34 protein-coding genes are annotated in these 47,084 nt (G+C 49.5%); 9 read left to right on the plus strand and 25 right to left on the minus strand.

Going from position 1 to position 47,084, the window contains the following annotated elements; translation table 11 throughout:
* The 23 genes from ACO6VE_RS16860 to ACO6VE_RS16970 form a co-directional block, all read right to left on the minus strand.
* Positions 1-519: ankyrin repeat domain-containing protein (locus ACO6VE_RS16860; RefSeq protein ID WP_422462444.1), on the minus strand; the 519-nt coding region annotated here is incomplete at its 3' end.
* A 181-nt stretch (positions 520-700) separates the two neighbouring features.
* Positions 701-8,509: an AAA family ATPase gene (locus ACO6VE_RS16865; RefSeq protein WP_422462446.1), complete on the minus strand. Its 7,809-nt coding sequence runs from the start codon at positions 8,507-8,509 to the stop codon at positions 701-703.
* 638 nt (positions 8,510-9,147) lie between these two features.
* Positions 9,148-9,528 (minus strand): hypothetical protein, encoded by a 381-nt coding sequence (locus ACO6VE_RS16870; RefSeq protein WP_422462448.1) that lies wholly within the window; start codon positions 9,526-9,528, stop codon positions 9,148-9,150.
* A 707-nt stretch (positions 9,529-10,235) separates the two neighbouring features.
* Entirely contained in the window at positions 10,236-10,853 is a 618-nt protein-coding gene (rnhB, locus tag ACO6VE_RS16875) for a ribonuclease HII (RefSeq protein WP_422462450.1), read from the minus strand.
* Positions 10,850-12,040 (minus strand): lipid-A-disaccharide synthase, encoded by a 1,191-nt coding sequence (gene lpxB / locus ACO6VE_RS16880; protein WP_422462452.1) that lies wholly within the window; start codon positions 12,038-12,040, stop codon positions 10,850-10,852. Before lpxB ends, rnhB begins: the two co-directional genes overlap by 4 nt.
* On the minus strand, positions 12,040-12,822 hold the full coding sequence (gene lpxA / locus ACO6VE_RS16885; protein WP_422462475.1) for an acyl-ACP--UDP-N-acetylglucosamine O-acyltransferase: 783 nt from the start codon (positions 12,820-12,822) through the stop codon (positions 12,040-12,042). Before lpxA ends, lpxB begins: the two co-directional genes overlap by 1 nt.
* A 71-nt stretch (positions 12,823-12,893) precedes the next feature.
* Positions 12,894-13,334, minus strand: coding sequence for a 3-hydroxyacyl-ACP dehydratase FabZ (gene fabZ, locus ACO6VE_RS16890; RefSeq protein WP_422462454.1), 441 nt, complete (start codon positions 13,332-13,334; stop codon positions 12,894-12,896).
* 98 nt (positions 13,335-13,432) lie between these two features.
* The gene (gene lpxD, locus ACO6VE_RS16895) at positions 13,433-14,446 is read right to left on the minus strand and encodes a UDP-3-O-(3-hydroxymyristoyl)glucosamine N-acyltransferase (RefSeq protein WP_422462456.1); all 1,014 of its coding nucleotides are present in this window, start codon (positions 14,444-14,446) and stop codon (positions 13,433-13,435) included.
* 6 nt (positions 14,447-14,452) lie between these two features.
* Entirely contained in the window at positions 14,453-14,962 is a 510-nt protein-coding gene (locus ACO6VE_RS16900; protein ID WP_422462457.1) for an OmpH family outer membrane protein, read from the minus strand.
* A 265-nt stretch (positions 14,963-15,227) separates the two neighbouring features.
* The gene (gene bamA, locus ACO6VE_RS16905) at positions 15,228-17,543 is read right to left on the minus strand and encodes an outer membrane protein assembly factor BamA (RefSeq protein WP_422462459.1); all 2,316 of its coding nucleotides are present in this window, start codon (positions 17,541-17,543) and stop codon (positions 15,228-15,230) included.
* A gap of 103 nt (positions 17,544-17,646) precedes the next feature.
* On the minus strand, positions 17,647-19,050 hold the full coding sequence (gene rseP / locus ACO6VE_RS16910) for a sigma E protease regulator RseP (protein ID WP_422462461.1): 1,404 nt from the start codon (positions 19,048-19,050) through the stop codon (positions 17,647-17,649).
* On the minus strand, positions 19,047-20,261 hold the full coding sequence (ispC, locus tag ACO6VE_RS16915) for a 1-deoxy-D-xylulose-5-phosphate reductoisomerase (protein WP_422445355.1): 1,215 nt from the start codon (positions 20,259-20,261) through the stop codon (positions 19,047-19,049). Before ispC ends, rseP begins: the two co-directional genes overlap by 4 nt.
* Positions 20,262-20,264: 3 nt before the next feature.
* On the minus strand, positions 20,265-21,071 hold the full coding sequence (locus tag ACO6VE_RS16920) for a phosphatidate cytidylyltransferase (protein ID WP_422445357.1): 807 nt from the start codon (positions 21,069-21,071) through the stop codon (positions 20,265-20,267).
* Positions 21,065-21,844, minus strand: a complete 780-nt coding sequence (gene uppS, locus ACO6VE_RS16925) for a polyprenyl diphosphate synthase (protein ID WP_422445359.1) — start codon at positions 21,842-21,844, stop codon at positions 21,065-21,067. The genes ACO6VE_RS16920 and uppS overlap by 7 nt, the downstream gene beginning before the upstream one ends.
* Before the next feature lie 196 nt (positions 21,845-22,040).
* Positions 22,041-22,598: a ribosome recycling factor gene (gene frr, locus ACO6VE_RS16930; RefSeq protein WP_209200164.1), complete on the minus strand. Its 558-nt coding sequence runs from the start codon at positions 22,596-22,598 to the stop codon at positions 22,041-22,043.
* Between the two features lie 2 nt (positions 22,599-22,600).
* Complete coding sequence (gene pyrH, locus ACO6VE_RS16935; RefSeq protein WP_209200162.1) at positions 22,601-23,332, minus strand: UMP kinase; 732 nt, start codon at positions 23,330-23,332, stop codon at positions 22,601-22,603.
* A gap of 333 nt (positions 23,333-23,665) precedes the next feature.
* Positions 23,666-24,526 (minus strand): translation elongation factor Ts, encoded by an 861-nt coding sequence (tsf, locus tag ACO6VE_RS16940; RefSeq protein ID WP_422445362.1) that lies wholly within the window; start codon positions 24,524-24,526, stop codon positions 23,666-23,668.
* Between the two features lie 221 nt (positions 24,527-24,747).
* Positions 24,748-25,530: a 30S ribosomal protein S2 gene (rpsB, locus tag ACO6VE_RS16945; RefSeq protein ID WP_422445364.1), complete on the minus strand. Its 783-nt coding sequence runs from the start codon at positions 25,528-25,530 to the stop codon at positions 24,748-24,750.
* Between the two features lie 256 nt (positions 25,531-25,786).
* Complete coding sequence (locus tag ACO6VE_RS16950) at positions 25,787-27,007, minus strand: glycosyl transferase (RefSeq protein WP_422462463.1); 1,221 nt, start codon at positions 27,005-27,007, stop codon at positions 25,787-25,789.
* A 32-nt stretch (positions 27,008-27,039) separates the two neighbouring features.
* A complete protein-coding gene (locus ACO6VE_RS16955) occupies positions 27,040-27,849 on the minus strand; it encodes an HAD-IIB family hydrolase (protein WP_422445368.1) in 810 nt (269 codons plus the stop codon).
* 15 nt (positions 27,850-27,864) lie between these two features.
* The gene (gene galU / locus ACO6VE_RS16960; protein ID WP_422462465.1) at positions 27,865-28,689 is read right to left on the minus strand and encodes a UTP--glucose-1-phosphate uridylyltransferase GalU; all 825 of its coding nucleotides are present in this window, start codon (positions 28,687-28,689) and stop codon (positions 27,865-27,867) included.
* Between the two features lie 217 nt (positions 28,690-28,906).
* Positions 28,907-29,665, minus strand: coding sequence for a hypothetical protein (locus ACO6VE_RS16965; RefSeq protein ID WP_422445372.1), 759 nt, complete (start codon positions 29,663-29,665; stop codon positions 28,907-28,909).
* A 377-nt stretch (positions 29,666-30,042) separates the two neighbouring features.
* A complete protein-coding gene (locus ACO6VE_RS16970; RefSeq protein WP_422462467.1) occupies positions 30,043-30,801 on the minus strand; it encodes a hypothetical protein in 759 nt (252 codons plus the stop codon).
* Positions 30,802-31,098: 297 nt separating this feature from the next.
* On the opposite strand from ACO6VE_RS16970, the gene ACO6VE_RS16975 reads away from it, so the two are divergent.
* Positions 31,099-32,814, plus strand: a complete 1,716-nt coding sequence (locus tag ACO6VE_RS16975) for a sugar phosphorylase (RefSeq protein WP_422445376.1) — start codon at positions 31,099-31,101, stop codon at positions 32,812-32,814.
* A gap of 316 nt (positions 32,815-33,130) precedes the next feature.
* Here ACO6VE_RS16975 and ACO6VE_RS16980 read toward each other — a convergent pair whose 3' ends face one another.
* Together ACO6VE_RS16980 and ACO6VE_RS16985 are read right to left on the minus strand one after the other, a co-directional pair.
* Complete coding sequence (locus tag ACO6VE_RS16980; protein WP_422445378.1) at positions 33,131-33,589, minus strand: hypothetical protein; 459 nt, start codon at positions 33,587-33,589, stop codon at positions 33,131-33,133.
* A gap of 458 nt (positions 33,590-34,047) precedes the next feature.
* Complete coding sequence (locus tag ACO6VE_RS16985; protein ID WP_422445380.1) at positions 34,048-34,509, minus strand: hypothetical protein; 462 nt, start codon at positions 34,507-34,509, stop codon at positions 34,048-34,050.
* Positions 34,510-34,767: 258 nt separating this feature from the next.
* On the opposite strand from ACO6VE_RS16985, the gene ACO6VE_RS16990 reads away from it, so the two are divergent.
* The 8 genes from ACO6VE_RS16990 (at position 34,768) to ACO6VE_RS17025 (ending at position 46,896) form a co-directional block, all read left to right on the plus strand.
* Positions 34,768-36,312, plus strand: a complete 1,545-nt coding sequence (locus ACO6VE_RS16990; RefSeq protein ID WP_422462469.1) for a hypothetical protein — start codon at positions 34,768-34,770, stop codon at positions 36,310-36,312.
* A 250-nt stretch (positions 36,313-36,562) separates the two neighbouring features.
* Positions 36,563-38,203 (plus strand): hypothetical protein, encoded by a 1,641-nt coding sequence (locus ACO6VE_RS16995; RefSeq protein ID WP_422462470.1) that lies wholly within the window; start codon positions 36,563-36,565, stop codon positions 38,201-38,203.
* Between the two features lie 149 nt (positions 38,204-38,352).
* On the plus strand, positions 38,353-39,147 hold the full coding sequence (gene map / locus ACO6VE_RS17000; RefSeq protein ID WP_422445386.1) for a type I methionyl aminopeptidase: 795 nt from the start codon (positions 38,353-38,355) through the stop codon (positions 39,145-39,147).
* A gap of 2 nt (positions 39,148-39,149) precedes the next feature.
* Positions 39,150-41,861 (plus strand): [protein-PII] uridylyltransferase, encoded by a 2,712-nt coding sequence (gene glnD, locus ACO6VE_RS17005; RefSeq protein ID WP_422462472.1) that lies wholly within the window; start codon positions 39,150-39,152, stop codon positions 41,859-41,861.
* A gap of 567 nt (positions 41,862-42,428) precedes the next feature.
* Entirely contained in the window at positions 42,429-43,382 is a 954-nt protein-coding gene (corA, locus tag ACO6VE_RS17010; RefSeq protein ID WP_422445390.1) for a magnesium/cobalt transporter CorA, read from the plus strand.
* 80 nt (positions 43,383-43,462) lie between these two features.
* Entirely contained in the window at positions 43,463-43,948 is a 486-nt protein-coding gene (locus tag ACO6VE_RS17015) for an aminoacyl-tRNA deacylase (RefSeq protein ID WP_422445392.1), read from the plus strand.
* A gap of 177 nt (positions 43,949-44,125) precedes the next feature.
* Entirely contained in the window at positions 44,126-45,457 is a 1,332-nt protein-coding gene (brnQ, locus tag ACO6VE_RS17020) for a branched-chain amino acid transport system II carrier protein (RefSeq protein WP_422445394.1), read from the plus strand.
* Between the two features lie 317 nt (positions 45,458-45,774).
* Entirely contained in the window at positions 45,775-46,896 is a 1,122-nt protein-coding gene (locus ACO6VE_RS17025; RefSeq protein WP_422462473.1) for an ATP-dependent zinc protease, read from the plus strand.
* Positions 46,897-47,084 lie beyond the last annotated feature (188 nt).

Consider the following 47,084-nt stretch of genomic DNA (forward strand, 5'->3'; position numbering starts at 1 on the left):
CGGCGTGAATCCGTCTGAAGTAGCCAGGTTAACATCAGCCCTTTTGTTGATCAGCAGCCGAACCACCTCAACATGCCCTTCTTCCGCTGCATAACTGATCGGCGTGGATCCGTCCAAGGAGGCCAGGTTAATATCAGCCCCATTATTGAGCAGCAACCGGACCACTTCAATATGTCCTTCCTTCGCAGCATAACTGAGCGGCGTCCAACCAACTTGAGTGACATAGTTAACATCAGCATTTTTGCTGATCAGCAGCTGGACCAGATCAACGTGCCTTTCAGTAACTGCAACAAACAGCAAGGAAACCATATCTTCGGTTTTTGCGCAGCGGTAATCTTTGCAAACGACAGCGGGGTCCTTTTGCAGTTCCCTTTTCAGGACATTGAGATCGCCGACCCTGCAAGCCGCCAACGGTGTGGGCTCATTGTAGGGATTGTCACAGTTTACTTCAGAAATGGCAGAATCAGATCCATCAAATCGCTGGTAGAAGAATCCGGAATGCCCGCTAATTGACTCCATAACTCCCCCCTTGGTCTGGTCAATGTTATTTCAGGAGTTGGATCAGACATTGAACAAGTAGTTCAACTGGAACCGTAAATAACTCAATGTTGTCTACCTGAGTTTTGATCTGGGTGTCTTGAAATGGGACTTTCCACCAAATTTTGAGCAGTTACTTATCCTCAATTTTTCGCAATCCTCGCTAAGTACGCTTAAATCCGACAGGATCCCGGGCATTTAGCAGTGACTCATAAATCGACTTAAAATTTACCGTATTCAGGAATTCCCTGGCAATGGTGGTTAATTCCTCAGATTTAAGCACCAGCGCATTGCCCGAGTTGTGTGCCTGCCTCAGATAACGGGCCTTAACAGATCTTTCAAGAGCAGAATTATTCTGTGTTTTAATCATCATGGCATACAGCTCTTCCGGTGAGGATACCTCATGGGCACCATATCTGTTGGAATATCTGCGTCCGACATCGGCCTCCAGAAAACAATAAGTTAAACGACTGCCCCTGGTTTTTGTCATATGATACAGGTAATAAATGAATGCCTGGTAAATAGCCTGTTTAACGACAGTTTCAGGGACACTTGAACGGTCATTACCAGACACACGGAGGGAATTTATAATTGGCATGTACCTTGCGAAGATTTCCTTGGTTTTTTTATTAATCTCTTCAGACTCTTTTTGATCTCGACTACCTTCCCGCTTCGCTGGAAGACGAACATTCCTGTGAGTTTTATTAGTATGTTTTCCGGATACTTTACAAACTTCAGCGCGATATTGATCGTATGTCAGATTAAATCTGAAGTTTTTTTCCATAACCTGCCATGGTTCTGATGAATAATGGGCTTCTACTTCATCCGCGATAACTGTGTAGGCCCACTCAGGCTTACCCAGTATAATAACCGGGCGAATGCCAGTCTTACTGGCGTTAAATTGTGGAAAAGCGGGTTTTCGCACCAACATTCGCTCAATGTCCGGAATGCCCTCAGGGTTGTTCGTCCAGGACAACTGTAAAGACGAACAGTCGATTTTTTCTTCCAGGAATGACGAAACCCCATTAAAGCTTTGGGTTACGAAAAAATGATCGTCTCCTTTCAGTTCCCAATCGTAACGACTCAGCCACTCCTGGCTATTCCTCAACGGAGTCAGCAATGCTTTATACCAATGTTCCAGGTAACTGACGGTCTGAGCCTTCAATTCCTTTACAGTTTCCAGACGTACCATCAGGTCATGATACTTACCAGCTGGAACAATATTGCTAGGGTAACTTTGCGGGGGTCTTAGCCAACCCGCCTTGAATGCTTCAACGGCAAAATGAATGACTGGGGGGTGGGCTAAATTACTCTCTGTCAGTATATCCACCATTGAACCCAGCCAATCGTCATGATCTCCATAACGGTTGTGAACAACCGTTTTTGAGTAGAGCGCCTTGAGCAGCCCGGTCACCTGATCTTCACTACTGCTGGACAATATTTGACTCACCGCCTCAGACATCGGTTTATAGTAGGTAACGGTACGCCTACAAAACACCTTGCCAATCAACCGAGATTCCTCAAAGTTCAGTGTCTCTTTCTTTACCAGAATTGAGACTCCCAGAGAAAAACCGGTTAAGTCTTTGTCTTTCCAAAGCCTTTGTACCACCTCGCTGGTACCTGGCGTTTTATTTGGTAATGCACAGCCTGCCTCAAGGGCTTTGTGCAGATCTTCGACACTCCGACCATAAGCTTTGGCAAGGCGCTGCAGTTGCTCTGGATCAGCACTTTCCAGAAACGCCTTAATCTTCTTTGACTCGGTGCTGGAACCACTTCCCTGCCTGAAAGGCTGAAAGTCAGGTTCGATTCGTTTTACCTGTACAGGAGCGCCTCCGAGATCCTCTGACTTCCAGCTCATTCCGCCATCCAGTGAATACTCCGGATATAGGTGGTATTTACCGCTTACTGCGCGTGCAGGAATTCCAAAATAGCGGCAGAGCGCCACAAATATGGGCGTTCTGTGTTGACACTTGCCCTGTTGACGCCACAGCAGAAAGCGGAAAAAGCCTTCGCCACCTTCATACTTCTCTAAGCCCTTAAAATTTTTGCAATACTCTGCTATTGCAGCAATGCGATCTTTCAGGATCTTTGCCGACTGAATACAACGAATCTGTTCCTTTTGATTCTCTGCCATATCAGCTGCTGCAAAGCCGTTAAAGAATTCAGTTAATTGTAATTTCATGGGTTCAGAAACAGTGCAGTCTAACCTCGCGTCGCCAGATTGCTGCACTAAATCCAACGTTTCGACCGATGGTTTTTTACACGAACTTTCTGTCACTCTTTTTTCTACAACGTAATTAACTGTTATTTCCTGACCATCACCGACATTTGGAAAACGCACCATGTGAAGACCTGTATACCTGTCTTTTATCAACCGGTAATCCAGAGACGGTTTTATTCGGAAAGCCTGGATAGTTTCATCCGGGTTCAGACCTGGCAGGTAAAAATACTTATCCTTGTTTACCCGCAGGCAATGAACACCCAGACTCTGCTCGCTGCCCAGGGTTACTTCTCCATCAGGCAGAGTGGAAGGAAACACCAGCTCAAGACCGTGCGCCCCGGGGCTAAAACTGCGTAGTTCAACATTACCCTGATTATTCAAAGCCACATCAAAGACCTCCAGGCGATACATCCCGGGACTTTCACGAGAGGCAAAAATCTTTCTCTCCACCAACTGACGTAACGCTCTGTGTTCATAAGCGGTATCAACATCCAGATAATGAACCGTTTTGGCGGGTAGCTCTGCCTGATTATCAAGAGGCAGGGTATCGTTTGCACAGATAGTGGCAGCCTCTGTTTTGGCATTTTCCCGTGGTGCAGATTGAGCAGCTTCAGAGAGTGGCTTTCCCGGAGCGTTGTGTGTATCGCCACTATTGGCTGAAACAGCACCAGGATATTGTCCCTCAATTTTTGCCAGTTTATGTCCCACCGCTTCCGCGCCGGAACTGTGAGAATCTGACCTTTTTCTGCCACTGCCGGAATAGTGTCTGACGGGGTTTGATACTATCCGTGAAATTTTCTGCCAAAAGGCAGGCCACAAAAAAACCTTGTTGGCATCCCATGCACTTATCTGTTTATCAGCTTCCCGGAAATATGGCTGGTTAATGGACATTTTCAGGGTTTGCTTTTGGGCATCCGTCAGGGTAAAAACAGTATTTGCCTCCACCCCAGTCTGATTAAACCTGTGATCAAACCAGCAGTGCTGCCAGTATCGATAAAGAGTCTGGGTCAGAATATCATCCGCATCTTTCGGTTTCGGGGAGAGACCCGAAGCCAGCCATTGGACCTGAGCCACACGCCTGATGATTTCCGTTCGGGCCTCTGCATCACTCAGGTCAGCCTTGATGTGTATTTCATGGTGCTGTTCATCAATATGGTTGAGATTGCTGCGACGTATCAACCAGGGGCGATCAGAGCCAGCCCTGGTGTGGTGAAACCAATTGCAAAGTACAGGATCAATCCCCCGCTGGCCAATGGGTACAGCCGATAATTCTGGCAATTTCTCCAGGGTTGCCCTGACTGCGATAAAATAAAGCTGATAGTGATGATTGATGTGTTGACGGAGCGCATTTTCGGTAAAGTCTCCATCTTTAATGACGGCCCTGGCCAGATTTTGTAAATCCAGCCCGGTGGGCTGCAAGGGCAGGCCTTGCTGTTGCAAACAGGCCCTCAGTTGACAGTGCCACTGTGTCAACAATTCAGCTGCGGACTTTCCCTCTGGCGTTTGTGGCAACACTTTTTCAACAATGGCCAGCAGTTCCGCCGGATTATATTGTCGGACAGGCAAATAGCGGAAACGTCCTTTGAGCGCTGGTGATAACGGTTTTCGGCCACTGTACCGGGGAGGATTGGTGGTGGCAAACAGGTGGAAACCCGGATGAGCATCACCGGCCAGAATAGCATTAAGTTCCCCCTCCAGGTGCTGGCTATCAATCAGATTCAATTCAGAAATGACTACGATGCCGCCATTGACTTTCGCCCGCTGGATGGCTTCGCACACTCTGTCCCAGGAGCAATCCCCGGCATTGCAATAAAATACCTCCGGCATGGATTCTCCCCGCTGTGCAACCTGCTGTTTGAAGCTTTCAATCAACAGGTTCAGGGTGACATCCTTACCCCGCCCGGCAGGGCCTTCAATCAGGGTAGCCTGACGACCATGATGTTGTCTGACGTGATGATGCGCCTGCTGACATCGGCTTAAATCCTGACCAAGCCGTTGCACCAATTCACTGACCGCTGATCCGGAGGTATCAAATTCAGGCCGGGTTTGTAACGTCGCCCGGATAAAACTGTTTCGTATACCCTCCAGGACCTGATTATGCACCAGGTCTCTCAAAGTGTTGTCTACCTGGTCACGGGCAGAAAACCAGAGTTCCAGTGCTGTCCTGGCATCCTGACTCACCCCGGGCATTTCTGAGCCCAGTACATCCTGAAAACTCTGCAAGATCAACCCATCCACCTGCTCACGGGTAACGCTGCCCTGTCTGTGCCTGGTGGCTAATGCACGATCCAGATACCAACCCACCCAGCTGCAGATATCGGTCAAATCCCTGGGGGTAAACTCATGTTCCGGCAGCAATTCCGGATAATATTGCCAAAGCACCATCACACGGTCACTGGCGCTACGTACAATGTCGTCTGTTTGCGGTTCTGGCAAATACCTTTGTAACTGCCTTAGCAGAGCAGGTTCAACCACCCGGTCCCGGAGAAAAGCCCGATTTAAGGGAAGGTAGTATGGCCCGGGCAGTTTCTCCTTCAGCGCTGGGTCTAATTGGCGTCCGGCGTAATGGCCCGGATTACCGGTCAAAATCACTCTGTGCTGAGCAGTCACCTTGACCGGGTGACCGTTAACATAGATGCACGGTGCCGGTTCCCATAAACCATTCAGTGAAGCCTGCAATCCGGTATTGGCCAGATTGGCCTCATCCAGAACCACTGTGACATAATGACCTGCAGCGGCGGGTTGAGTATTGGCCCATTCCAGTAACGCCCGGTCTTGTAATGCCATATAACGGTCACCACCAGCCCCGGTGCCGGTATGTTCCCGCCATTGCCAGCGTTTCATCAGGGTCTGTTCGCTGTCGCAGGGGCCCAGAGACATCAGCGAAGCCAATCCGGACGCCTCGGCAGTTTTGGCGGCAAAATAACTTTTACCAGTCCCGGTTTCTCCCTGCAGGAAAATGACGGGGGAATCCTCAAGCCGGTCATGGAGCCTGGATAAACGACGAAGTTCCCGATCCTTCTGGTTAACCGAACTGTAAAAAAGATCATGGGCCAGCGCCTGAAGTGGAGCCTGAGCGCAACCTTGCCATTCAAGTGATTGCACCAATAGGTGCTCCAGGCGTGAAATACGCTCTGGGTCACTATTTCTGGATACGCTCTCCTGGCTAACACGATAACAATCCATCGCCAGAGTACGAATGGCATCAGATCGAGTCTGTGCTGAATGTGGACGTAACTGCCAGCCAGAAGCCAGCGCATCTTCCAACCGCCTGATCTGATTTTGTGGCCTGATTGCTAACTGTTGGTACTGCTCTGCCTGCCGTGGGTCAACCTGCAGCTGAAAAGCCACCGAACTTCGCTGCATCCGGGGCGTTTGCGCGACAATCAAGGCACAGAGGCAATCCATACATTCGTTGGACATGCAAGCTTGAAATGGATATTCATAGGACAGGTTCAGTTGTTCAAATACAGTATTGGCAAATACAGTCGGGCTAAAAGCCCTGGCCAGTTGCCACACATTGAGGCGGACAAAACTCCTGTCCAACGGCTGGGCACTGTTAATGACAGCATTCAAACGATCAGGATCCACCCAGGCAGTGTGCGCTGTATCCGGCAATAGCTGTCTGCAAGCCACCTTCATAAAATCACGAACTGACCGATTCTGCCGGGTGCCATGGCTGAATACGCTATCGATGGCTTTGCGCCAATGGCAGGGTTGCAGCTGCGGTGCATGGTCAACCTGCTGTGCCCGCCGGGCAGCCAATATCAGATTATTCAACAACCCTTCTGTGATTTCAGGCAATGGATGACAAAGGGTGGCAGGTACGGTTTTAAAAGCTTCGCAGAGTTGCCCGAGCGCCTGTTCCGGGAGTTCAGTCCGGGACATACCATGATGTTCCGCGGTGATATTCCAGATATCTACCGGTGGACACAACTCTGCAGCGGCGATCATTGCGCTCCATACCGGGGATGGGCTTTGGGCAAGCTCAGGCCAGAGTACTGTGATACAGGCTTTCGGGTAAGCCTGTAATATGCCGTTAACCAGCAGGGGTTGGCCAGATACCAGAGGCTCAAGCAGCTGCTGAAGCTTTGGATTGCTCTCCAGCCCCCGGAATACCACAGGCTTGCCCGTGGTCAAAGCTGCCTGCAAGCCGCTCTGACAGCGGCCAAAATACGCCTTTTGCTCCGAAGTGATAAAGATATTGTCAAACAACTGGCTGAAGCCGGTCTGGCTATTGATCTGTATCACCAGGGGAATTTCCTGATGGCCATTAATCCAGTGATTTGCCTGGGCACTGTGCTGATAAGTCACTGTGTTAACGGGGGCGTAATCCCCGTTATTATCTTTACCGCCAATACTGCTGGCCAGTTCGGGTTGCCCGGCTTTTTCTGTCAGCCCAAGTGATTGCGGTTGTCGCTGCGAATGAGCGACCTGAAGCTTCGGTTTTACCCCTGTGGTCTGGTGGATATTCTGCAGTGCACCCAGCAACAGAAACCAGAGCGCTTCACTGAGAGGTGAAGTGACTGTCACCACGTCACCGGCCTTCACCTGGTCCAGCAAGCTGGTGTTAGGAACCGCAAAACCCTCCTGTCCGATACTGATTGGCCCCAACCATTCCAAAATATTGCCATGGTTAATAATCAATGGGTTTTGTGGCTCGTTACAGGCAAGTCTTGCATCCCCAGAGTTAGCCATGATTTGCAACAGCGATAGCAGCTCGTCATCTCCCACCGGCATCCGGTAAAACTGAATATCTTCTGGCAGAGTACAGACAGCACCGTTGCTCTCATAACGCTTTTGCACCAGCAGTTGGCGAATGGTCTGTTCAAATGCCAGATTATTCCAGTCGGCTCCTTTAAGAATCACCCGCTGCCCGGTTTCCAATTGCTCAAATTTGCCTTGCAGGTGCCGGATACGCCCCTGCTTATCCACCCCGGGTCCACCAAAAAACAGCTGTCGCCAATTACTGTGCAAATGACAGTGGATAATAACGGTATTGCCATCATCCATAGCACTGCCCGGGGTGAGTTCAGCCAATACCGGTGGCACGTCACCGATGTCCATTGTCTGGTCATTGCTATTGTCTGCGTCAAACTGCCAGGTATTGCCCGATCGATTAATTCGTCGCCAGAAATCCGCACCCGGTGCTTCGTCACTTTTCCCCACCATCGCCAACTGCTCATGACTGGCCAATACCAGCAGCGAAACATGTTCACCCAGAGCACGTTTTTTCTGAGTGACTTGGTCAAACAGACAAGGATTATCGGGATCCAGCAACTCATTAAGTTTTGGCAGCTCGTCACTGGTGAGCATTCGGATATCGATAACCAGGGTCAAAGGCTCGTTATTTTCAAATAGCTTGCCCGGTTTCAGAGAGTGATGACCGGTCCCGGCAATACTCAAGCGGCTGAGCAGGTTCCCCTGCGAGAGATCATCCGGATGAGAAAGAACGACTACGTCTTGCTGCTTATCATGGGTTTGAGCAGATAAAAGATGTCGAACCTGATTATTATTAGCGACAAAACGAAAATCAAAGGAATGCGAAAACCTCAGGTTTGGTGAGACCTGTAAGCATACAGTTCTCGCATTGTCAGACAGCGGAATCCGGGGTGACGTTAAATGCAGCCTGGATTGTACTTCAACGCACATATCCACTGGCTTTAACGGTTGCTTCAATTTTGCCTTTTTGGCCGACAAGTTACGCTCTGATCCCAATTGTACATTGTTTCCACTATTTTGAATGTTCATAGATCCCGCCACTCCATTAACCTTCAGGTTCTTTTTGGATTACAGACTGCTGAACTATTCTTTACAGAAAAAAACACCCGGTATCAGAAATGACACCTATCAAGAAATACTGCGTTAGAACTGAAAATTGTCAGGTAGTTTAGAACACAAATAGCTGACCACGGTTTAGTTCAGGCTATGTGTTGATAAAGCCCAGTGGATCGATATTCGATTTAAAAGGTAGTTCACGATCGGAACCTGAAGGGGAAGCTTACGACTGGGAACATTTCAATCACACGATTAACGTGTTCTCAATGCCAGTAGGCTGCTGGACTTAAGTAGTTGGCCAAATGGAATCGTATATTTCTGGCTAAGTGGGCAGTTGCTATGCAAGGCGCAACGTAGGGAGCATAGCCGTAGCTATGTGACCGGAGTTGCAACGCCGCAGAGTGACTGACAACTTAGTCAGAAATATACGATTTCATTTGGTTAACTACTTAAGACTGTCCTGCACGGCAACTGCTCCTGCGTTGCTTTAGCTCCTGCATCCATGCAGTCGCGGGTTGCGTTGATATCCATACCGTTTGTACTGAAGCGGAGTCAAAGTGCGGTACCCGCACCCTTCGACTCCGCTCCAGGATGAGCGGGGTATACGGATATTAACGCTTTTCTGCACCAGGAGCTATGTGCTGCTCCTCATCGGCCAGGTAACCCGGCTTGACGTGCTCAACCTGTCGGTCCGGAAGCGGCTTAAAGCACGGGCATTCATCTTTGCAGATACAACAGAATGCAGAAGCGATAGTGGCAGCAGCGCAAACAGGTAGGCCGGTAGCGATAACTACAGCAGGTTTGCAGCTGGAAAGAGCACCACCAATAACAGAGGCTAAAGCGGTACTCCCCGCGATAAGGCCTACAGTCGTGGCAGCATCTTTTTTAACCCTGGCGTTACAATTAAGGGTATAGCCTGATATTCGACATCCCTCTGGTTGTGGCTGTGTAGTCACGGGCGGAAGAGGCTTAAATTGATTCATACCATTCATATTCAATTCATTCTTATAAATTAAGATTGTTCGTTTCTGACACAACAAAGCACCAGTGCAGCTAAACGTTGATACCCATACCGTTCGTGCTGAGCTTGTCGAAGTACGGTGGCACCATTCTTCGACAAGCTCAGGAGGAACGGGTATTAACGCTTTTCTGTACCATATTCTTGATTCTTGGTTCTTGGTTCTTGGTTCTTGGTTCTTGGTTCTTGGTTCTTGGTTCTTGGTTCTTGTTTTCAGAAATGCTTAAAATACTCAGTGTTTGTGAGTGTTTTATTAGAGTAAGTTATTTAAAAAAAGTTCCTTCAGAATTATCACCATTTGGCCACAGCAGACATGGCAGTTAACTCCCCCTCCTGCGCTACGCAATGTCACTAGTGCTAAAGTACCAGTAACAGCTCCTCACCGACACTGTAAATCGGACCTGACAACGCCCACATTGAAATGACTGTATTATTGCGACCCAAAGACCTGCACAGACCAAGCCTAGTACATGGTTTCAATGAGTTTGACGTGTACTATCTCCGTTCACCCTGAGCGGAGTCGAAGGGTGCTTGGCACGATCTATCAGAGTCCGGAGTTTCCGCCTTTAGGCCCTATGGGTCCTTCGACAAGCTTCAGGACGAACGGAGTGCGGAGGCACGACAACCCGTCAAACTCATTGAAACCATGTACCAGGCTTGTTGCGTCCGTTGCTTTTTATGTCAACTGACCACATCAGCCAGGAGCTCCTGAACCGGCTTGAAGGAACGACGATGGACGGGAGCAGGCCCCAACTTTCTTAACGCTTCAAGGTGGACTTTAGTAGGATAACCTTTATGCCCTGCGATGCCATAACCCGGCCACTCCCTGTCCATAATCAACATTTCCCGGTCGCGGGTCACCTTGGCGATAATGGAAGCGGCAGCAATCTCAGGAATACGACTATCGCCTTTTACAATGGCTTCAGCACGACAGGAAAGCGCTGGACAACGGTTACCATCGATATAAGCCAGTTCGGGCCTGACCGATAATCCCTCAACGGCACGCTGCATTGCCAGCATGGTGGCATGGAGAATATTCAGTTCATCAATTTCTGCTACTTCAGCCCTGCCCAGTGACCAGGCCAGGGCGTTATGACAAATAACGTCAAAAAGCGCCTCTCGCTTTTTCTCCGACAGTTTTTTGGAATCATTCAAACCTTCAATCGGGCGAGCAGGATCCAGGATGACAGCAGCGGCAATCACCGGGCCACACAGTGGACCTCTGCCCACTTCATCAACACCGGCAACAATAATTCCTGTGTCACTGGCGTCACACCAGTCAAATTGATTTTGCTTCATTGATTCTCTACCCGCTGCCTGGTCTGCTGAATAACTGACATCACCGCTTCATAGGCCAGCCTGCTGGCATCCTGCTTCAGTTGGTGGTGAATCTCCTTAAAAGACTGTTTCAGAGTATCTCTGTACGCCTGATCTTCAATGGCCTTCTTGATCAAAACCCTGAGATTTTCAGGAGTAGCATCGTCCTGTAACACTTCAGGTACCAGCTCTTTGTCGGCCAGAAGATTGGGCAGTGCGACATATTTGACCTTCACCATCCGGCTGATAATGGCAAAACTGAGCGGTGCCATTTTATAACTGACAACCAGTGGCTTTTTATGCAGTGCAGCTTCAAGAACAGCGGTTCCCGAAGCGATCAGAATCGCATCCGAGGCGGCCATAACCGATTGTGCCTGGCCATCATAGACCGTTACGTCCAGATCCGGAAACTCACTGACAATGGGTAGAAGTTGCTTTTTTCGTCGCTCATTGGCACAGGGAATTAAAAAGCGAGCATCCGGGAAGTCTTTCCTGAGCAGGCGGGCGGTCTCAAGAAATAGTTGACCAAGTTTGGCTATCTCTGGTTTGCGGCTGCCTGGCAATAGCCCGATTACCGGCCCACCACCATGACTGACACCCAGGGTATGTCTGGCTGCGTCTTGATCCGGATTCATGGAAATCTGGTCAGCCAGGGGGTGGCCAACAAAGGTCACAGGTACACCATGATCCCTGTAATAGTCCGCTTCAAACGGGAGCAGTGCCAGCATATGGTCTACGGAGTGCCGGATTTTTTTCAGACGACCTTCACGCCATGCCCATACCTGGGGGCTGACATAATGCACGGTTGGAATACCGGCCGCTTTCAGCCTGCGTTCAAGCACCAGATTAAAATCAGGGGCATCAATACCAATAAACACATCAGGCTGATCGGCAATCAGTCGTTCCCGCAACTGTTTGCGAATACCCAGCAGTTCTCGCAAACGCCCGAGAACCTCAACCAGCCCCATCACCGATAACCGCTCCATGGGGAACACGCTGTCAAAACCCTCTGACTGCATCAGGGGACCGCCAATACCATAGCAGTAAGCATCCGGATAATGTCGTTTGATTTCACGGATCAGCCCGGCCCCGAGAATATCCCCTGAGGCTTCTCCTGCAACCAATGCAACACGTAATGATAATCCCGGGGAAGAAACTGCCGACTGCATCACCGGGTAATACCACGGCTTGATGATTTCAGAGAGTCAATCAGCAGTTGAATTTCCGGTAACGGCTCCATACTCTCGAGACGATCAATCGCTTCAGCCGTTCTCAACCCCTGACGGTAAATGATCTTGTAGCATTGTCGCAGTGTGCTGATCAGTTCAGGCGTATAGCCCCGGCGACGCATGCCTTCAAAGTTCATACCATGGGCTTCAGCCGGATTACCACTGGACATGACAAATGCCGGCACATCTTTAAACAGTGCCGTATGGGCAGCACTCATACTGAAGGCACCAATCTTGCAGAACTGATGCACCGTCGTGTAACCGCCCAGGATGGCGTTATCACCAACCATCACATGACCGGCAAGTGCCACATTGTTGGCAATAATACAGTTGTCACCTATAACACAGTCATGGGCCACATGCACATAGGCCATCAGCAAATTGTTATTGCCAATAGCAGTCAGCCATTGATCCTGAATGGTGCCACGATGGATGGTACAACCTTCACGGATAGTATTGTTATCGCCAATCACCAGGCGAGTGGGCTCACCAGCGTATTTTTTATCCTGACACTCTTCACCAACACTGGAAAACTGAAAAATACGGTTATTTTTCCCGATCACCGTCGGGCCCTTGATCACTACATGAGAGTGAATACGGCTACCCATACCCACTTCAACACCCGGCCCAATATAAGTCCACGGCCCAACTTCAACATCTTCACCAATACGGGCACCCGGTTCGACAATAGCCGACGGATGAACTTTGGCGGTTGGATGAATATCGGCTTGCAACGGGCTAATGGCTTCAACCGCCCCGGCAGCTTCAGAATCAGTAACGGAGAGTGTGTCGCTCAAGATTTTATTTCCTTTCTTGCACACGTAACTTCAGCAGAGCAGACAATATTACCATCAACCACCGCCTCACAGGCAAATTTCCAGATATCCCGTTTCCGTGCCAACAGTGTTGCCCGGAGAATCAGCTGATCACCAGGAACCACCGGTTTGCGAAAACGTACCTTATCCGCTCCGGCAAAAAAGTAGATTGTGTCGCCATCCGTCTTGCGAATGTGATAACCAAGGATACCTGCTGACTGAGCCATCGCTTCAATAATCAACACCCCCGGCATCACCGGATGCTGTGGGAAATGACCATTAAAATGCGGCTCATTACTGGATACATTTTTAAGACATTCGATGGAGCCATTTTCTGTATCCACATGAAGAACCCGATCCACCAGCAGAAAAGGATATCGGTGGGGCAGGATCTCCTTAATTACCTCAATTCGTCTCATTCACCTTAAACTCTATAACAGAAAAAGGCTGGACAACCAGCCTTTCCTTTACCGTAAAAATTCTTACCCTGCCAGGTTTCAGTGTACTTATATCAGTCTCACTGTTTCTCCAGCTGTTTAACCCGCCTGGCCAGATCATCCAGTTGCCGGAAACGAACCACGTTTTTCCGCCACTCACGACTCTCCATAAAACCAGTACCGGAAGAGTAGGAACCAGCCCTGGTAATTGAGCGCGTAATCATGGCCATGCCACTGATAAACGTCCCATCGGCAATGGTCAGATGACCGGCAAAACCGGCGGCTCCGGCAATAGTACAATTTTTACCAATCTTTGTACTTCCGGAAATACCGACACCAGCGGCAATAGCCGTGTTCTCGCCAATCACCACATTGTGAGCAATCTGAATCAGGTTATCGAGACGGACACCACTGTGTATTTCCGTATTACCCAGGGCTCCACGGTCAATACAGGTGTTGTTGCCAATTTCGACATCGCTGCCGATCACCACACCACCGATCTGGGCGATTTTGTACCAGCGACCATCCGCGTGCGCATTACCAAAACCATCACCACCAATCACCGCTCCGGAGTGAATGATGGTCCGATCACCGATGGTGACACCATGGCAGACCGTAACATTGCGATGAAGGTGAACATCGGCACCAAGCACGGAGTCGTGCCCCACCACGGTACCGGCATCTATGCGAACACCGGCAGCAATCTGAACGCCTGCCTCAATCACAACGTTGGCACCAATGGCAGCGGTCGCATCCACAACAGCGGTCTCATCAACCACGGCACTGGGGTGGATACCTGCATTGCCACCACGGTCAGTATCGAACAGGGAGGAGAGCCGGGCATAACCCAGGTATGGGTTATCAAGAACCAGGGCATTTCCGGTAAAGCCACTGGCGGAATCCGGGCAGAGAATAACCGCACCGGCCTTAGTGGTTTCCAGATATCGGGCATAGGCCGGATTGGCCAGAAAGCTTAACTCATGCCCCCCGGCATCCTGAAGGGTATTCAGACCTGAGACCTGCTTATCCCCATCTCCCTGCAGCCGGGCACCACACTGTTCTGCCAGTTGGGACAAAGTATAAACATCAGTCATGATTCATTACTTCATCTGGTTGAGGCTTTCAATGACCTTGCGAGTGATATCAATACCCGGACTGCCATAGATGGCCATCTGACGATCAATGACCAGATCCAGCTTTAACTCACTGATAACTTTATCGATGGCAGTCTGCAGTTTTGGCCGCAGCTTTTCACGCTCAGCATTATCCGCTTCTGCTTTATCAGTCTGATACTGGCGTCCTTTCAGTTGCAAGTCTTCATACTTGCGCTGCAACTCCAGCTGGCGAACTTTCAACTGCTCGGCGCTCAAAGTCGGGCCATCTTTTTGCAGTTTTTCCTGCATATTACGAACGTCACCCTCAAGCTTCTGCAGAGCGACTAACTGAGGCTTGAACTTGGCTTCAGACTTTTTGGCGTATTGTTTGCCGGCATTGGATTCACTTAACACCATCGCCGTATCAAGCACACCCACTTTACTGCCACTAGTGGCTGCATTGGCCAGAGGGGCCAGCATAATCAGGGCCAGGAATGCCAGTCTGATGGATTTCAAAATAAATCTCCTGAAAACGGTAAAAAAAGGCATTATAAAGAAAAGGTGCCTGATAGCACCTTTTAATTACGTAAAATTCCCTCCTAAAAGAGGGATTTGCTTAGGAGCCTGTCGGACTTAAGACTGTCCTACTGCGGTTGCGAAAAATTGGTCTAAAAATTCCTGCTTCTTCGTCAAATAGCCCCGCTATTCTCCTCAGAAGCAGAAATTTTTATCCTCAATTTCTCGCAATCCTCGCTACGGACGCTTAAGCCCGACAGGCTCCTTAGAATGGAGTCCCCAGAGAGAACTGGAAGGTCTGGGTTTCATCCCTGCCTTTGGCATTCAGAGCCTTAGCCAGACTGAAAGTCAGCGGGCCAAGGGGGGTAATCCAGGTCAGGCCCACACCAGCACTGTAACGCAGCTCACCCAGGCCCGGCTTGTAGCAATCGACCACCTGTGAGCTGCAGCTCGTATCAAACACATTACCGTAGTCAAAGAACACGCTGGTCCTTAATGAACGCTGATCCTTGACAAAGGGTAAAGGGAATAGCACTTCAACCGTACCCTCAAGCAGCACATCACCACCCATGCTGTTGAAGTCATCGCCGTTATCCCGTTGCGCAGCCTTGGGTCCAAGGGAGTTATCATTGTAACCCCTTACAGAACCAAAACCACCGGCATAGAAGTTCTCAAAGAACGGCATTTCAGAAGTACTGCCATAGGCACCGCCATAACCCAGGCGAGTGGCAAAACGCGCCGTCAGACTGCGGGTAATGGGCTGAAAGTACTGACCTCGATACACCAGCTTATAAAATGTGGTGGTTGAGCCCGGAATCGCGGCAGACAGCGATAAGCTCTGGGAATAACCGGCCGTTGGCAGTAGCCCACGGTTCAACTCTGACTGCGACCAGCCCAGCGACGTCTTGATATTGGCAAACTTGCGCCCTTCTGTATCAAGATAATTCAGAATAACCCTGGGAGTACCGGAACCGGTGGTTATTTCCGTACCATCAACCCCAAGACTGAAATTAATGGACTCTGTTTCAGACAATGGATACCCGAAACGAACGTTACCACCAAAGGTGTCAGCCGCATAACTGGAGATGTCCGAATCACTGTAATCGTAGGTTCGATAGTAAATATCATAACCACGGGATACACCGTCAATGGTGTAATAGGGATCCATAAAACTGAAATTATAGAGCTGGCTGACATCACTTTTGTTCAGACCAACGGTGACCTTGTTGCCGGTTCCCAGAAAGTTATTCTGGCTGACAGAACCACCGAGTAACAGACCATCAGACTGGGAGAAACCGATACTGGCCGTAACACTGCCGGAAGGCTGCTCTTCTACGGTGTAATTAACATCAATCTGATCGCTGGTTCCCGGCACCGGCGGCGTTTCAACATTGACCTCCTTGAAATACCCCAGACGCTCTAGCCGCACCTTAGACTGCTCAATCTTCTGGGTATTGGCAGAAGCCCCCTCCATCTGGCGCATTTCCCGACGCAGTACCTCATCATCGGTCTTGGTATTCCCGGAGAAATTAATCCGTCGGACATAGGCTCTGCGGCCCGGATCAACAAAGAAGGTCAACTCAACGGTTTTGTTGCCATGGTCCGGTTTGGGAATTCCGGTCACATTGGCAAAGGTATACCCTTCGTTGCCAAGGCGACGGCTCAGAATCTCTTCCGTGGTAGTAATCAGTCTGCGGGAGAACACCTGCTCCGGCTGGGCCAGCAGCAGCTTTCTTGCCTCGTCTTCAGGAATCACCAGATCACCGGCCAGCTTAACGTCACTGACTGTGTACTTATCGCCCTCAGCCACGTTGACCGTGATATACACACTCTGCTTGTCAGGGCTGATAGAAACCTGGGTGGAGGTAATATTGAAGTTGATATAACCCCGGTCCAGGTACCATGACCGCAAACGCTCCAGGTCACCGGACAGTTTCTCCCGGGAGTATTTATCCGCAGAACTGAAGAATTGATACCACTCGGTTTTCTGCAGCTCAAACAGGTCAATCAGTTCATCCCTGGGGAAGGCCGTATTACCCACAACATTAACATGCTGTATGGTCGCCACCTTGCCTTCCTTGACATTGATGCGCAACTTCACCCGGTTACGGGGCTGCGCTTCAACATCGGCGGTGATCCTGGCACCGTATCGCCCCTGGGCAACGTATTGACGCTCAAGCTCAAGACGGATCGCTTCCAGGGTGGCCTGCTGGAAAATCTCCCCTTCTGCCAGACCGGAACGCTCCAGGCCGGTTATCAGATCTTCCGTCTTGATCGCCTTATTGCCCTTAATCTCAATTGCGCTGATGGAGGGTCGCTCAACCACCGCAACCACCAGAACATCACCTTCACGGGCCATACGAATATCATTGAAATACCCGGTTTGATAGAGCGCCCGGGCGGCCCCGGCGATATCCGGTGATTCAATATCATCGCCCACCTCAACCGGCAGGGCATTAAAAACTGTCCCGACTGAAACCCGTTGAAGGCCATCAATCCGGATATCTGAGACGACGAAGGCCTGGGCAGCAGGCGCGATGGCTAAAGAGCCAATCAGCAGAGACAACAGTGATCGCTTCATGGAATCCGTTCTTATCCGTGTTCATTTCGCATTAACGTGAAAAACATGCTCTTCAATTTCCACATCGCTATTCATGACGCGCAGAGCGCAAAGTGCTTTTCTTTCATTGGAAGAGTCGGCTCAGGTCGTTATACATGGCCAGCATCATCACTCCGACAACAAAGGTTACCCCGATTTTCAAACCCAGTGTCTGGGTTTTCTCGGAAAGTGGCTTGCCCCTGACCATTTCAACGAGGTAGAAAAGCAGATGACCGCCATCCAGCACGGGTATGGGGAGCAGGTTCAACACCCCCAGGCTGACGCTCAACATGGCCAGAAAATAGAGAAAATTTTCCAGCCCAGACTCAAGCGACGCGCCAGCCACTTTAGCAATGGTTATCGGACCGCTCAAGTTTTTCACGGAAACAAGCCCGACAACCATCTTCCAGAGGGATTCCAGGGTCATGCTGGTCAGTGACCAGGTCGCCTGGGCACCTTTTACCAGCGAATCAATCGGCCCAAACTGTAAATGACGAATCATGGTTTCTGGCCAGGAAACCTGCTGGACACCTGCACCGATAAAACCGGTTGTCACCCCATCAGTGGATCGACTGCCCGGGGTCAACGGCATTTCCTGACTGACGCCATCCCGCTCAACCAGCAATTGCAACGTTAGACCGGCATTGTCACGGATCAGTTCAACAAAGTGCATCCAGTCAATGACGGTTTCGCCATTAACCTGCAGGATTTTATCACCCGACTCCAGACCATCTCTTGCTGCCGCCCCATCGTCCGATAGCTGACCAATGACTGCGGGGATAACAGGAGAGTAAGGCACAATACCCAGGGAACGCACAGGATTCGGCTGTTCCTCATTAACCAGCCAGTCAACTATCGTGATATTTTTATCCCGCACAGCCCCCTCTGAGGCCTCTCCGGGCTCACCTGCCCGGATAGAGACATCAAGATTTCGGCTCTCACCAATGAAGGACAAAAGTTCCATGTTCACGGCCTGCCAGCCCGGTGTTTCCACACCGTTCACAGCAACAATTTCATCACCGGGGTGAATACCTGCAACGGCAGACGGAGAATCGGGAATCACTTCGCCAACCTGAGGCATCAGGGTACGAACACCCACCATGTACATGAGCCAGAGGGCAAAAATGGCCAGCAGAAAGTTGGCAACAGGCCCGGCAGCAACAATGGCAATCCGGGCAAGGACGGGCTTATTATTAAAAGAAAGGTGCTGCTCATTATCGGGCACCGGCCCTTCCCTCTCATCCAGCATCTTGACATAGCCACCCAACGGTACCGCAGCAATACTGAATTCAGTACCATGACGATCAGTCCAGCGCCATAATGACTTGCCAAAACCCACGGAGAAACGAAGTACTTTAACACCGCAACGGCGGGCCACCCAGAAGTGACCATACTCGTGAATACTCACCAGTATTCCAAGGGTTACTACAAAAGCAAAAATGGTCTGTGCTGAGTCAGCTATCTCCGACAAGAGCGATTCAAAAATCATGCAACACCCTGCATTTGTGAAACCTGTTTCCGGGCCAGATAGCGGGCTTCCCTGTCAGCTTCCAGCACTTGATCTATGTCGCCGACATTCATGACCGGCAAGGTCTGCAATGTGGCATTAATGACTTCAGGTATGCGATCAAAACGCAGTTTGCGTTCCAGAAATGCATCAACGGCAATTTCATTGGCAGCATTGAGCATAGCAGCCGCGGTACCACCGCTGCGCGCCACGTCCTGGGCCAGCTTCAGACAGCGGTAACGCATCATGTCCGGCGCATAGAAGTCCAGTCTGGCAATCTCGGTCAGAGACAGGGGAGCAACACCGGATGGTATCCTTCCCGGCCATGCCAGGGCATGGGCAATGGGTGTTCTCATGTCCGGATTCCCCATCTGGGCAAGTACCGAGCCATCCTCATAATCCACCATTGAGTGGATGATGCTTTGCGGATGAATCACCACCTCCACCTGCTCAGGACGGGCATCAAACAACCAGCAGGCTTCAATAAACTCAAGCCCTTTATTCATCATCGTGGCAGAGTCTACGGAAATTTTACGCCCCATACTCCAGTTTGGATGGGCACAGGCCTGTTCAGGTGTCACAGCGGCAAAACTTTCTACCGGAGACTGTCGGAATGGACCACCGGAAGCGGTCAGCAATATTCGCCTGACCCCCACCCGCTCAAGCCCCCCGTGGTGATTGGCAGGCAAGCACTGAAAAATGGCGTTATGCTCACTATCGATAGGAAGGAGAACAGAACCAGATGCCTTAACCGCATCCATGAACAAGGCACCGGTCATCACCAGCGTTTCCTTGTTCGCCAGCAGTATTTTTTTTCCGGCACGAACCGCAGCCATGGTGGGCGGTAGCCCCGCAGCACCAACAATGGCCGCCATAACCACGTCAACATCACCATCCGCCGCCACCTGGTTCATGGCATCCAGGCCGGATTCAACAGAGATGCGCAAACCTTCAGACTGAAGGTCCGCCCTGAGTTTATTGGCCGCCTGTTCATCCGCCATAACGATATATTGCGGACGAAACTGACGGGCCTGCTCCAGCATAACGTCCGCGTTTCTGCCGGCTACTAAAGAATGCACGGTGTATTGATCCGGATTCCGCGCGATCACATCCAAAGTACTTTTGCCAATGGACCCGGTGGAACCCAACACACAAACCCGCTGTCTGCCGGATTGAGAGCATGATGCAGTCATGACCTAAAATACACCCCTGGTTATCATGACAAAAAGAGTAAATATCGGAACGGCAGCCGTCAGGCTATCAATTCGATCAAGCACACCACCATGACCTGGCAGCAGGTTTCCGCTGTCCTTGACCCCGCGGCAACGTTTCAAAACACTTTCCCAGAGGTCGCCCAGAACGGAAACCAGAACAGTCAGTATGCTCAGAATCAACAACAACACCCCCTGTAAAAAGCTGACACTGAAGAACAACGTCACAAGACTTGAAATCAGCATTGAGACCAGTAAGCCTCCGACCAGTCCCTCCATGGTCTTTTTCGGGCTGACCCGCTCAATAAGTTTTGTTCTGCCAAAACGCTTGCCAGCAAAATAAGCACCGCAGTCTGCCCCCCAAACCATCACCAGAAGGATAACAATCAACCAGGCAGAGTCTGGCATTTGTTTGAGCTCATAAAGACCAAGCCATGGAGGCACCAGAGTCAGCACCCCCACCAATAATCTAAGGGACTGGTTCTCAAGCCAGCGCGCGCTCTTGGGATATTGCCTGACAAGGATAAAGGCGACCAGCCACCAGACAGCAGCCAGACCAAGAACCAACGAGGACGGTAAAAAAAGTGTCAGAGCACAAAAAACACCAATAGCCAGCGCATAGAACAGACGTACAGATCGCTGTTCAAAACCGGAAAGGTTCGCCCACTCCCAAGCCGCTAACATAATAATCGCGGCAATAAAGAAGCCAAAACCGGTTAATGGCAATAAAAAAACGCCTGCCAGCGCCACTGGCGCTAATATGACAGCAGTTATGATTCTTTCTTTCAGCACAGTGTTTCAGCCTCCACTTGCTCGCTGGTTTTGCCAAACCGTCGCTGGCGACGGGCGTAGCTCAGCAGGGCCTGCTGTAATTCATTACGGCCAAAATCTGGCCACAGGGTGTCGGTAAAATAAAACTCACTGTAAGCACATTGCCACAATAGAAAGTTACTGATTCGCTGTTCACCACTGGTACGAATCAATAGATCAGGGGCAGGCAAACCCGACGTACTGAGATGCTGTTCAATGGCAAACTCATCAATATTTTTAGCATCAAGCTCACCACGCGCCACTTTTTCAGCCAGTAGCCTCGCAGCAGAAGCGATATCCCACCTGCCGCCATAGTTGGCAGCAATGACCAGGGTCACTGAATAATCATTGGCAGTGAGCGTTTCTACCTCTTGAATATATTTCTGAATTTCAGGACTGAATCGGGTAATGTCGCCAATGACCTTCAGCCGGATGCGATTTTTCTTCATCCGACGAGCCTCTCGCTTGAGAACCCCCAGGAACAGGCGCATCAGGCCATTGACTTCAATGACCGGCCGATTCCAGTTCTCGCTGCTGAACGCAAACAGCGTGAGCACTTCAACACCCTGTTCATCGCAGGCTTCAACCACTTCACGAACCCGGTTAACACCCGCGCGGTGTCCGGCGAGTCCGGGCAGGTGTTTCCGTTTGGCCCAGCGGTTGTTCCCATCAAGAATAATAGCCACATGGCGCGGCAGCCTCTCTGGCGGAACTCCCTGAATGCCGCTTTTTCCCTGTAACAATGTATTGGCCATGGATTAAGACGATCTGAAAATTGGCAGGTAAAAAAAAGTGTAACAGTAGAACCTTGCAGGAGCCCGCCGTAAAAAGCAAGCGCCCCCAAAGCATCAAAAGACAACTGACGCCTGAATTATTGCAGTCATTACCAGCAGGATTCTGTCTGACGCCAGCCAGACAAAGGCAATAACCGCAATTCAGTACAGTCAGCCATTAGATCGCCATTAAATCTTCTTCCTTAACAGAAAGATTTTTATCAACTTCAGCAATAAACTGATCAGTCAGCTTCTGCACATCATCCTGACCACGACGCTCGTCGTCTTCACTGATCTCTTTTTCCTTTTCCAGCTCTTTAATATCAGCCAGTGCATCACGGCGGATATTGCGGATAGCAATGCGGGCATTCTCCGCATCCTGACGCGCCTGACGAATATAGCCCTTGCGGGTCTCTTCGGTCAGCGGTGGCAGAGGAATACGAATAACTTCACCGGCAGTCGATGGGTTCAGCCCCAGGTCAGACTTCAGAATTGCCTTTTCAACATCAGGCACAATCTGTCTTTCCCAGACACGAACAGCCAGCGTACGACCGTCTTCAACAGAAATGTTAGCCATCTGACTCAGCGGTGTTTCTGAGCCGTAGTAAGACACCTTAATGCCATCCAGAAGACTTGGATGGGCGCGACCGGTACGAATCTTGTTGAAGGCAACCGTCAACGATTCAATGGTTTTGCCCATACGCTCTTTGGCATCATCTTTAATCTCATTGATCATCATTAACCCCCGTTTACCAGTGTTCCTTCATTACCGCCAACCACAAGATTTAACAGAGCGCCGGACTTGTTCATATTAAACACCCGAACAGGCATCTGCTGGTCGCGCACCAGGCAAATTGCCGTTAAATCCATAACGCCCAGCTTGCGAGCCAGGACATCATCATAGGTCAGCTGATCAAATTTAACCGCATCAGAATGCTTTACCGGATCTTTATCATAGACACCGTCAACCTTGGTGGCCTTGAGAACGATATCAACGCCCACTTCAATGCCTCTCAGACAGGCCGCAGAGTCAGTGGTAAAAAATGGATTTCCGGTACCAGCAGAAAAAATCACCACATCGCCAGAGTTGAGATACCGCACGGCACGACGATGATCATAATGCTCCACAACACCACTCATGGGAATGGCAGACATCACCCGGGTATTGATATTGGAACGTTCCAGGGCATCACGCAGGGCAAGGGCATTCATCACGGTTGCCAGCATCCCCATGTGATCACCGGTGACCCGGTCCAGGCCTGCGGCACTCAGCGCAGCGCCACGGAAGAGGTTTCCACCGCCGATAACGATACCAACCTGTACACCAATCCCTACTAACTGACCGATTTCCAGGGCCATTCGATCCAGGACCCTGGGATCAATACCAAACTCACCTTCGCCCTGCAGAGCTTCACCGCTGAGCTTCAGCAGTATACGTTTGTATTTCGGTTGACTATCACTTGCCGGCATGTTCAGTTTCCGAGTCTGGTTGGCTAAATTACACACATCCCGCAAATGCGCTGCCATCGGGAGACCAGCCATGAAAGCTGCATTCGATGAACCGTCTGGCCGAAAATGATCTGTTCTGACCAATCAGCCAGCGAGTTGATGTGTTCTGACAGTTGACATTCTTGTCCATGAAACTTTCCCATGAAGAAAACCTGAAAATCAACCATCAGCTATGGATAGACATGAAAAGGCCAACCCAATGGGCTGACCCAGGAGCCTGTCGGAATCAAGACTGTCCTGCGCGGCAACTGCTCCTGCGTTGCCCCGGGAGGCTGTCCGACAGGCTTCTGGTTATTACAGTCCTGCCTGAGCGCGGACTTCAGCAGCGAAGTCCACTTCTTCTTTCTCGATACCTTCACCCACTTCGAAACGTACGAAGCTGGCTACAGTAGCGCCAGCTTTTTTGGCCAGTGCACCAACAGTGGTATCAGGATCTTTAACGAAAGGCTGTTCAACCAGGCTGCTTTCTGCCAGGAACTTGCTGATACGACCTTCAATCATCTTCTCGATGATATTGGCTGGCTTGCCAGACTGCTCTGCCTGAGCCTGGAAGATCTCTTTCTCTTTCTCTACCAGTTCAGCCGGCATATCTTCCTTGTTAACCACCTGTGGGTTAACAGCCGCAACGTGCATGGCGATATCACGAGCCAGTTCAGTATCACCACCTTCCAGTCTGGTCAGAACAGCGATACGGTTGTTACCGTGAACGTATGAGCCAATCACGCCGCCTTCAACGATAGCGATACGACGAACGCCGATGTTTTCACCGATCTTCTGAACCAGCGCCTGACGGGCTTCTTCCAGCTCGCCTTCCATCAGCGCGTTAACGTCAGCTTCTTTACGGGCAAAAGCAGCGCCAACCACCTGCTGAACGAAGTTCAGGAAGTTATCATCACGGGCTACGAAGTCAGTTTCACTGTTGACTTCAACCAGCACACCAAAGCTGGCATCGTCAGCCACTTTAACGGCTACAATACCTTCTGCTGCGATACGACCGGCTTTCTTGGCAGCTTTTGCCTGACCGGACTTACGCATTTCTTCGATTGCAACTTCAATGTCACCCTGTGCTTCAACCAGTGCTTTTTTGCACTCCATCATGCCCAGGCCAGTACGCTCACGCAGTTCTTTTACCAGTGCTGCACTAATAGCTGCCATGGTTGATTCCTCGCAAATTGACAGTCTTTTTATGCCACCAGCAATAACAGCGGCATAAAAGAATAGTTATCTGTACATCGGAAAAAAGGGGGCAAAGCCCCCTTACTCTTTTCCAAAATCGGCAAGCAGCATCTGTTATTTATGCAGTGCAATCGTAAAGCCTGCACCCTGTCATAAGACCAGGTTAATCAGATACTGCCTGGCACCAGGTCTTCGAAGCCTCAGGCTTCTTCAGAACCCTGCGCTTCTTCAGACTTGGGAGCTTCCTCAGCCTTTGGCGCTTCTTCGATTTCTACGAACTCGTCTTCAGCACCAGTGCTCGCACGGGCACGACCTTCCAGAATCACATCAGCAGCAGCCTTCAGGTACAGCTGGATAGCACGGATCGCATCATCGTTACCTGGAATGATGTAGTCCACACCTTCAGGGCTGGAGTTGGTATCCACGATACCAATAACCGGAATACCCAGCTTGTTGGCTTCCTGGATAGCGATGCGCTCATGCTCAACGTCGATAACGAACAGAGCGTCTGGCAGACTGCCCATGTCCTTGATACCGCCCAGGCTGCGATCCAGTTTTTCCAGATCACGGCTGCGCATCAGCGCTTCTTTCTTGGTCAGTTTTTCAAAAGTACCGTCGTCACGCTGGCTTTCAAGATCACGCAGACGCTTGATGGACTGGCGAATGGTCTTGTAGTTGGTCAGCATACCACCCAACCAGCGGTGATCAACGTAAGGCATGCCACAGCGAGCAGCCTCTTCACGAATGATCTTGCCAGCAGCACGCTTGGTACCAACAAACATGACCTTGTTCTTGCCTTCAGCCAGCTTGCCGATGAACTGCAGAGCGCCATTAAAGGCAGGCAGTGTGTGCTCAAGGTTAATGATATGAATTCGGTTGCGTGCACCAAAGATGAACTTGTTCATCTTCGGGTTCCAGTAACGGGTCTGGTGACCGAAATGCACGCCGGCCTTGAGCATGTCACGCATAGTGACTTGAGTCATGGGAATCTCCTGATTCAGGGTTATGCCTCCAAACACCCCATATGTTCGACCAGATCATCATCCGTTTAACGGATTAAAACTGGCACCCGGAACCATGTGTCGGTGAATGTGAGATCTTTTATCAACGTTAAGTTTAATGAAGTCCATGCTGCTCAGTCGTGAGACTAACCGCCATGTACCCCATCTTGAAATCGCATCTCGAAATCAAGTGGCGCTTTATACCATACCCGGACAATTTTCGAAACTTTTTCTGCCATCAGCCAAAACGCTGGTTATCTTCTTCCACCGCATCATAAAGTCGCTCCAATATATCCGGAACAGCAGACATAACCCGGTTCCAACTGGGAATAAAGGGACGCTCCATGGGGTTTTCCAGAAAATGCTGACCGGCTTCCATGATATTCCTGGCAAACAACTCAACGGCCCGCTCTTCACTGTCACGATCCACATGCAAACCATTGATCATGGCATCATCATAGTAGGATTCAATAAAGTCCAGGGCCACCCGGTAGTAGGTCGCCTTGATGGTCCTGAAAGTCTCGGTATTAAACTGAACACCATTGGTGGCCAGTTTGCGGAAAATCGCCTTGATGATGTCATGACTCATTTTCGACAGCCCGCGACTGACATCCCCTTCAGACAGCGGCTGATGCTTATGATCATAAATATCCGCAATATCTACCTGACAGAGCCGCTTACTGGAGTAATTGCGCTTAACCTCCGACAACACCCCAATCTCCAGCCCCCAGTCACTGGGAATCCGGATATCGTTAAAGACACTGGTTCTCATGGAGAATTCACCCGCCAGGGGATAACGAAAGCTGTCCAGATATTCGAGATACTCCATCGGCCCGAGAATCTTTTTCAGCGCCCGCAAAAGGGGCGTAACCAGCAGACGGCTGACCCGGCCATTTAACTTATTGTCAGCGATTCGCGCATAATAGCCTTTGCAGAAGTCATAGCTGAAGGCGGGATTAGCAACCGGATAGAGCAGCCTGGCCAGCAGATCCCGCTGATAGGTAACAATATCGCAGTCATGGAGCGCCACAGCTTCTGACTTTGCCGATGCCAGCACATAGCCGTAACAATACCAGACATTCCTTCCTTTCCCTGGCTCCTTCGGGGCCAGCCCCTTTTCAGCCAGCAGGGCATCAATTGCCTGCAACTTTGGCCCATCCTGCCAGAGAATACGGTGATGCTGATCCAGCCGTCCAAAAAAATCCCTGGCATAGGCAAACTGCTCCTGATCAGCGCGATCAAGGCCAATCACTATTTCAGAGAGATAGCGCACCTGGCTCAGCTCTTCGACAATATGCCCCAGGGCAGGCCCTTCCAATTCTGAAAACAATGAAGGCAAGACCAGTGACATGGGACGCTGGCGGGAAAATGCCAGCAGGTCACGCTCCATATCGTCGGTTGACCGAACTCTCAGATTGTGAAAATTGGTAATTATGCCATTCTGATAAAAGTCACCCATAACCCACCTTTCCTCCACTATTGAAAGTGATTTTATGGCTTGCCAAACATATCAAGTATGGCCTGATTCCAACCCTCAGGACCGACACTGCGGGTTTTAACAACATTCACCAGATGACTCACATCCGGTGCCTGGCCATGCTCCGATCGGATAAGCACCGGATAATCGGCCGCCTCCAGCATCGGCAAGTCGTTCATCCCATCCCCAAGCGCACAGGTTTGCCAGGTCTCTTCCGGATATTCCTGCTGATACCTTTGCAGTAATGCCCGCAAAGCCAGCCCTTTATCCCCTTTCCCGGAAACATGATAAAAGCGCCCTCCTCTCGTCAGATGAAGCCCTTGCGACTCAAGCAACCTGACAAACTCCCGCAATTCTGCATCACCATCACGCCAGATCACCGGCTCACTGGCCTTTCGGGTCATGGCTTTACCCGCCTCATCGATTGATAACCCGGTAACTTCTGCCACCTGATCCCCGGTCAGGTCACCAAAGCCGGTAAACCTGAAACCATGTTTAAGCCGGATATTGGATAAAATTCGCCGTATGCTGCGATAAGGCTGACCATGAAAAAAGTGGGTAAGCCCACAGGAATCCCGGAAATAATCCGCCGGGATCGTCGTCACCATGCCATTTTCACTGATAAATGGCTGATCATTCCCCATCTGTCGCTGAATAACAAGCACCTCTTCCAGCGTTTTACTGGTGTTAAAAATGACCGGTATTTCACGCTCAACCAGCAATTCCAGGGCAGGCTGAGCGGCTGCCCAGCCATAATCATTATGATCCATAAGGGAGCCATCAAGATCGGTAAAAACCAGTATCCTCGGCGCTGTTGCTGCCATCAATAAACCATCCACTCAACCAAAACGTTTTTGATAAATGGCATTGGTGGCCTCGACAAAACCACCCATACTGCCACAGTCAAATCGCCTGCCCTGAAATTTACAGGCAATCACACAACCACTTCTGGCCTGAGACATAATGGCATCTGTCAGTTGTACCTCACCGTTTTTTCCCGCCTCGGTGTTGTCAATAATGTCAAAGATATCGGGGGTCAGAACGTAACGGCCAATAACCGCAAGATTACTGGGAGCCTCTGAAGGCGCAGGTTTTTCCACCATATCCGTCACCCGGATCAAATGCTCATCCAGGGCCTCCCCGGCAATCACTCCATACTTTTCGGTTTCTGCCGCAGGCACTTCCTGTACCGCAAGAATCGTACATCGGAACTGCTTATAGAGATTGACCAGCTGAGCCATCACCGATGGCCCCTTATCATTGACACAAAGGTCATCCGCCAGAATGACACCGAAGGGCTGATCACCTATTAATGTCTGGCCACAGGCAATGGCATGGCCCAGCCCCAGCATCTGATTCTGCCGGGTATACGAGAAGGTACAGGCAGACATCACATCCCGGATCGACGACAGTTTCTCCTCCTTGCCACTACCGGCAATCTCCGCCTCCAGTTCATAGTTAATATCAAAGTGATCCGGTATCGCCCGCTTATTCCTGCCATTAACAAAACCGAGATCCGTTAATCCTGCCTCCATTGCCTCCTCTACCCCGTATTGAATCAGCGGCTTATCAACAATGGGAAGCATTTCCTTGGGCATGGATTTGGTGGCTGGCAAAAAACGTGTGCCATAACCGGCAACAGGAAAGAGGCATTTTGTAATCATTCAATAACTCCGTTTATCACTTGATCTTGAATGCGTTAATACGATGCAGTTCCCATGCCAATGTTACAAGGCACAACTCATGTCAAGAAGGTAAAGAGTGTGAATCAGAGCTTTATTGCTATTTCAGGAGAGGCATTTTGCAATAGCAGGTTCCGGTTTGCTTCTTCCGAGGCTTTCTTTATAGTCGACCCAATCGTTGGGCGGAACCTGCTCTTATCTAATCAGATGTAATACTTATACCCATTCGCCTTTTGTGGTCAGGGTCAGTAGATGTACAGATTATCAACATACCTTTTTGGAGGTCGTCTTCATTGCGAAAAAAGACGAGCGGATTGTAGCCGGTTATGGCATTTGCCTCTCTCAGGTGTTGTATCACACTTTCATGCTGTAAATTTCCCATGACAACTAATCCAGCTGCAATGAAAAAATCTTTCTCAAGCAGACCGGAATGTTTGCCCCAACTTTGTGGATCGTTATTAGATTCACCCATTACTTTACTGATCCAGGGATAATGCTGCATGCTAACCAGTTGTTTCACACTTTCGATAACTTCAGCTATTTTACAGATTTTGATATCTACACGATTATCTTTGTCATAGAAATGAGTTAAATCATGGCCTGATTGCTCTGCTTCGTCTCGGCTATTGACCTCCTGAAATTTCAACCGCGGGTATTGATAGATAACCTGATGGATAAATCTTTTAAGAAAGTCTTTATGACTTTCGTCCTGTGCCTGTGTAATATAGAGAGGCTTTCCAATGGTAGCGACTCCCGGGTATTCGGATATCAGACGCTCAAGCAATTCTTGAACACTCAACTTCTCTTCTATGTCACCTTGGTGAAGTTTGATATGACTCAGCTGTCTTGTGACCAGCCTAACCAGTCCTAACCTGCTGGGAACGGCTTGATCATAATCTGGAGGAGGGGATTTATCAGCAGGATCAACATTTGGTGAACCAGTTGGTGTGACGTTCATTTTTTCTTCCTGTTATCGGGGTCGCAATACACAAAAGTTAAGGGCTGCAATTATGGCTATTGCCTGGCGCATATTACAAAAATTGCCAAGCGTGATTTCTGACCATTCTGACAAAAAATAGTTCAAAACCTTAAAGTGATATATCGCAAAAAAGTTGGAGATAGCGGGGGGATGTCACTATCATCATTCCGTAAAGGCGGGGCGAATAATATGCCAATGTTACATGGCACAACTCATGCTCCTGATATTAAGAACGTGAATCAAAATCCATAACGCTGCTATTTCAGGAGAGGCATTTTGCAATAGCAGGTTCCGGTTTGCATCTTCCGAAGCTTTCTTTATAGTCGACCCAATCGTTGGGTGAAACCTGCTCTTATCTATGACTTCTGCTTGATAGATCGAATGAATATACCCATTTCCCTTTTGGGGTTAGGGTCAGTAGATCTACAGATTATCAACATACCTTTCTGGAGGCTGTCTTCATTGCGAAAAAAGAACAGCGGAGAGTAGCTGGTACGGGCATTTGCCTTTTTCAGTCGTTTCATCACCCTCTTATGCGATAAATCCACCACGTCAGCTGATCCGGCTGAAATGAATAAATCACCGTTAAGCAGACCGGAATATTCGCCCCATTTGTGTTGATCTTTTCTTAAATGATCGATCCAGGGATATTTGTACATACTGGCCAGTATTTTCACACTTTCGATGACTTCAGATATTTTACAGATTTTGATATCTACATGATTAACTGTGTCATAGAAATGAGTTAGATTATGGCTTGATTGCTCTGCCTCATCTCGGCTATTGACCTCCTGAAATTTCAACAGCGGGTATTGAGTGATAACCTCCAAGATAAATCTTTTAAGAAAGTGCTTATCACTTTCGCCCGGTGCTCGTGTAATACAGGGCGGCTCTTCAATGGTGGCGGCTCCAGGGTATTCGGATATCAGACGCTCATACAATGCTTTAACACTCTGCTTCTCTGCTTGGTCACCATGGTGAAGTTTGATAAAACTCAGTTTTTCCATGACCAGACTTACCAGGCCTGACTTACTGAGAACGGCTTGAGCATCAGCTGGAGGGCCGGGATTAAGGGCAGTATCAAGTTGTAATGAACCTGCTGGTGGGACATTCATTTTTTCTTCCTGTTATCGGGATGCACAATACACAAAAGTTAAGGGCTGCCATCATGGTTATTAAATGACGCATATTGCAAAAATTGCCATGTGTAATTTTTGACCATTATGACAAAAAATAGTTCAATACCTTAAAGTGATATATCGCGAAAATTTTTTAGATAACGGGTTATATCACTATCATACACCCGTAAATATGGTCGAATAATATGCCAATGTTACATGGCACAACTCATGCTCCTGATATTAAGAACGTGAATCAGAACACCATAACGCTGCTATTACAGGAGAGGCATTTTGCAAAGCTATCCCCCTATCTTTGCGTCATTTCATCAATCGCTATCCAGGCTTCTTCACATCCCTTATGGTGATCAATCGGATGACCTCGCCAGTATCATCGTCCGCCGGGTTGAGTACTTTCTGCACAACCATGAACCGAAAAGTTTTGACGCCTGGTCAGAGCAGGATATCTATCTGATCACTTATGGCGACAGCCTCACAGAGCATGGGAAACCACCACTGAAAGTACTCAGTGAATTCCTTGGCAGGCACATCCGGCAGCTGATCTCCACCGTGCATATACTGCCTTATTTCCCCTACAGTTCTGATGATGGATTCTCCATCATTGATTATCTGCAGGTTAACCCTGCTCTTGGTGACTGGAATAACGTCAGGGCCATCGCTGAGCGCTATCGGTTAATGACCGACCTGGTTATCAACCACGTATCCCGGGAAAGCCTGTGGTTTGCGGATTTTGTCAGCGGCATCCAGCCTGGGCGGGACTACTTTATTGAGGAAGATCCATCCACAGATCTCACCATGGTCACCCGCCCCAGAAACTCCCCCCTGCTGGTTCCCACCCAGACACGCCGGGGAACCCGCCACGTCTGGGCCACCTTCAGTGAGGACCAGATCGACCTTAACTTCAAAAACCCGGATGTACTGATAAAAATGGTCGATATTGTGCTTTTCTATCTTGCCCGGGGTACCAGCGTAGTGCGTCTTGATGCCATAGCTTTCCTATGGAAGAAGCTCAATACAGCCTGCGTACATCTGCCGGAAACCCACGCCATGGTCAAAGTAATGCGGCTGATTATTGAACAGGTTCGCCCCGGTGCATTACTGATAACCGAAACCAATGTACCTGACCCGGAAAACTTCAGCTATTTCGCCCGGGGCGATGAGGCGCATTTGGTGTACCAGTTTGCACTGCCGCCACTGATACTCCATGCACTAAACCGGGGCACAGAAAAATACCTGGCGCACTGGGCAAGGGCATTACCGGAATACCCTGAGGGTTGCACAACACTGAATTTCACCGCCTCCCATGATGGCATTGGGCTGCGACCGCTTGAAGGGCTCGTCCCCGACAGTGAAGTCGCCGAACTGGTGGACAGCATGCACCGTTTTGGCGGGTTCGTCAGCATGCGCACACTACAGGATCAAAGCGAAAAACCTTATGAGATCAATATCTCTCTATTTGACGCCATGAAAGGCACACGCCGTGGCGAGGATCACTGGCAGGCACAACGCTTTCTCTGCTCACAAATCATTATGCTCGGCATGAAAGGTATTCCGGCCATCTATATTCATAGCCTGCTGGCGACTCCGAACGATATTGTCGGCGTTGAACGATCTGGCCGCACCCGATCCATCAATCGCCGTAAATGGGATATTGAAGAGCTGCGCACAGAACTGGAAAACCCCGTCTCAATGCAGAGCATGGTCTTTAAAACCCTGAAAACCATTATTGGAATTCGCCGAAAAGAGCGCTGTTTTCACCCGGACTGCCCTCAGCAAATCATTGATATCGCACCGGGCATTCTGGCCTTTTCCAGGACTGAGCCCAAAACGGACAGAAGCCTGGTTGCCATTCATAATCTGACGGCAACTCATTTGGACATAAATGCAAAAAAATACCAAGGCCGTCTTGACCTGCTTAGCGGCAAGACCTTTACCTCTGAACAGTTAAAGCCCTATCAAACCCTATGGCTGGTTTCAGGCACCCGGTGATCTCATGGATCGTTCGGCACAGTGAGCGCGTTATCTGGTCATCGCGCCCGGCACGCCCGGGCACATCAGTTTCCTGGTAACGCAGCATATGGCTCAACTTCAGTAGAGGCCAAAGCCACTGATAAACCAGTAGTTAATAAGCTAGCCCGGATATTTCATAAACTGCCCCGAATCTCGCGCCAGACTTTGTCGCTCTAAGGGATTTTGTGAGGGAGCGCCGTACCGGGGAGTACGGTCGACTGAGCAAAACTCCCTTAGAGCGGCAAAGGACAAGCGAGATCGGGAGCACGTTTATGAAATATCCGGGCTAAGGATATCAGACTCTACTTGCCCTATCAGTGGAGTCCAGATCCGAAATTTGAACCCGGGTGTTGAAGACCTCTGATTGACTCGATGACACACTGATTGATCTGCTTGCCAGAGAATTTTCCTGTATTGTGCGGCGACGCTCATCGAGTAAGAAAATAATACTCCCTGCTAAAAAGCCTAGGCTGGCCCCCATGATTGGCTGCGGAGTATCATCCGTGTACGTTGGTATAACCCCATCCCGTTTCCAAAGATAATTAATCAGTGACTCACCACCTATCCCCAGGGCTACACCAGCGGAGATAATGGTTAGCCCCCGCCAGACAGTTTTTGCCTTCTCTGTTCGGTACCAGGGAGTAGCAGTCTGGCGTTCATTGCCAGAACCACTTGCATTGCTTACTCCCTCTGATGTGCCAGAAATATCAATTTGTGCACTGCCGGTGCCGGAAATATGGGTTACGGGGTTCATAATGAACTCTCAAAAATTAGAAATTTATAGTATTAAAAGAAATTTTTTTATTATTGATCACACATTTTGACTTTGGATAATTGAAAAAGTTCACTAATGAACTCAAGGGAGCGGTAAAATCGTACTAACTGAACGTCAATAGCATCACTGCCTGCAGAAAAGCTGGTACGGATGTTAATTTCAATAGCCGCATCATCCGGTTATCCGTGAAGCTGCAGATGGCTTGACCCGGATGTTTCATAAACTGCCCCGAATCTCGCGAAGGACCTTGTCGCTCTATGGGATTTTGTGAGGGGGCGCCGTACCGGGGAGTGTGGTCGACTGAACAAAACTCCCTTAGAGCGGCAAAGGTCAAGCGAGAGCGGGAGCACGTTTATGAAATATCCGGGTTAACCCCAATGGAGGTAAAGCCCCTGATAAACCGGCGCAGTAATTAACGAGCTACAGCAGGCGGACCGTCAGTGTTTACTTCCAGACTCAACGGGACGCAGATCACCAGGGATTTCATCCTTGGCAGTGATGACATTTGGCTGACCTGGTACCATGCTGATCGATCTGTTCTCAATACAAGTATGAATTGCAACATACGCCTCGGTTAAACAGGCCTGGTAAGCCCCTTGAGCAAAACCCACGACTGCTCCACCCAGGAATGGCTGCGATATATTGAACGGGTACAATGGCAAATGCCCATCCCGTTCATCTGCGAAGTAACTCAGTGCCTCACCGCATGCATACAATGCTGTATTCACGGAAACAATGAACAGTCCCCGCCAGAGGGGCTTTGTTGCTATGGTTTTGAAAAAGGCAGTAGCAAGGCTTTCATTGCCAGAGCCACTTACATCGTTTTCCCCCTCTGGACTGACAGTAATAACAGCTTGAGGGTCACGTGTAATAATTTGACCGGTTCCAGTATTGATCATAATGAACTCTCCAATAATTATAAGTTTTTAATATTAAAAAAGATCAATATACTATTGATTAAACTTTTGGACTTTGGGCAATTGAATAAGTTCATCAATAATCATGAGCAAGCAATAAAATCGCACCATCAAAATTTGGACAACACCTGAATAACTCTTTAACAAAAAAAGATCACAGCCAAAAAAACGGAACTATATTCTTTCACCATGGTCAATATACCAGTTGAATAATTTTTTTAACTTTTCAGAGCTTTTAAAATGAACAGAGCTACTGGCAGCATAATATGCTGTGTAATATTTTTTGCTTTTACGACTTTCGACACTGTTTCGGCAAGCAGCTCCTTACGGAGTGACCCGACCCGGTTTGAGCAATACCATGGGCAACAGGTATCTCCCGGTCACTATTACGAACAGACTCCAGGATCTGACGCTGATGCAGTATTCCCACCAGTTATCAGTGTCACTCCGGAAAACAGTGACCAATTGACTATCAACCTTGCCAACAAAACAGAAATCGAGAAGCAGTACATACAGGCCTTTTATTTGAGAGGTGAGCGTGATGGTGACATCCTGCTGAAAACCATTAACGATCTTGGCCGCAGCCTGAGAGACTTAACCACCGTTGCCTCAGAGCTCCAGAAAATTTCTGACGACAGCATCCTTCAACCAATACCCGTCAGGGAATTTCTTGACCATGTGAGAACCTTCACACAGGAATCAAACCTGTTCCTTCAAGACGTTAACAACCTGGAACATTTCCCCACCCTCAGACCAGACATAACTGCAGATCCCGACAGTGAGGTTGATATGCTCCCGCTGGTTCATCAATACCAGTCAACCTTGCGCAGGCTTGATACCCAAATGAGCGAACTTCATTTCAATATCGTCCTGCCCAATGGCGTCCTTCATCAGCAGCTCGGAATCAGTAGCGACCAGCTCAAGTCGATGTCACTGTATACTGCAGAACAGATCGCTGATATGAAACGTAATGCCCTGCAGCTACGGGCCATGCGAACCCAGGATAAGCGAGTCATTGATGAAGGGATCAACCGTTTTACCAAAGATGCCATTGAAACCTTTATAGATACCTTCGGTACGTCAGAGAGATACAGAACCATTTCCGACCGGGAAGGCAGCAAAAGAGCCAAAGAGATGTTGGTCGATGCATTCTGGGCTAGATCTTACATTCGTGCCACCTATGGAATTCAAATTGGGTGCATCCCGGTTGAATATGACAAGCGTATTTTCAATCTGGATTATTACCTGAACGATATGACCGTTGGTGCTGCACCCATTTATGATCAGAATAAGCTCATGCGTTACGCCAATCTCGCTCAGGAAGCAATGTTAACCATTGAAAATTCCGCCAGCAAAAAGTGGTTATCTGTCAGTTCATGGGTTACCTGGTTGGGCGGTAAATCCAATGAGATGGACACCAAATATTTCATTATCGCCCTGATTAAAAAAGATATTGATGAAGAACTGGCCATCAGCCGCTCAGGCGGCCTGAGAAAAGTTCGTGACGGATATCGTCAGCACTACCTCAGTTCAGACATGGCAAGAGCCCTCTACCAGGCAAAAGCAAAGCAGGTTTTCAGCTCATCAGAAGATGACGATGATATTGAGAGCGACGTCATGATGGTTGAGGCTGGCACACTCAAAGGAGCTGTTGCCATGTGCATCAACGCTCTGGAAAACCAGGAAAACCGTCTTGATGAAGCCAGAAAGCTGCAAAGCGTGGTTGATATGCTGACCAGGGACAACGTCTTTTCGGATCGCAGAAAAAGACGACAGCTCTTTTAACCCGGATATTTCATAAACTGCCCCGAATCTCGCGCAGGACTTTGTCGCTCTAAGGGATTTTGTGAGGGAGCGCCGTACCGGGGAGTACGGTCGACTGAACAAAACTCCCTTAGAGCGGCAAAGGACAAGCGAGAGCGGGAGCACGTTTATGAAATATCCGGGTTAAAACATCAATACAAAACAATGAGTATCTGTGACGGGATACTCATTTTCACAACAAATTCATTAAACGTTTTCGCAGGTTGATGTGATGGCTATCAAAAAGCAACTTGTGTATGTGGCTTTGCTGCTCATACTTTTATTTTCAAAGCCATACACCTCTTATGCCGTGCCTTTTCTTATTAATAACCATTGCCTGCAAGTGTCTGCTCCGAGGATAACTGCAAGCCAGTCATGTCCCGGACACGTTATCCCTGCCCATCAAACCCGCAACCTCCACTCTGAAGAGTTAAGATGTTCGGCCAACCACTATACCCATGTTCGCTTACCGGAATCCTTTGACGAAGAAGCATGGCAGGACTTAAAAAATATCAGCCGCCACGATGCGGCAGATATTTTGCGGCAACAGCCGTCACCAGCCTGGAAAGGTGTTATTAACTACCGCACATACCTTCACTGGAATTGGCAGGAGTGCCAGCTCGTCACCGATGCACATCACTGTGGTTCTTACCATGTATGTGAAAAGACATACCTGCCCACCTCGGATGGTGGCATGAAACAAGTCGAACATTGCCATTGGAAGGCAAAAACCTGTTACGCCGATATCACCATGCACGAAAGCCGGTACTGTCAGGATGGTGAGGGAAAAATGGTCTTTGACGTGGAGTTTCTGAAAAAAGATAAAGCCCGCTGGAGCCCTGATTCCCCCGGCTTTATTGACCGTCTTGCCAATGGCTATGATCTGCTACCGGGTGAAGAGGAAGTGGTCACTGTAAGCAATCTGAAAAACATCGCGCGTACCTCACAATCTGCCAGATTAGCGCCAACCCTGTTTATTGAAGACCCTAAAAACGAGTACATCTTCAACGAGCATATCCACAACCCGCAACCGGATAGCCTTTCCTGTCGCTTCAAGGGTGAAGACGAAGTCAGCTTTACCGTAACCACACGAAAAAGAATTGCTTCAGACTCTCCCAACGCTTTTTCGCTTCCCAAAACTTTTGACAACGAGCATATTGACCCACTGGTATGGCAGTCGGTCCCTGGTCTGGATGGCTCAAGGCAAGAGAAAGGCTACCCATTCATCATGAGGGCCCAGGACTTCTCTGCCGCAGCACTCAACGAGGTATCAGAAGATGTCACTGAAAAGCTGAAAAATATCATCGTCAGAGTCCAGCTCTACGAACCATCCATATTTGGCGACAGACTGAAGTCTACTATCTATATCGATGAAGCAAAAGGTATTCAGCAAACATTGAACGCCATTTCCAACGACCAGAAAATTCGACGGTCGACGCTTTGGGAGTTCAAACTGAAAAATGGTGATAACCCTGACAAAAATATTTACCGGAGTTATGTGCCCACACTGTTCTACTATCCCGGAAAAATTTTCCTGTCCAACGAGGCCCTCAGCTACGATGACCAGCTGGCTCCGAACACAATATACACACTGAAGTTAACGGTTTATCAGAAAAACCTGCCTTTCTACCATCAGTCCTGCGAATCCGATCCTGACGCCTGGGATTGCCAGTGGTATACCTTATGGGGGCTCTTCAGTTCCAAGCGCTATGAAGATAATTATTTTTCAAAGAAAAGCCTTGATGTCAGGTTCAGATCAAACCCAAAAGTAGACCAGAGAACCTGGCTATCTTCCTTCTGGCACTTTGTCAGATATGCCCAAATTGCAGTACCGTTGGGGGCTGTGGCTTTATCGGCATCTTACCTGCTTTAGGAGGCTTGCCGGACTTAAACGCAGAAGTCACCCCTCGTTTTGAGCAACAGCTGACGAATATAATATTGTTAATACTTCGCTTGGGGATTCTGGTAAGATAATAAGAATTATCATTTGACTTTCGCATCTTTAAGTGGCCTGACCTGACAATGAATGTAACCATCAAAACCCCTGAAGAAATTGAAAAGATGCGCATCGCTGGCCGTCTGGCCGCTGAAGTGCTGGAAATGATCGAACCCCATGTGCTGCCCGGCGTCTCAACCGGCGAACTGGATAGCCTCTGCCATGATTATATTGTCAATGTGCAGAAGGCAATTCCTGCCCCATTGAACTACGGCGCAGCCCCGGGCAGACCCGGCTTCCCCAAGTCTACCTGCATTTCCATCAACCAGGTCGTTTGTCACGGCATTCCCAGTGACAAAAAATTTCTGAAAAGCGGCGACGTTGTTAATATTGATATCACTGTGATCAAAGATGGCTACCATGGCGATACCAGCAAAATGTTCCTGGTTGGTGACGTTCAACCGTTTAACCAGAGGCTGGTACAGGTGACTCAGGAGTGCCTCTATCTGGGCATTGAGCAAGTGAAACCAGGCAACCGTCTAAGCGATATCGGTCGTGTAATTGCCAGACATGCCCACGGCAATCATTTCTCAGTTGTGGAAGAGTACTGCGGCCATGGCATTGGCAGTGTGTTCCATGAAGACCCACAGGTCATCCACTATGAGGGTTATAACGACAGAAATGACTGTGTCCTGCAAGAGGGCATGACATTTACTATCGAACCAATGATCAATGCTGGCAAGAAAGGAACCAAACTTCTGGGCGATGGCTGGACTGCGGTAACCAGAGATCGACGCCCTTCTGCCCAGTGGGAACACACCATTGCTGTAACCGCTACAGGCTATGAAGTGCTCACCAAACGAAAAGAAGAAAACTTCTAATAATGAGCAATCCGTTTCAGAAAATCCCAACCTCTGTTCAGGATCATCTTTTCAACAAGAGTCAGTTCCGGGCGGACTTAACAATTTCCAAAACCCCGATTCCGGCCTATAAGAAATGCCTCAAGGAAGCCACATCCAAAATGGATCAATGGTTTCTGGATGGTATGAATATAGAGCAGCTGGTATTTGCCAGGGCTTGGTTGATGGATCAGATTCTGCGCCTGGCCTGGGAACATCTGAACTGGAGTGACAGCTGCCCCATTGCCCTACTGGCCGTTGGCGGTTACGGCAGAGGGGAGCTGCACCCCGGATCCGACATTGACATTCTGATACTGCTGGAAAAAGACCATTACGATGAACACCAGGATGCGATCGAACATTTCCTGACCTTACTCTGGGATATCGGATTAAAAGTCGGCTCCAGTGTCCGCTCCCTTGATGAGTGTGCCAGCCAGGCCGCTGACGATCTGACCATCATCACCAACCTGATAGAGTCCCGGGTGATATCCGGTCCGGCATTTCTGCACGAACACCTGTTGGACCTGATTGACACTGAAAATATGTGGCCCAGTCAACGGTATCTTCAGGCAAAATTCGATGAACAACGTAAACGGCACCGTAAATATAATGATACCGAATATGATCTGGAGCCAAATATCAAGGGTTCACCGGGCGGCCTTCGGGATCTGCATATGCTGGGATGGGTGGCCCGTCGCCACTACGGGACTCATGATCCCGCTGAGCTTATGGAGCTTGGATTCCTGAGCAATGTTGAATATCAGCAGCTGCAGAGGTGCCGGGCATTTCTCTGGAAAATCCGCTGGGCACTTCACTCCCTGACCGGGCGGGGAGAAGATCGCCTGCTGTTTGACCACCAGCGAACGCTGGCCAGCCAGTTCGGTTATCACGACCACACAGGCGCTTTGGCGGTAGAGCAGTTTATGCAGAGCTACTTTCGCACGGTCATGATTGTCAGCCAGCTAAAAGACCTGCTGCTGCAACATTTTGACGACGATATCCTCAGCGCTGGCATCGTTCATAAAGTTCATGCCATTAATGAACGTTTCCAGGTATGCAATAACTACATTGAAACCGTGCACGATAGAGTCTTTGCCGAACACCCGCCCGCGATTCTGGAGATGTTTGTGCTGCTCACCCGGGATCAGAAAATCCACGGTCCCACCGCTGAAACCATACGACTGCTGAGAGATTACCGCCACCTGGTAGACGGTACTTTTCGCAAAGACCCAAGATGTACAAGGCTGTTTCTGGAACTCATGCGTGCCCCCTATGCTTTAACAGCGTCGTTAAGAAGGCTGGCCCGCTACGGCATACTGGGTCGCTACCTTCCGGAGTTTGGTCGAATCATAGGGCAGATGCAGTACGATCTTTTCCACACACTCACGGTGGATGCCCACACCCTGTTATTGATAAAGTACCTGCGAAGTTTTTCCTACCAAAAGAGCCACCAGCAGTTTCCTATTGCCTCAAGAATCATCCATAGAATTCCCAAACCGGAATTACTTTATCTGGCAGGCCTTTACCACGATATCGGTAAAGGCCGTGGAGGCGATCACTCCCAGCTCGGTGCCGAGGATGCACAGCAATTCTGTCGTGTTCATGGCCTGAATAAAGAAGATACTGCGCTGATTGTCTGGCTGGTCCAGGAACACCTGACCATGTCCGTCACCGCTCAGAAAAAAGATCTGTCCGACCCGAAAGTGATTCAGGACTTCGCACGGCGTGTCGGTACCCGGGAACGACTGAAGTACCTTTACCTCCTGACAGTAGCGGATATTAATGCCACCAACCCCGGGCTTTGGAATGGCTGGAGAGCCTCTCTGTTACAACAGCTTTTCTCGCAAACCCACCAGCTTTTGAAACGGGGCGTAGATAATCTGCCGGAAATGAATGAGCAGATAGCCAACACCAAACAACGGGCAATGGCTCTGTTAATCGAACAAGGCTTGAAAGAGGAAGACATATCCTACCTCTGGGATCAGTTTAATGATGAGTATTTTCTCCGTCACCAAAGTGATGAAATCAGCTGGCAGACCAAAGGTATTCTCCAGCATGACTCAGAAAAGCCGCTGATCCTGATTCCGGAAATTGCCGATGGTTATGAGCACCAGGGGTCAAGCGTGTTTGTCTATACCCATGACCAGTCCAATCTGTTTGCTGCCACAGTAGCAGCGTTTCATCAGCTGGGACTGGCCATTCAGGATGCCCGTATCATTACCTCCAGAAGTAACTACAGCCTTGATACCTATACCGTGCTTGAAGAAGATGGCTCTGCCATCGGGCCCAATGCCGAACGGATACTGGACATCAAAACGCACCTGCAGAATACCCTGTCTGCGCCGGACACATTCCCGGACCTTATCCGCCGTCGCACACCACGGCAACTGCGCTATTTTAACCGGGAGCCTGCGGTGCTGATCAGCAACCAGATTGAACCCAGGCAAACAGTGCTGGATATTACCGCAACAGACCGCCCCGGACTGCTTACCCTGATCGGCAAAACCTTCGCCAGACTGGATCTGCAGGTACACGGTGCCAAAATTGCCACCTTTGGGGAAAAGGTCGAAGACAGTTTTATCATAGCTGACCATAATGGTAAGGCCATTCGGGAGGCTGCGAGCTGTAGCGAAATATGCAGTGCATTAATCCATGTACTGCGTGAAGCGTCAAGCCATGATGCCATTACACCTTGATAACTGAGTTTCATGATGCATGCGGTTGGGGCACGAGTCGGCTCGCGATCCGACCTGCATTGAGACCGTTTTGCGGGTGTAGCGCCTCCCCGTCATCAGAGCGTTCAGCCCAGTCTCTTTCCTTATACTACCCTGCCAGTTTAGTAGCACCTGGTACATGGTTTCAATGAGTTTGACGTGTACAATCTCCGTTCACCCTGAGCGGAGTCGAAGGGTGCTTGGCACGATCTATCAGAGTCCGGAGTTTCCGCCTTTAGGCCCTATGGGTCCTTCGATGCTTCGACAAGCTCAGCACTCAGGACGAACGGAGTGCGGAGGCACGACAACCCGCCAAACTCATTGAAACCATGTACTAGCACATTCCCACTATCCTAATAGAAGTCAATTATCGTACAATCCCTCTCCTTTTTTGTGACCAAACGGTGCAACCCTCTGAAATCTGAAATGACAATATCCTCCGTTGTTTTTTGAAATATTCAGGGTCTGGTCGTTCAGATAGATAGTTTGGTGGCTGGCACTATAACTTCGAGTCAGCCAATCTATTTCGTTATCAATAAGGCAGTAACTATGATCTTTGCCTATAGTGCTCAGGATAACCAGTTTTCCATTGACCGGGTGTCGCCAGATTTCCCGTCGGCCAAGGGCACTATATGGCTGGAAGCAACAGAGCCGGACAGTGCTGAGCACCAATGGTTAACAACCCACTTCCCGGGCTGCCTGCCCGAAGAAGAAGATCTGGGAGAGATTGAAATTTCCTCCCGCTACTTTGAAACCGAAAGCGGTATACATATTCGCTCCCTGTTTCCCCACAGGTCCGGCCACGAGCTGAGAAATATTAACGTCGCATTCAACCTCAGACCCGATAAACTGATCACCCTTCAGGATGAGCCCACCGGTTTATTCAGGCTGATGCGCAAACACCTTAAAACCCAGCATATCAAGGCAGCAACGCCTCTGGAGGTGATCATTGCGCTGTTTGATGCCAAGGTTGAATACCTTGCTGATACTCTGGAAGAGGTTTACGAGGACCTGGAAGAAGTCAGCCAGAATGCGCTGTCAGAGCAGTATAAAGATGTTGATGAGCAGCTGCGCACTATCACACTTCAGGAGGACCTGAATGGCAAAGTCAGGTTGAATCTGCTGGATACCCAGCGCTCACTTCGTTACCTGATGCGCGCATGCAGCCACATGCTCAATGATGAACAGAAGGACAATATCAGGGATATGCTTCGGGATATTGAATCCCTGACACCACACACCGGCTTCCTGTTCGAGAAAATCAACTTTCTGATGGAGTCCACCATGGGCTACATCAATCTTGAGCAGAACAACATAATCAAGATTTTCTCAGTGGCCGCCGTTATGTTCCTCCCGCCGACACTGATTGCCAGTATTTACGGGATGAATTTCAAAATCATGCCAGAGCTCTCGATTGAGTTCGGCTACCCAATTGCACTCGGACTGATGTTGTTGAGCGCGTTAGCCACCTTTCTGTTTTTTAAACGTAAAGGCTGGTTGTAATACCGATAGCCCCTGAAATACAACCATCAGCGGCTATACTCTTTTCACCTCAAGCCAGAATTTACTGGGGTGATTTCATCATGAGCATTGCCAACACAGTTTACGATTACCTTGCCAGGCAGCATATTCCCTATCAAACCATCCGACATCAACCCAGCAAAAGTTCCGTGCAGAGCGCCATCGCCGCCCGGATTCCATTGCACCAGCTGGCCAAGGCAGTGGTCCTGAAAGATAGTCTTGATCACTACCTGATGGCCATTTTACCTGCGGCCAACCGGGTCAATATTCACCAGGTGAGCCAAATCACCAACTCAAAACTGCAGTTCGCCACAGAACACGAACTTAACTCCAGGTTCAAAGACTGCGAGCCCGGAGCCATTCCACCCTTTGGTGAGCCCTACAATATGGCAGTGCTCTGGGACAACCGGCTGAGCCAAAGCCCGGATGTTTTCCTGGAAGCCGGTGATCATGAAACCCTGATCTGCCTGTTGCAGGAAAGCTTGCAGCAAATCAGCAATGATCAGCCCCATGATGACCTTTGTTCAGCACCACCGGGCAATCATTAAATGATTGCCGTCATGCTTTTCAGGCTCGTCGATTGCCCTGCTACCACTTTCACAGATAGCGTCCATACTGATAGCAGGCAGCTGGTTATCTGTCATCAGAAAGACTATTTAATTAATGTAAAAAAGGAGCAGATCCCGGTAAAACTTCAATAATCGGGAATTCTGGAAGCTGAAAACATGAAACAAAAACTGAGTTTACAGAATATTGTCGGTATGGGGTTTATGGTATTTGCCATGTTTCTCGGGGCAGGAAACCTGATTTTCCCCCCCATGGTGGGACAACTGGCAGGTCAGGATATGTGGTATGCCGCTGCAGGCTTCCTGCTTACCGGCGTCGGCCTGCCACTATTGGGCATTGTTGCCATCGCCAGAGTGGGTGGCGGATTCAACGAAATCAGTGGCGAAATGCCCAGAGCCCTGATCATCGCCCTTGGCTCCTGCATTTACCTGATTATTGGCCCCTTGTATGCCGTTCCAAGGACCGCCCTGGTCTCTTTTGAAGTGGGAATCACACCGTTTCTGGCGGAACCCGGCAAGCTCAGCCAGCTGATATTCAGCCTGATCTTTTTCAGTATCTCCTGGTATCTGTCTATCCGGCCCGGAAAACTGCTGGAGTCGGTAGGCGAACTGATCACTCCGGCGCTGATTGCCCTGCTGGTCATTCTCGGCCTCTCCCCCATTTTTTCACCACTCGGTATTCCCGGGCAGGCCATGGGTACTTATACCGAATCGCCGGTTATCAAGGGATTCCTTGAGGGTTATATGACCATGGATGCCCTCGCAGCACTGATGTTCGGCATTGTCATCATCACCAATCTCAAGTCCCATGGTATTGAAGATAAGTCCAGCCTGTTTCATTACAGTATCATTACCGGCATCATCGCAGCGGCCGGGCTTGCCCTGGTGTACCTCTCTCTTTTCTACCTGGGAGCCACCAGCCGGGAGATAGCCCCCGATCCGGACAACGGCGGGCAAATCCTGACCCTTTATGCCGAGACACTGTTCGGAACCACCGGGATAGCACTGCTCGCGGCTGTGGTCACCCTGGCCTGTCTGACTACGGCCATTGGCTGTATCACCGCCGCCAGTGAGTACTTTGATGAAATGTTCGATAGGGTCAGCTATCGAACCATTGTCACCGTCATCAGCATTGTCTGTGTCTTTTTTGCCAATATGGAGTTAAACGAGATTATTGACCTTTTTATTCCGGTACTTCTGATTCTCTACCCAATCTCCATAACATTGATTTTCCTGGGGCTTATTCGTGACTGGCTGCCCAGGCCCGTCCTGACTTACCGGGCCACACTGGCGGTCATTTTCACCTTCAGCATCATTGATGCACTTCGCATAAAAGATTTTTCAGTGCTACAGCCTTTTTTACAGCCTTTCAGCATGATGCCCGGCTATGAAGCACACCTGGTCTGGCTACTTCCGTCTCTGGCTGTATTAATCATTACCGTTCTAATTGGCTTGATCATCAGACCTGCTTCGAACTGTCAAACGCCATAATAAATCACAACCATTGTTTGTTACCCGGGTAGCCTGGCTATCCGGGCTGGCTTATAGAGCGGCTGCAGAGATATCTCAGAATTTAGTCAAGATTAACAATTGGCAAGCGAAGGCAGATCAAGTAAGCTTCTGCGCTTTTAGTTGCCAATACTTCAGCCACTATCACCGGACTCCTTTAGGCACTACGGTTTTGTTGATGACAGGCAACCGCCATGGCTGCACGCATACAATGCGTGCGCCTTAAATAGTCCCCAAAAAAACGTAGTGCTTGTCACATGTTCCGCAACTTGGCTCTGCCAGCTTTATTCGTTTTAACCATGATTTTAACCGGATGCCAGACAGCTTTTTATAAAGAGCGTCCTGCCAAGGACGATTCTCGTACTACCCAACCCGTTCCAGTTCCGGAGACGTCGGAACACCCCATGGTGCCAGCAAGGCCCGAGGCACAAACAAAGCCTCCTGCCGATACCCATACGATTACCATTCGTGAGCAGACCATCCAGACACCGGCTCACCAGGATGGCCTGCTCGTTCTTGGCATCAACGAAACCGCTACCCTGCCAAACCTGAACCTCAAAATGGAGGCAAAGCTGGATACCGGCGCAGAAAACAGTTCCGTGGATGCCAGAGAGATCCAGTTTTTTGAGCGTGATGGCAAAAAGTGGGTCAGGTTTGAGCTGCATCGTACGTCCATAGGGACTGAGCTGATGGAGTTACCGCTGAAAAGTGTCACCCGGATCAAACGTCCGGGGCTCCCATCGGTGGAGCGCCCAATTGTCATGATGACCATAACCATCGGTGACATTACCCAGTCAGTGCCTGTTTCACTGACTGATCGCAGCAACTATGAGTCACCGCTGCTGATCGGGCGCAGCTTTATGCAGGATCTGGCCGTTATCGACGTCAATCAGAAGCATATTGCCACTAAAACGGTGATCAGCTCCAATAACCGTAAAGCCCTGGTTCCCGTTACCCAGAAATCCTACACCAGGGCTATCATCAAACCGGTCAGCATTAAAGGTCTGGTCACCGTGGGCGCTGTTGAACATATGACGCTGCCTGATGCCGATACGGTCCTCAAAGCCCGAATTGATACCGGTGCCCTGACCTCATCCATAGATGCACGGGATATGGAGTTTTTCGAAAAAGATGGCCAAGACTGGGTTCGCTTCCGATTGGCAAACTCCACAGGAGATCTTATCTCCATGCAGGAGCCGGTCACCCGGTTTGTTCGGATCAAACGCCATGGAGAAGAACCTGAACGACGCCCGGTGATCACGCTGAACGCCAGCATTGGTGACATCCTTGTGCCGACACAATTTACTTTGCGCAGCCGGGAAAACTACGAGTTCCCGGCATTGATCGGTGCCCGTTTCCTTGAGAAACGAGCGCTTGTGGATGTATCCAGAGAATACACATCGGATACCAAACAGCCCTGAGCGGAAAAACAGCCCTGAGCGGAAAAACAGCCCTGAGCGGAAAAAAAGCCCTGAGCGGCATACAGCCTGGTACACCTTTTCAAAGAGTGTGTGTACCATCTCCGTTCACCCTGAGCGGAGTCGAAGGGTGCTTGGCACGATCTATCAGAGTCCGGAGTTTCCGCCTTTAGGCCCTATGGGTCCTTCGA

The sequence above is a fragment of the Endozoicomonas sp. ALB115 genome, assembly GCF_049310245.1.
In the GTDB taxonomy this organism is placed as follows: Bacteria; Pseudomonadota; Gammaproteobacteria; order Pseudomonadales; family Endozoicomonadaceae; genus Endozoicomonas.

Bases quoted from the DNA above. Each gene is read 5' to 3' on its own strand.
- ACO6VE_RS16865 (WP_422462446.1), bottom strand. From the start codon at position 8,509: ATGAACATTCAAAATAGTGGAAACAATGTACAATTGGGATCAGAGCGT.
- ACO6VE_RS16870 (WP_422462448.1), bottom strand. From the start codon at position 9,528: ATGAATGGTATGAATCAATTTAAGCCTCTTCCGCCCGTGACTACACAG.
- rnhB (WP_422462450.1), bottom strand. From the start codon at position 10,853: ATGAAGCAAAATCAATTTGACTGGTGTGACGCCAGTGACACAGGAATT.
- lpxB (WP_422462452.1), bottom strand. From the start codon at position 12,040: ATGCAGTCGGCAGTTTCTTCCCCGGGATTATCATTACGTGTTGCATTG.
- fabZ (WP_422462454.1), bottom strand. From the start codon at position 13,334: ATGAGACGAATTGAGGTAATTAAGGAGATCCTGCCCCACCGATATCCT.
- lpxD (WP_422462456.1), bottom strand. From the start codon at position 14,446: ATGACTGATGTTTATACTTTGTCCCAACTGGCAGAACAGTGTGGTGCC.
- bamA (WP_422462459.1), bottom strand. From the start codon at position 17,543: ATGAAGCGATCACTGTTGTCTCTGCTGATTGGCTCTTTAGCCATCGCG.
- rseP (WP_422462461.1), bottom strand. From the start codon at position 19,050: ATGATTTTTGAATCGCTCTTGTCGGAGATAGCTGACTCAGCACAGACC.
- ispC (WP_422445355.1), bottom strand. From the start codon at position 20,261: ATGACTGCATCATGCTCTCAATCCGGCAGACAGCGGGTTTGTGTGTTG.
- uppS (WP_422445359.1), bottom strand. From the start codon at position 21,844: ATGGCCAATACATTGTTACAGGGAAAAAGCGGCATTCAGGGAGTTCCG.
- frr (WP_209200164.1), bottom strand. From the start codon at position 22,598: ATGATCAATGAGATTAAAGATGATGCCAAAGAGCGTATGGGCAAAACC.
- pyrH (WP_209200162.1), bottom strand. From the start codon at position 23,332: ATGCCGGCAAGTGATAGTCAACCGAAATACAAACGTATACTGCTGAAG.
- tsf (WP_422445362.1), bottom strand. From the start codon at position 24,526: ATGGCAGCTATTAGTGCAGCACTGGTAAAAGAACTGCGTGAGCGTACT.
- rpsB (WP_422445364.1), bottom strand. From the start codon at position 25,530: ATGACTCAAGTCACTATGCGTGACATGCTCAAGGCCGGCGTGCATTTC.
- ACO6VE_RS16950 (WP_422462463.1), bottom strand. From the start codon at position 27,007: ATGGGTGACTTTTATCAGAATGGCATAATTACCAATTTTCACAATCTG.
- ACO6VE_RS16955 (WP_422445368.1), bottom strand. From the start codon at position 27,849: ATGGCAGCAACAGCGCCGAGGATACTGGTTTTTACCGATCTTGATGGC.
- galU (WP_422462465.1), bottom strand. From the start codon at position 28,689: ATGATTACAAAATGCCTCTTTCCTGTTGCCGGTTATGGCACACGTTTT.
- ACO6VE_RS16965 (WP_422445372.1), bottom strand. From the start codon at position 29,665: ATGAACGTCACACCAACTGGTTCACCAAATGTTGATCCTGCTGATAAA.
- ACO6VE_RS16970 (WP_422462467.1), bottom strand. From the start codon at position 30,801: ATGAATGTCCCACCAGCAGGTTCATTACAACTTGATACTGCCCTTAAT.
- ACO6VE_RS16980 (WP_422445378.1), bottom strand. From the start codon at position 33,589: ATGAACCCCGTAACCCATATTTCCGGCACCGGCAGTGCACAAATTGAT.
- ACO6VE_RS16985 (WP_422445380.1), bottom strand. From the start codon at position 34,509: ATGATCAATACTGGAACCGGTCAAATTATTACACGTGACCCTCAAGCT.
- ACO6VE_RS16990 (WP_422462469.1), top strand. From the start codon at position 34,768: ATGAACAGAGCTACTGGCAGCATAATATGCTGTGTAATATTTTTTGCT.
- ACO6VE_RS16995 (WP_422462470.1), top strand. From the start codon at position 36,563: ATGGCTATCAAAAAGCAACTTGTGTATGTGGCTTTGCTGCTCATACTT.
- map (WP_422445386.1), top strand. From the start codon at position 38,353: ATGAATGTAACCATCAAAACCCCTGAAGAAATTGAAAAGATGCGCATC.
- glnD (WP_422462472.1), top strand. From the start codon at position 39,150: ATGAGCAATCCGTTTCAGAAAATCCCAACCTCTGTTCAGGATCATCTT.
- corA (WP_422445390.1), top strand. From the start codon at position 42,429: ATGATCTTTGCCTATAGTGCTCAGGATAACCAGTTTTCCATTGACCGG.
- ACO6VE_RS17015 (WP_422445392.1), top strand. From the start codon at position 43,463: ATGAGCATTGCCAACACAGTTTACGATTACCTTGCCAGGCAGCATATT.
- brnQ (WP_422445394.1), top strand. From the start codon at position 44,126: ATGAAACAAAAACTGAGTTTACAGAATATTGTCGGTATGGGGTTTATG.
- ACO6VE_RS17025 (WP_422462473.1), top strand. From the start codon at position 45,775: ATGATTTTAACCGGATGCCAGACAGCTTTTTATAAAGAGCGTCCTGCC.